Genomic DNA, 55,379 nt, shown 5'->3' on the forward strand with positions numbered 1-55,379 from the left:
GCGCTGCTCCGGCTCGGCCGGCGCCAGGAAGGCTTGCAGTTCCAGCACATCCTGCGGAAACGACTCGGCGCTGGCCGGATCGCGCCGCAGCGCCCGCGTGGTGATCTGATCGGTGCCGGGGGCGCGGCCCAGGCCGAGATCGATACGGCCGGGAAACAGCGCGGCGAGCGTGCCGAACTGCTCGGCAATCACCAGCGGCGCGTGGTTCGGCAACATGACGCCACCGGCGCCCACCCGTATGGTGCTGGTGCCGGCGGCGACATGGCCGATCGCCACCGCAGTGGCGGCGCTGGCGATGCCGCGCATATTGTGATGTTCTGCCATCCAGAAGCGGCGATAGTTCCAGCCCTCGGCGTGCAGCGCCAGATCGCGCGCGTGGTCGAGCGCGCTGCGCGCATCGCTGCCTTGGCGGATACGGACCAGGTCCAGAATTGAAATTGGGATCACAGGGACTTCCTTGTTCAACTTGCGGTTTTCGAGTATATCCGCAGCGCTTTAAGCCTGCTGGCCGCGCGCCGTTTTGCCGTTCACGAGCGAATCCGGCCGGTCCGGAGGCCGTGGGCGACGCCTTTGGAGTAAACTTGGCGGCAATTCGCCCTTGCGATTCAACTTTGCGATTCAATTTTAACAACTGACATCTTATGAAAATTCTCTATCTGGACTACAACGGCGTTTTGCACGACGCCAAGGTAATCCGCAACCGCCAGCGCGGCCTGTACATCGCCACTCCCGACCGCGTATTCTTTGAATGGATGCCGATCCTGGAAGAATTGCTGGCGCCCTACCCGGAAGTCAAAATCGTCTTGTCCACCAGCTGGATCAGGGCGCTGGGATTTGACGCCACCAGACAGGAACTCTCGGAGAGCTTGCGCGAGCGTGTGATCGGCTCCACTTTCCATCACCCAAAATTAACGCCGGCAGAATTCGACACCATGCCGCGCGGCATGCAGGTCTGGCGCGATGTCGAACGCCGCAAGCCGACCAGCTGGCTGGCGCTGGACGACGACGCCTTCGGCTGGCCCGCAGCCTGCCGTGGCCATTTGCTGGAAACCAAAGGCAATCTGGGCTTGAGCGATCCGGCGACGCAAGATGCGCTGAAAAAAATGCTGGCAGCGCTATAAGCGAAAAATCGACATCGGGCGGGCAGCTCAGGAGAGACAGATGCGGCGCAATTACCCGCGCAATTACCATTTATTGATCATCGATCCGCAAAACGATTTTTGCGATCTGCCGCCCGCCTATCTGCCGCCCGACCCGGCCAACGGCGGCAACGCGGCGCCATCGCTGCCGGTGCCCGGCGCCCACGCCGACATGCTGCGCGTGGCGGATCTGATCAATCGCGGCGGCGCAGGCATCAGCGCAATCAGCATCACGCTCGATTCGCATCACCGTCTCGATATCGCCCATCCCGGTTTCTGGAGCAGCGCGGCCGGTGGCGAGCTTACGCCGTTTACCCAGATCTCGGCAGCGCAGGTTCGCGCCGGCGCTTATCTGCCGCGCGTGCCCGCAGCGCTGCCGCGCGTATTGGCTTACCTGGATCAACTGGAAGCAGCAGGGCGTTACCGGCTGATGGTATGGCCGGTCCATTGCGAGATCGGCTCGTGGGGACACAACGTCCACGCCGATCTGCGGCACGCCTACAACCGCTGGGAAGAACGCACCCAGCGCAGCGTCAACAAAATCAGCAAGGGCAGCAATCCGTGGACCGAGCACTATTCCGCGGTACAAGCCGAAGTGCCCGACCCGGACGATGCGCTGACGCAATCGAACCAGGTTTTCCTGGACAGCCTGGCCACAGCCGAGCGCATCTACATCACCGGCGAAGCCGGCAGCCATTGCGTGAAAGCGACGACCGAGCACATCGCCGCTTATTTCGGCCCGCAGCATATGGCGAAACTGGTGCTGGTTACCGATTGCATGAGCCCGGTGAGCGGGTTCGAGCAGCAGTATCGGGAATTTGTCGAAGAGATGGCGGCGCGCGGAGCGCGCACTGCGAATGCTGCGGAGGTGTTGCTGGAGTTGTTGGATAACGCGGGCAATTGAAGTGACCGTGGCCCGCGCTAGCCGCCCCCAGCTTACAGACTCACCGTGAAATAACTGACCCCGAGTCCGGATTTTTTGAGGAAATCGAAAACCGAATCGGCAGTCACAGTTTCAATCCTGTCGCTGAAACGTTTGTCATTGGGATGATCGTCAAACGCGATATTGGCCTTGAACATGCGGGCGCCAAGCCGTGTCATCGGGCCGATATTCAGTGTAGAAGGTTCATATCCCTTGAACTTGAGCCAGGCCTGGGCCTGTTCGCGGTTTTTTATTTGCGGCTCCATCGCCAGCGCCAGCGTTTCCAGCACCCATTGATTCGATTGCTGATACTTGTTACCCCAGGCGTAAGCCAGCATGCTGTATTGCGGGATGTATTCGGTTAACACTTTTTCCGGATTTTTCAGCACCGCCAATATCCGCTGTTGCACCTCGGGCGCAGGCACCGCGATGGCGTCCTCGAATTTGAATGGATCGTCGAGGAAAAACTGCCCCATCCCCTGTTCAAAAACATTACTGACCGCAGTGCCGCACTCGTTCAGCTTATGCACGATAGTCCAGCTTGCTCCCTCCCTGTAGGCAAAAGCGATGTGCGAAAAGTGCTGTCCGTATTTGCTGAGATCCTGGCCGACGCGGCCGATGATCACCACCTCCGCGCCGCTGGCATTGAGTTGCGCAGCGGTTTTGACCGCCAGCGCCAAGCCTTGCGTCACCATAGTGACCGATGGTGATTTTTGCTCACAAGCCTGGCCGGCGTAAACCAGACCCGGCGTTAAAAAACACAAGCTAGCCGTAGCCGTAAGCAGATATTTTTTATACATGGTGCGCTTTCATGAAAAATTTGTGGGAATCGCCGCAGCAACCAGCAAGCGTTACGATATCTTCTTGCTTTTCATCAGCGACTTGCCAAGTTCTGTAGGAACAATCGCCAGTACCCGCCCTGCACTGACCAGCAACATGCCGGCCGAGCTCGCGGTGACGCTGATGACTTCACCCACACCGACCGATACTGCACCGCTGGCATTGGCCGTAACGGTGACCGAACCGCGCACGCCAGTGCCGACTTTTTCCAACACATAGAGCACGCCGTTACCAGAGGCTTCGACGCCCTTGACCAGATATTCGCCGCCTTCGGAAATGAAATAAGCCGGGGCCAAAACCGAGACAACCACCGATATAGCCGACATATCACTAACTGTGGATTGTGCAAATGCCTGGTTGGCAACCAAGGCGCCGCACAAAGAAAGCGCAACTGCGACACGACGTAGCGTCAGATTTTTCATATTATTTTTCCTAGAGATAGGGTGATTGGAATTCGGCTATACCCGCTTGATCGCTTCATTGAGCGACGAACAGACTGTAGCAAAAGTATTGATTATTTCAAATAAACAATAGATAGAATCATATATTGCTTACTAAAGTATTGAAATACAATACTAGTTCACACAGCAAATCGGCGAGGAAAACATGGCCCAAGCAGAAGCCTTGGTCGGGGCGCTAAAAAATGTGCTGAAAGCGCGCGGGGTCACTTATGCCCAACTGGCGAAAAGCCTGGGATTGAGCGAGGCAAGCGTCAAGCGCCTATTTGCTGCGAAAAGTTTCACGCTCGGACGTTTCGATCAGATATGCACGTTGCTGGGCATACAAATCAGCGATCTGGCGCGCATGATCTCGCATGAATCGGCAACGCCGTCCCAGCTATCCCAGGAACAGGAAGACAAACTGGTGTCCGACCCCAGATTATTACTGATCGCGGTGCATGCGCTGAATCACTGGTCACTGGAAGAAATCCTGGAGGTCTTCGATTTTTCCAAAGCTGAATGCATACGGCTACTCACTCGCCTGGACAAGCTTGGCATCATCGATTTGATGCCCAACAATAAAATACGCGTGCGCGTGGCGCCGGACTTCACCTGGCTGCCAGGTGGGCCGATACAGCAGTATTTTCGGGCGCAATTGAAAAATGATTTTTTCAACTCGCGTTTCGACCGGGACGGCGAAAAAATGACGATGGTCAGCGGCATGCTCTCGCCGGCCAGCAACACGATCATCCAAGACCATATGCGCCGTTTAAGCGCGGAATTCTCGGCGCTGCATCATCAGGACTTGAGTTTGCCTTTTTCTGAACGGTTTGGCACCAGCCTGATTCTCGCGGTACGACCCTGGTCTCCTGCGTCGTTCATGGAGTTCCAGAAAAAGCCGTGAATATGAGGAATGATGCTTTTCATAGAATGTCTGCTTCTGGCCGAACTTGGCCAATCGTGAAAGGCAGGCTTCGACTGTGGATTCAACCGATCAGTCGGTTTTCTCCGAAGCGGCCGTTAAACGTTCTAAATAACCGGCCTGAGCGATGCATCGCGCATTTGAGCACTGAGACCTATTGCTAGAGACCGGCGGCGAACTCCCGTGTGAGATCGGCGGCCGATATCTCCTTGCATCCGCTGGCATTCTGACCTGACCACAATGGCGAGAAATCATCGCTGCCCTGGCTTTCAGCCTTGGCGCGCAATGGAGCGATAGCGGACGTGGCCAATGGAAACGCGGGCGTAGCGCTGCTGATCGGGCCAAGTTCCTTCATGATGCGGTTAATGATTCCGCGCGCAGGCCGGCCAGTGAAAAGGTTGGTGAGCGCGGTGTGGCGGGCAGCCACACTTTTCAGCGCAGCCCGATGTAGCGCGCTTGTGGTGGCTTCGGGGCAAAGCATATAGGCTGTTCCAATCTGTACGCCGGCAGCGCCAAGCGCCATAGCAGCGGAAACGCCTTTGGCATCCACGATGCCACCGGCCGCAATGACTGGAAGCTTTACCGCCTGCACAATTTGCGGCACCAGTGCGAACGTGCCCACCTGCGTATTTAGGTCGTCCGACAAGAAAATACCGCGATGACCACCCGCTTCAAGACCTTGCGCGATGATGGCATCGACTCCATGCGCCTCGAGCCAAAGCGCCTCTTCGACAGTGGTCGCCGAAGAGAGTATCTTGGAGCCCCAGGTGCGCACCCGTGCCAGCAAATCGGGCGACGGCAAACCAAAATGAAAGCTCACTACAGCGGGCTTGAATTCGCTCAGCACGTCGGCGACTTCGGAACTGAAGGGTACACGTCCAGGCCCTGCAGGAATGGCGTCTTCGTCAAGCCCAAACTCTTGGTAATACCGAGAAAGCGCCGCTCTCCAAACCGCTTCGCGCTCGACACTGGGGGTTGCGGCCGCATGGCAAAAGAAGTTTACATTGAATGGCTTCGAGGTATGCGCCCGGATCTCCACCAGTTCATTGCGCATCGCGTCAAGGCTTAACATGGCACATGGGAGCGAGCCCAGCCCACCCGCGTTGGACACGGCTACCGTTAGCCTGTTGTCTTGCACCCCCGCCATCGGTGCCTGGATTACTGGTAGCTCGATGCCCAATAGTGTTTGTAAGGCCCTCATCTGATCTCCAATAGTTTTCGTTCGAGCTACAAACTCTGTTCGATATTAGTCTTTGTAGAACACCATGCCGCGAAAGTCCAGCGCGCTAACCGCGCTGTAGAAATGGCATTTTCATGTTCGGATCGTGCCTTGAACCAAATGGAATAGCAACATCGACCGGCAGCTAGTGGCCGTTTTGAGCCGGTCGTGATAGGCTCAATTCGCCCCTCAGCAGACGGTCATGGTTCTCCAAAGCCATCATTCGACTCAACGTGGATTCGCACAACGAAAAGCGCCAATCAGCGCTGAAGCGCCACTCACAAATTTCCAGAAAAACGTTTTCGATATACCGCAGGACTGATTGTTACAAGCCTGCGAAAGTGGCGGCGTAATGACTCCTGGGAGCCGAAACCGGCCAATTCCGCAATTTGCACCAGCGGTATCTTTGGGGACTCCAGCAGATCCTTGGCGATCGCTACGCGCTCTCGAATCAACCATTCGATCGGTCCAAGGCCGGTCGCTTCTTGAAACTGCCGTTGCAATGTGCGCGGACTCATCAATGCCTGCGACGCCATCGATTTTATTGTATGCGGTTGCGCCGGGTTGGCTCTTAGCCAGTCAATCAGCTTCGCTAATCTTCCCGCTTCATCATGCGCCATCGGACGCGAAACATACTGTGCTTGTCCACCTTCGCGATGCGGCGCGACAACGAGACGTTTGGCCACTTGATTGCCGATTTTGGCGCCGTAGTCGCTACGTACCAAGTGCAATAACATGTCCAATCCGGCAGCCGAACCGGCCGATGTAATGATTTGTCCTGTATCAACATAAAGCGCGTCGACCTGCACATCAATGGCTGGATAACGCTTTGCCAGTCGCTCGGCATAGCGCCAGTGCGTTGTCGCACGCTTGCCGTCAAGTACGCCTGCAGCGGCAAGGACGAATACGCCCGAACAAATCGAGCATAGGCGCGCTCCTCGTTTGTATGCAACACGAATTTTCTTGAGCAAATCGTCTGGCGGTAATTCGTCAGCGTCGCGCCAACCGGGAATGACGATGGTGTCTGCGCGATCGAGCAGACTGAGTTTATGGGGCGCTTCGATCTTGATACCACCCATTGCGCGAATAGGGCCAGCCTCGATCGCGCAAACGGAGAAATCATACCAATTCACGCCCAACTCGGGGCGTGCAAGCGCGAACAGTTCGACCGTACAACCAAACTCAAAGGTACAGAGCCGATCATAGGCGATGGCGACGACCAGATGTTTATGCATGGCGCAATGTTACCGTATATTGACATTTACGTCACTTTGCATGGTTTTTGATGAACGCGATAATTCGTTCACATTAACCAAAAGATGAGTCTATTCATGTCGATTGTCACCGAAGTAGCCGCCGCGCAAAGTTCAGATGCCTTGGTCCATTTTGAATCCGTATTGCAATTTGAAACGGATTGCTGGGATGTCCATCATGCAATGACGAGTGGCGCACCGGATTTTGTTCTGCTCGACGTCCGCGGACCAGACCAGTATGCCGCAGGTCATGTTCCAGGCGCGCGCCATCTTCCGCACGGAAAAATTGTCGAGGCGAAGCTGACCCAATATTCGGCCGATACCCTATTTGTGGTGTACTGTGCCGGCCCCCATTGTAATGGTGCGGCGCGTGCGGCAATTCGTATGGCCCGCCTCGGACGCCCGGTCAAGACTATGCCAGGAGGCATTACCGGTTGGATCGACGAAGGATTCGCGCTGGAATCGTCAGTGCATAAACAGGTATGAGCAACGATGAGGCTGGGCTTTTTTAGTTGGCGCCATTGCGCTCATATTCATCGTCGCAAACATTCGTTAAGTCAACAGCTTGCAGACGGTCTGTATGGCCGTCTGCAAGCTCACGGTATTGGCGGGCGGCTTGCCGAGATGGAGATGCTCGGCTTACCGCCTGCCTTATACAGTCCGCACGCCGGCACGCACCCCTTCAATATAGCGATCGATCACCGTCGGCAGCACCGTCAGCGGCACGCCGCCGCTTTTCACCAGCGCATCATTGAAGCCGGCCAGATCGAATTTAGCGCCCAGCGCCAGTTTCGCTCTTTCGCGCTGGCGCAGGATTTCGTTGTGCCCCATCTTGTAGCCGCAGGCTTGTCCAGGCGATACGCAATAGCGGTCGATTTCGCTGGTCGTGGCGGCAATGTCGCGTCCGGTATTTTCGCTGAGGAACCGGATCGCCTGCTGCCGCGTCCATTTCATCGCGTGCAAGCCGGTATCGACCACCAGGCGGCAGGCGCGGAACTGCTGGGCCTGGAGATAACCGATCTGGCTGAACGGATCTGCCGCATACAAGCCAAACTCGTCGACCAGCTGCTCGGCATACAACGCCCAGCCTTCGACAAAGGCGTTGAAGCCCATCAATGAGGCAATCAGCGGCATCTGCGCATGATGTTCGGCCAGATACGCGCCCTGCCAGGTATGGCCGGGAATGCCTTCGTGCGCGGTCAGCGTGGCGATGTCGGACTTCGGCCAGAGTGTGGTCGATTTCAGGTTGATGTAATAAATCGCCGGCCGCGATCCGTCCAGCGCGGGGAAATTCATATACCCGAGCGGAGCGCCAGCCTCGATATCGGGCGGCACGCGCTTGATCACCAGCGGCGCCTTCAGGCCCAGATGCGAAATTTCCGGCATCAGCGCCCGCACCGCCGCCACCCGCTCATTGCAATAGGCAATCAGCTGCTCGCGCCCTTGGTCGTTATCGGCGTAGAAGCGCTTGGGATCTCTCGACAAGGCCAACAGACGTTCGCCGACCGTGCCCTGCGTGATTCCCTGCGCCTTGAGAATGGTATCGATACGCGCCTGCAGCAGCTTGTTTTGCTCCAGCCCGATCGCGTGGATTTCGGCGGCGCTGCGGGTCGTCGTGGTGCCCAGCTTGAGCGCCCATTCGTAATACGCTGCGCCATCCGGCAAGCGGTACACGCCGGCGACATCGGTGGCCTTGGCTGTGGCCTTGGCTAAGGTGTCGATCTGGCGTTCGAGCGCCGGATATACCAGGGTGTTCACCAGCTTGGTCGCGCGCGCTTCCCAGTCGCCGTCGATACCGAGTTTTTTGGTGCGGCCGGCAATCGAGGTAACCAGCTTCTGCGCCGCCGCCGGGGTCTTGCGATAATCGCGCAATTGGCCGAGCGCCGTGCGTACGATAAAGTCGGGCGGCATGACGCCCTTGCCGGCTTGCTCGACGATGCGCGCGCTTTCCTGATCGAGCAGGCGCGCCAGCGCTGTTACGCGCTCAAGATAGGCTTCGGCATCGGCAGCATTGGCGATCTGGTGCTGCGAGTCTAGAAATTCAGGTACGGCGGTCAGTGCGCCATTCTGTTGGGTAACCGGGAATGGCGATGTGCCGCCGTAGAAACCGCTGGCCGCGCCGCCATAGGAAAAGCGCAGGCCATGCACGCCTTCGGTCGCCGCATAAAACACGCTGTCGTAGCGGATTTGCGCATCCGGGCTGAGCTTGGCGCGCTCCAGCACCGTCATGCGGGCCAGCATCGATTTTACCTGGCCAGCCCAGGCGGCGTCGCCCGCGGGAGAATTATCCGGCAGGCGTGATTTGAGCGCAGAGCGCGCGCCGGAATCGAGCCCCAGCTCGGTGGCCGAGGTCGGCGCCAGGCGCAGGATTTCTTCTGCAAAGTCGGCCAGCAAGTTCGAGAACCGCGTATCGGCCGGCGGTGCATCATTGGTTTGGGCCTGAGCAACGGCGATGCGAGGTAGTGCCGCAACGGCAGCGGCGGACAGCGCGCTCAGCAACAGCTCGCGGCGGGAGAATGTGGGGGGCGGGGAGGTCTCGTTCATGGCATCCTTTTTTTTATTACCGGGAGAAAAGAATTTATGCGTTGCCGACCTTATCGCGAGTGGCGGAATGGTGTCAACGGAATTTGCAGTCTCGATGACAGAGGATGCGGATTGCTTATAGTCGATGCGGAAAGGTGATCCCCTCGCCGGTTCAGCAAACAGTTATTCTGTGCGAGGACTGATAGAGTTGCACCTAAACCTGTAAGGGGAAATCCATGTCCGGTATTGGGCGACCGTATAACAAAACCACACGTGCAACGGCGAGAAATCGACTGCTGATTAACGACAGCGATAAAAGCATTTCAAGCCGCCAGCGGCTCGCATCCGCCATGCTGCTCACCCCAATCGCATTCTTTGCATTTTGTCTCTACTCACAGACCAGCGCTGCCGAAGTCTCGCCCTGCCCGCCGGACTGGGAAGCGCAAATCTGCGAACTCAAGTCAGTGGTGGAGGTGCTCAAGAAAGAACACCTGACCGAGATCGATGTGCCGGCCTTTCTCGACGAAACTATCCGGCTGGGCGTCAAAACTCTGCCTTACGCCGGCTTTCGCAATGCCGAGGAACAGCAAGAACAGATAAAGAAAGACGAACGCACGCGCCACGGTGCGCCCGGCATCGGCATCATCTTTGAGACCCTGCCCGACGGTTTGCATATTATCGACGTCGTGCCGGACGCGCCTGCCGCCCAGGCCGGTGTGCTTAGCGGCGATCTGGTGGTGAAGATGGATGACAACAGCGTGGTCGGCGTCGACAATGCCGAGATTGCAAAATATGCCAACGGCGAGCTCGGTGCGCCGCTCAAACTCACGCTGCTACGCGGTGTTAAAAACAGCGCGCCGAAACGGTTGGAGCGGCTGGAATTCGCTCTGCTGCGCGCCATCATCAAACCGCGCCCCGCTAGCGCCAAGCGAATCGACGGCAACGTGCTGTACACCCGGCTCGCCAATTTCCCAGAACCCACCATCGGCGATTACATCAACGTCCTACAAGCCGAGCGCAAAAAGGGGGCTCCGGTCAAGGCTGTGATTCTCGATCTGCGCATCAACGGCGGCGGCGCGCTTAACGCCGCAATCGGCATTACTGCGCTCTTCACCGGCCGCAACAAGACGGCGATGGTGACGCTGCAGCGCGACGATAAAATCCAGCACCGCATCACCACCAACTGGCCCGACTACGATCTGCCAGTGATGCAAGGCCAAGACCCGCTGGCGCCGTTGCAAGCCGACGAATGGTGGCGCAGCGTGCCGCTCATCATACTGGTCGACGGCCAAAGCGCCTCGGCCGCCGAAGCCACCGCCGCCGCGCTGAAGGATCTTGGCCGCGCCAAGCTATTGGGTACGCCGACCTACGGTAAAGGCATGGCGCAAACCGGCGTCGGCACACGCGACGGCACCTACGTGTTCTGGACCAACGCACGCAATTTGCGGCCGAACGGCTGCCCGATGGAAGGTTATGGTGTGGTGCCGGACTGGATCGTAGCGCCGCGCAAAGATGCCGATATGGACGGCGTCTTGCTCGGCTATCGCGAGGTAGACATTGCGCGTCCCGCCTATGCCAGCAAAGCCGCGCCCGATCCCTTCGCCGATGTACGCAAGGAACGCCAACGCATGCGTGACCGGCGCGCACTCGCCAGGCTGGACGAAAGCAAGAGCGCAGCGCTGCCGCAAAAGGAATTCGGCAGCGACAAGGATTGGCAATTGAAACAGGCGCTGAATGCGCTGGCTGGCAGGCCGGTGCAAACGGTAACGGTGAACCCGAGGTTCATGCCGGCGCAGCCGGTGTGTGTGAAACTCGCTGAACAACTCGCTGAATAGCGTCGTTGCATAATTTACATGTCGGACAGCAAATTAAATAACCCAAAATTGGAAAGCTGGATGAAAGTTACGCCGTTTTAGAATGCGTCAACGTTGTTAAGTAATCGAGGAAGATCACCGCCGCTGTATATATCACTGCATATGTTTGGCGGCAGATCACACCCCTCAAATGATGGAGACAAAAGTTCATGCGTATTTTTTACGGCTCAATGAGTTCGACCGTAATACCGGCGACACCAGCGACGCCGGTGAGGATGGTCCTGATTGCACCGGCTCAAGCCACGGCAGCCGGCTCGTCAAAAAAATCACCTTCATGATTGCGGCATCGCCGAGATAAGTCATTTATCGGCAAAGCTGACTGAACAATCCGCATGATCGGCGGCACGATAAAGACACTCCGTGATCTGCACTCGGCCTCAAATCCGCATGTTCAACGCCCGTGATTGAACACCCGCAAAACAGATGCTGCTCAAACTGGCGTGCGGGCGTACACAACATGCCTGCCAGCATTGCAACTTAGCCGTAAAGCCATGACCGTATGTGTTCATCATGGCTTGAGCACTTAAATGCGCCTCATCGCGGGCCGGGCGTTAAATATAAATAGAATCAAAGGAGAAAGAAATGAAAGCGATACCTGCTGAGCAGCTGATGCCGGTCACGGAAAAAACGTCCCAAACATTCTGGCCGCATGGCTGGTGGAAATTGATGGAAATGCGCATTGGCGTTATTCCCTTGCCGGTGTACTTATTGCTGCTGGCATTGATAACAGGATTTGTCATCACCGGCAAAGTACCCTCCGATATCTCGGTATCGATTGCATTGCTGGCAGTGGGCGGTTTTTCTTGCGCAGAATTGGGCAAACGACTCCCCGTCATGCGCAACATAGGCGCCGCAGCAATTTTTGCGACCTTCATTCCTTCCTACCTGGCGTTCCAGCATCTGTTACCGGCCATGGTGTTAAAGAACGTAGTCGATTTCACCAAGTCGACCAATTTTCTTTATCTATTCATTGCGTCGATCATTGTCGGCAGTATCTTGAGCATGGATAGAACGGTTCTCATCAAAGGCTTCATCAAGATTTTTGTGCCGCTTGCCGCCGGTTCTGTCGTCGCGGCTATTGTCGGCACGGCCGTCGGCACTCTGCTTGGCTTGGGCGCCTACCATACCTTCTTTTACATCGTTGTTCCGATCATGGCCGGCGGCGTGGGCGAAGGCGCGATTCCCCTGTCCATTGGTTACTCCGGAATATTGCACCAGGCTCAGGGTGACGTCTTTGCGCAGGTCCTGCCCCCTGTAATGCTCGGCAGCCTGACCGCAATCATACTGGCCGGCGTGCTGAATTTTGTGGGTAAGAAATACCCGCACCTCACTGGCGAGGGCCGGCTGCAGCCGGGCGAGCAGGACGAAATGCATCCGGTGAAGGACGAAGGCCTCGCCCATACGGATGTCGGCAATATTGCGGCCGCAGGCATTACGGCGATCTCGCTGTATATGTTTGGATTGATGTGCTACAAGCTGTTCGACTTTCCGGCGCCGGTCGCCATGCTGTTTATTGCCGTGATTTTCAAACTGTCGCGCGCAGTGTCGCCGCAGTTGCAGCAAGGCTCTCTGGTGGTCTACAAATTCTTTTCCACGGCAGTCACTTATCCCTTGCTGTTTGCCATCGGCGTATCCATGACGCCTTGGGACAAACTGGTGTCCGCATTCAACGTGCTCAATCTCATCACCATCGTATCGACGGTTGCAACCTTGATGGCGACAGGTTTCATGGTCGGGCGATGGCTGAACATGTATCCGATTGAAACGGCGATTGTAAATGCCTGCCATAGCGGCCAGGGCGGCACCGGCGACGTGGCGATTTTGACGGCGGCGAACCGCATGCAGATGATGCCGTTCGCACAGATTGCGACACGCATTGGCGGCGCGATTACCGTAACTCTGACCCTGCTTGTCATGTCCCAGTTGAAATAAGAGGATCCCATGAAAAACACAATAACTCCCCAAATTCCCGCAACCCTGATCCCCGGCGACGGCATCGGCCCTGAAGTAGTCGAAGCTACGGTTCAGATATTGGATGCTTTGGGATCGCCGTTCTCCTGGGACATACAACAGGCTGGCGTGGCTGGCGTCAACAGCAGCGGTGACCCGTTGCCGGCGGCCACCCTGGCCAGCATCCGCAAGAACAAACTGGCCCTCAAAGGCCCGCTGACCACGCCGGTAGGCGGAGGTTTCCGCTCCTCCAACGTGCGCCTGCGTGAAGAATTCCAGCTGTACGCCAATGTCCGGCCCGTAACGACAATCGTGCCCGGCCGCTACGAAAACATCGACATCACGTTGATCCGGGAAAACATCGGCGGCTTTTATGTGGCGCACGAATACTACATTCCAGTCGGCGACGACCCACGCGCAGTGGCGGTCTCTACCGGCATCAACACACGCGAAGCCTGCAAGAAAATTGCGCGCTTTGCCTTTGAATACGCCGTAAAAAACGGCCGCAAGAAAATCACCGTGGTCCACAAAGCCAACATCCTGAAGGCGCTGACCGGCATCTTCCTGGAAGCAGCAAAGGAAGTTGCGCGTGACTACGAAGGCAAAGTGCAGATGAACGACATGATCGTCGACGCCTGCGCCATGCAACTGGTGCTGAATCCCTGGCAGTTCGACATGCTCCTATGCACCAACCTGTTCGGCGACATTCTTTCCGATCAGATGGCCGGCCTGGTCGGCGGCCTGGGCATGGCGCCCGGCGCCAATATCGGCGACGACTGCGCGATCTTCGAGGCGGTGCATGGCTCGGCGCCGGACATCGCCGGCAAGGGCATCGCCAATCCGATTTCCCTGCTGCTGGCAGCGGGGCAGATGCTGGATCATGTGGGCCGGGCCGATCTGGCGCTGCGGCTGCGTACGGCGATTACCGACACGCTCAACAAAGACAAAATTGCCACGGGCGATCTCAAGGGCACTGCATCCACTCAAGAGTTTACCGATGCGATTGTGCGTCGGCTTGAGCTGACCTAATGAGAGTTTCATAATTCACGCAGAGAGTCAACTTTCGCAGCGCTTCATCGCGAAACTTGACTCTGACCCCACATGACGGATTCGGAGAAAGACAGCGCGCACCAGGTGGCCTTGTACTTCTTCAGCGATAAGGCAGCTACTCCGTGGCCCGCTAAGTGGGGTCAGAGTGAAGTTTCTGCAAAAATCCCGCAGAAAGTTCACTCTGACCCCAGTTAGCTGCGTTTGTTAAGCGCAAACCGGGCAAGGGTCAGGTTGGCACGATCGAGGTTTCTATTTTTAATCTGCCTGGAGAACAAAAATGCCAACGGAACGTTTCGAGTTCTTAGGGACTGAAAAGCAAAAACTTGCCGCTCGCCTCGATATTCCGGCAGGAGAAACACGCGCCTACGCTCTGTTCGCCCATTGTTTCACAGGCGGCAAAGACATTCTCGCAGCCAGTCGAATTGGACAGGCGCTCGCCACCTGCGGCATAGCGGTGTTGCGCTTCGACTTTACCGGCTTGGGTGCAAGCGAGGGAGAGTTTGCCAATACCAATTTTTCCTCAAACCTGGCCGATCTGAGCGCAGCGGCAAATTATTTACGGCAGACGTATCGGGCGCCGTCCATGCTGATCGGGCATAGCCTGGGCGGCGCGGCGGTACTTGCCGCCGCTTCAAAGATACCGGAGGTGCGCGGTGTCGTTACCATCGGTGCGCCAAGTGATCCAGCGCATGTCAAGAAGCAGTTCCGTGGGTATATCGATGAGATTCAAACTAATGGTGAAGCCGTAGTCAAGCTCAGCGGGCGGCCATTCAGAATCAAGAGACAATTTCTCATCGATGCGGAGAAACAGCGATTGCTGCACAATATTTCGGAGTTTAACGGGGCGTTGCTTGTCATGCATTCACCGCAAGATGAAACGGTCGCGGTGCAGAATGCGAGCCATATTTTCAGCGTTGCGAACCACCCGAAAAGCTTCGTATCCTTAGATGATGCGGATCATCTTCTTACTCGGAAAAGCGATGCTTTGTATGCGGCAAACGTCATTGCGGCATGGAGTGAGCGTTATATCATCGACGACGCCAGGCAAGCCCTGCCATCCAGATAATCTACGCACTCCAACAACGAGCTGCTTTTACGTAAACGCCATCCATATACTCACGCCAGGCTAAAAAAGCTTGCCCCCCATGCCCGTTGTTGAATTTCCAGCTCACCGAAAGCGGAGTTATTTATACTCCGCCTCCGGCGACGCCATCAATCAGAAGCGGGTACGCATGCCGACCGCGAATTCGGTCTGATTCTTGAAGCCGTTAGCCGATCCTACGCGGTAGCCGTCGTTAAGTTTCATGTAGTCGCCAGCCAGATACAGCTCGGTACGTTTCGACAGATGGTAGAAAGTCGAGGCGTACAGCGTTTTCTTCTTGCCGCTGCCGGTGGCAGTTGCACCGCTGGCGTCATTGTAGGCGTTCAAGGTGCTGCTGCCGTCTGCGTTGTAAGCTGCGTTCTGGGCCTTCATCACTTGATAGCCGATTTCATAATCGAACGAACCTTGCGGTGTGAACTTGGCCGATACAGTGTAGGCGTCGTCCTTACGCTTGCCGAGCGCACCTTGCTCTGCCGTGTAGTGGAAGTAACCGGCATTCAAACGCACCAGATCGAAAATGTAGCTGCCGCCAACCGAATAGGATTTGTGTTTTTCCAGACTGGTGTCGACCCCGTTACCGACGTCGGCCTGGTTGATAAAACCGGAGACGACGAAATTCGGGCCGTTGTAGCCGATCGCTGCGGATTTGGTGGTGTTGTGGGCGAACTGGCCGGCAACGTTACCAAACTGATAGCCAAGACCGGCCACTATACCGTTGTCGAACACTTTCTTCCAGACCACGCCACGGTCATAGCGGGTGCCGGTGGCGCTGCCCGCGTAGAAAATCATTTGCTTGAAATTATTGTTGTTGGTGAAGCCGCCTTCTTCCAGGCCCAGCTTGGAGCCGTAGGCGTCGCCATAGACCTGGGCGAAATCACGCGCCAAGGTATTCTGGCGGCCCACTGTGAGCTGGCCAAAGGTAGTGTCTTGCAAACCGACCCAGGCGTCACGGTTAAACAGCACGCCCGGTGTATCCATTTCACCGGTGCCGACCACGAATTCGGCTTCCAGTTTGAAAATTGCTTTGAGCCCGCTGCCCAGATCTTCAGAGCCGCGGAAGCCGAGGCGGTTGCCGCTAAACCAGGCGACCGGAATGCCGGTCAGGCGATCGCCGTTGCTGTTGGCGTGATTGACTGTGCTGATGGTGGCGTCGATCAGGCCGTAGATAATGACATTGGATTGCGCATATGCTGCGTTGACAGATACCATCGTTCCCAGAACAGTTAGCGCCAATAGCGATTTTTTCATTTTTTTCCTCCAGACATTTGTATGTGGAATTCAGCGGCCAATTTCGATTGACCGCCCGAAAATAATAATCGTAAGTTTCCCAATTGCCTTCGGTTTATATATTTCGTTGCTTTTGAGACACATTTGAACATTTTGAGTTCTTGTTCTGCAAATGAGGTGTACGCTTCTCAGGTTGTCGCAGGGGTTCGCGACAGCACAGAAAATGGCGTCCTGAAAAGCGTCCGTACCAGACGCTCTTTTTAAATACACTCAGCTCACTTCTGATCCTCGGGACGACTGGCGCCGAGCGTCTCGAGCAACGGCCGGAGAGCATCGAGTTCCGAGCCGAAACCGCTCCAGTCTCCCGCCTTCAAGCGCTCGATGGCGCGCTCATAATGGGCGAGTGCCTCGCGCCCGGGCGCGCCCGCCGTGCCTCGCGGCGGCGACGCCAGCGGGGCGCTTTCCTTGAACAGCGCCGCCAAGGCTTCGCCCAAGGTCTCCTCCATCACCACCCGGTCGCCATAGGCGGCGATCACCCGCTTCAACTCGGGCAACTGACCGGACGCCGCGCGCAAGTAGAGCGGGGAGACGTAGAGGATCGAGTTCTCGATCGGCACCACCAGCAGATGGCCGCGGATGACGCGCGAGCCCATCTGGTTCCACAGCGAAATCTGCTGCGAGATCTCGGTATTCTGCTGGATGCGCGCCTCGATCTGGAACGGTCCGAAGACCAGCTTGTCCTTGGGGAAGGTGTAGACGATGAGCTTGCCGTACTCGGGCGGATCGCAACGCGCCGCCAGCCAGGCGATCATATTCTCGCGCTGGCTGGGCGCCATCGGCAGCATGAGGACGAACTCGGCGCGTGGCTCCCCAGGCAGCCGCATGATCATGTAGTAAGGCGTCATCGGCGTGCCGGGCGCATTGCCTCCACCCATGCCGCCATCGATGCCGCCCGATCCCCGCGGGAACTGCCAGAGATCCTCGCGATTGTAGAAGACTTCCGGTGCATCCATATGGTAGGCGCGGTAGAGTTGCGCCTGGATCAGGAACAGATCCTCGGGGTAACGGATATGCTGCTGCAGGTCTGGTGGCATCGCCTTCAAGGGCTTGAACAGACCCGGGAAGATGCGCTGGTAGGTCCGCAGGATCGGATCGGCAGGATCGCTGACATAGAAGTCGACCGTACCGTTATACGCATCGATCACCACCTTGACCGCGTTGCGGATGTAATTGGCGCCGTCGCCGACGCCGTTGCCAACACTCCGCTGGGCATAGGGGAACCAGCGGCTGGTGGTATAGGCGTCCTGCATCCAGAACAGGCGCCCTTCGCTGGCGACGATATAGGGGTCATGGTCGAGGCGGAGAAACGGCGCGATCATGTGTACCCGGTCCTGAATGTTACGGTGCAGCAGGATCCGGCTCTGGTCCGTGATGTAGCCGGTAAGCAGGATGTTGGGATCGTCGAACTGCCAGGCGAAGAGGGCGCGTCGCGCCAAGCTGCCGATGGCGACCCCGTCGCGCCCGCTGTAAGTGGTGTAGACGTTGTCTTTGCCCATGGGGTAGTCGAATTCGGGTACGCTGCCCTTGACGATGACGTAGCCATGACCGCCTCCACCGAAATAGAGGCGCGGTTGGTGGATGGCCGGGCCGCCGTTGGCGACGGGAGGAATATCCTGCAGATAGAGGGAAGGCAAGCCCTCAGTGGATTTCTCGGTGACCGGCGACATCACGACGCCGTAGCCGTGGGTGAACAGGAGATGCAGGTTGACCCAGGTCTGGGCGTTCGCCGGCAGCATCGCCGGCTCCAGTTCGCGCGCCGACAGCATCACCTGCCGGTAGCCGGCGTCAAGCCGGTAGCGGTCGATATCGACAGAGAGGAATTTATAGTAGGTCCTGATCTCCTGCAGCTGCGCGTAGGTATCCATCAACGGCTGCACATCCCACAGGCGGACGTTGTCGATGGTCGCGCGATTGGCCTGGAGCGAGGCGAGATTGAGCCCCTGTTCGGCCGGAAACGGCTTTACCGCGATCTGCCCCAGGCCGTAGGCCTGCCGCGTCAGCGCGATATTGTGCTCGATATAGGGTGCCTCCAGCTGTAGCTCGCTCGGCTTGACATACAAGCGTTGGAACAGCGCTGGGTAGATCAAGGCCAACACCAACGAGCCGCCCAACACCAGCAACGCCGAGGCGGCAGGAATGCGATAGCTCCGCCAGCGCATATTGGCCCAAGAGGCGACGGCCGCGGCAGTGGCAAGGCCGGCCAGCAGCCACAGGACCGGCAATTCGACATGGATATCGGTATAACCGGCGCCGACCACCACGCCGTTGTCACCGTAGAGCAGCAGAAAGCGGTCGAGCCAGTAAGACCAGGCCTTCAGCAAAAAGAATCCGCCGAGCAGTGCCGAACCATGCACGGCGGCGGCGGGCGAGAGCCCACGCGGCGATTGCCCGAGCGCGATGTCGCCGCGCACCCCGTAGACCACGCCGGCAACGATCGCGCTGCAGAAGAGCAGCTGCAGCAGCCAATTCTTGAGCGCAATATAGGCCGGCAGCGAGAAGAGATAGAAGCCAATGTCCTTGCCGAAGATCGGATCGCGCGCGCCAAAGGGCAACTGATAAAGGAAGCGCAGTGCCATGTCCCAGCGCGAAATTTCGAAGGCCGCGATAAGCAGCCCAAAGAGGACAGCGCCGCAAGCGATGCTGGAGCGCCAGGGAATGCGCGGCGTGGCCTGGCCGGTCAGCTCGCCTATTACCTCCAGCGCAGCCGACGAAAAGGCTGTTTCCGTTTGCCAGGCGCCGAGGCTCCTCGAATAACGATGCGCCAAGAACCCCGACAACCATATAACGCCCGCCGAGGCGGCGAACACCGCGACAAACAAGAGTGCCTGGGCGGAAAGGACCGTCCAGAAAACATCGACATAGCCGATCGAAGAAAACCACAGCCAGTCGACCAGGACGCCAGTGATGCGCCCGACGACGATCAGGCCGGCGACGACAATGACCACCGCAACCGTGATTGCATTGCGCCTCAAGCGCAAGCCGGATCTCACCTGCGAACGCATCGATCCTCCTTTGCCGGGCCGTCACCCATGGCGGGCGCACAGTCAGGTTATGACTTGCGCCAGATGAATGCCAGATAAATGATTGTAGTCCAGTAAACCAGGAGGCGGTATGGCTCGCCGCCAGACACTCCCTCAAGATCAGCTTGTGCGATGTTGCACCCGGCGCCCGGTTTGTTTGGCCGTCCTGCACGTTTCCCGATATGCTAAAAAATGCTCATCGCGTCGTTGTTCAGCAGCCGGCTGTGAACCGACAGTTCTTGCGATGAACGATGTCGTCAATCTGTTGCATCCACCGGTTGAATCCACTGCCGGTTGCAGACGTTTGACAGATTGTATGAATCTAAATTGAAGGCGGCTGCCAATTGCTTATAGCCTCTTCATGCTTTTTCTATGCTTGACTTATTCAATGGATACGATAATAATATCCGTTATGGCATCGGTAAATACTCAGTTTTCAATTGCGGTTCATGTGTTGGCGGCGATCGCCCACTATGAAACGTCTTTTACGTCCGAAGTTTTGGCCGGCAGCGTGAATGCGAACCCGATTTTTGTTAAGAGAATCCTGGCGAAGCTCTCAAAAGCGAAGTTGGTAAAAGCCACTGTCGGTAAAGCCGGCGGCTACGCGCTTACTAAAAATCCAAAAAGCATTTCGCTGTTAGATATTTCACATGCTGTAAACCCTCCAAGTGTTTTTGCCATCCACACCTATGAGAAAAAGGAATGGTGCGTAGTGAGCAATAATATTAAAGAGGTAATGGGCGAGGTTTTGGTAGGTACGGAGAAAGCTGTTGAAAATGATTTGAAGCAGACCACGCTGGCAGATGTTGTTTCAAAAATCAGGAGCAAATCTCGTTAGCGTTTTTTTTGATCTAAATAGATACTTTAATAGTATCTATAATATAAGCGAAAGGCAGCGAATTTTATGAGAATCGGATTTATCGGAGCGGGAAACGTAGCCCAAACATACGCTAAGTACTTTGTACGGTATGGGCACGAGGTTGTGCTTAGCAACAGCAGAGGGCCGGATTCGTTAAACGAACTCGTGCGTGGTATCGGCTCGAATGCCAAAACAGGCACTGTCCAGGAAGCAGCGATGCAAGATATCGTGATCTTATGTGTCCGGTGGGAGCAGGCAAAGCAGGCGCTCGCCGAGGTTTCGGATTGGGGTGGGCGGATCCTTGTCGACGCGACAAATCGACCTCCCAATGAGGACGCCGAGGGCAAGACTTCGAGCGAGATCATCGCAAGTTATGCGCCTGGGGCTGGAGTCATCAAGGCGCTCAATACGCTCGTCATGAATTGGATGCCAGCCCCCTCAGAGAACGACCGCAAATTTGTCCTGTTTATGTCGGGCGACGATAAAGCCGCGAAGCAGAAACTAGCGCGCATTCTCGACGAAGCCGGCTTTGCCCCGGTGGATCTTGGGGGGCTGATTGAGTCTGGAAGACTCCAGGAATTCGGCGCCCCCTTAAGCGGACTTCACATGGATCTGATCAAACAAATGAATTCCTGAATCCAACGCAAAACGACTAACGTTTAAAGGATAAGACAATGAACAGCAGTGCAAATAAATTAGCAGGAAAAATCGCGGTCATCACAGGCGGTAATAGCGGCATCGGCCTGGCCACAGCCAAGCGCTTTGTAGAAGAAGGTGCGCATGTCGTGATCACTGGGCGAAGACAGAAAGAGCTGGCTGAGGCCGCAGCTTTCATCGGAAAAAACGTGATTACGGTCGAAAGCGACGTCTCGAACCTAAACGATCTCGACCGTCTCTATGCCGTTGTGAAAGAGAAGCATGGTCATATTGACATTCTTTTTGCGAACGCAGGTGGGGGGACAATCGCGCCGCTTGCAACGGCGACCGAGTCTCATTTCGACAAGATCTTCGATGTCAACGTAAAGGGATTATTCTTTACCGTGCAAAAAGCGCTTCCCCTTTTCAAAGATGGCGGCTCGATCATCCTAACCTCTTCGAACGCAAACGTGCTGGGAGTGCCAGCCTTCACCGCCTACGCTGCTAGCAAGGCAGCCGTACGCAGCTTTGCGCGCGGCTGGACGATGGAGCTAAAGGATCGCAAGATTCGTGTGAATTCGATGAGTCCTGGCCCAATCGAAACTCAGGCTTTGGAGAAGGCGGGCCTCACCGCTGAACAGGCAGAACAGGCGGCAGCTCAGTTCGCTTCGCAAGTTCCGCTGGGCCGCAGAGGCACGCCCGAGGAAATCGCTAGCGTTGTCGCATTCCTTGCTTCCGATGAAAGTTCATATATCACCGGGGTGGATCTCGCCGTCGACGGGGGTATGGCGCAGGTCTAACATCAAAATGTCTTCCCCTCATGACAGGGGCTCAATGGGCGCCTAAGACATAAGTCTGCTGATTCGCTGTAGAGCAGAATTCTATGAATCCAAAAAAAAATGGCGGATGATTCCACGAACGTCCGCCATTTGTTATTCACACATTCATCTAACAAACGTTTTTGAGCGTTAGTCATGCATTAGCTTCTAATCTTCCAGGTCTTGAAGGACCGCTTCCGGCCGGATTCAGTCATTCGCGAAAGACTAAATTCGACCCTTTGCTGTCCTTCATATTTCCCGACGGCGGACATTCACATGGCCGCCAAATCAAATGAAGGAAACTGTCAATGATCTGCTTCGTTTCGTTCGATTCTAGGGAAGGGAGTATTCCAAGTCGTTTCCACGAAATTCAATTGTATTGAATCGCTGTCAAATAAATCATCAAGTTGCCAATTCCAACTTTCTAACTCATTGTCCGCCATGACGAAACAGCGCGCATGATTCAGTGGAACATTGGCAAGCATGAAATCAAATCCCCCATCTGGCGGATGGGATAACCGAACTTTTTCCCGCGCTTTGGATAGGACATCAAAACCAATCCGATAACCGACTGGTATTTCGTAGCGACCATTCAGGGTTGCCAAGGTCTCAATTTCCGAAATTGTGTCATTGGCTGTAGCCGAAGCAAGGTTATATGTGAACTTTAGGCGGTCGCCCGGTTTGATTGTTTTGATCCAATAATCCACCTTTTGATTGCTTCCGCGCTTAACCATTACTCATCATGGGCGGTGCCGTTAGCGCTAATGGACTGAGCTGAATTGAAATTGACGGGGAACGCCAAGTGGGTCTTCAACGGAGAGCGTGGCGGTCGCGCCGCTCTCGACAATGGTGATTTTTGGGACGGGTTGCTTGTACCAATTGATCCAGTTTGTTACGCTCTGCGACACCCCGGGCCAATTCACATCAACAAGATTGCGTTCAAGTAAGCGATCCCCAAATTTGTTAAAGACGACAAGTTGATAGGGATTCCAAAGCATGATGTTTGAAATACCGACGACATATTTTGAATCGGGAGAAATCCAGATTTGCGTGAGCGCTGGCACGGGACGATGGAACAATTCTGCGCCTGACGCTTTGTCGCGTAACTGCAAGTAAGAGTAAACGTTTTCAACGGTAAAAGGATCTTTCGTGGTCGAAATCATCTTCCACCGCGCATCGTGAGTCTGCCAACTCCAGTCGTGGTGATGCTCGGCACGCACGGTATCGGTCTCTGCTGATAGGTCGACTACTTTGTCGTACCCGGAAAAATCGGCATGCACCAGCGGACTTGCAATCAACATCAACGCCATTGCTGCCCGTGAGATCTTCGCATGCAAAGTGTTTTTTTTATTTTTCAAATAGACCTCGAGTAAATATTTAACGAGTAATTGAGCTGAGGCGAAGTGCCAATATCGGCGTTCGAGTTCAGTCGCTGGCAGGGCATTCTGTACCCAGTTTTTCATCCTGACAATGCTTACTCCCGCGAACTGGCTGACCGCTTTGGGAGAAATTCTTGAAGGTCCGGTTGTGGCCGATAGCGGGCTATTGACCCAATTCAGATATTCACGTCTTTCACACTCCTAATCTGATCCCTTGATTCGAGGAGGCATGAAGTAGCACTTTTGCTTCAGATCTAAAAAATTGAGCAGAGCAGTTCGGGTAGTGGTTGGGATTCTCCAAAATTTGGAAGGTGGGTAACTATCAAGGCTAATCCGCTGTTCACTTGTTTCCCATTCAAATACTACGTAGGGAATATCGCCATCCACCATTTCTGCTGTTCGAACTGACACGACCGGTTGCCCGTACCGCTTAAGCAGCAACCTCAGTTGATCTTCATATTCGGCGTAGGCATCTATACCGATGACAACCGATACGGTCTTCCCCTTGCAGAGAGTAAAACCGCCGTCCAGAAAATGCTTCGAACGATCTTTGTATGCTGCGCGATAATTAAATCCATCTTCCGCTATTTCGATGTTGTATCCGCTAGCCTCCAGATCATTGGAAATAGCTGTCTTGTCTAATCCCAATAAGTTTTGAGGGAATACTGCTGCGTGCGCAGGAGTGTTCGCAATGAAGAGTGCAGAGAGTGAAAATGCGAGAGCGGATTTGAATGTAAACATGACAGATCTTTCTTTTTTCGCTTAGAAGGCGTTAAATTTTCTTCCGCCCAATGTAAGCGAGGACCGCGCCTAAGCCGTCGAGATTCGATGTGCGACGCATCACTGCTTCAACCGGACACCAGGGATACGGAAGAACCGAAACCCAGTTCATCACTTCATCGCAGTGGTCCGATGGCGGCGATTGCATTACTTCGATGGTAATCGACAAGCGCTCGGCCAAAAAAGAATCTTCCGCAAAATGCCAGTCGTAACTGCCGCACCCAACGCGCACTGCACCGCTTCCCTTCTCTGTCATGGCAACCATCCAGTCGCACGTAAACCTAGCCTGCTTATCTTCTGGCGGCGGCGACAAGCACAGGGTATAGACGTTCTCGTAGGTTTGACCGAAGCGGCGCACCAGGACTTCCGCGATGGCGTCGCGCCCGTTCGCGATGGGAGGAAACGAAATAGTGCCTGTGTTAACCACCATTTCCAGTACTGCCTGATCGGTGAAGGCATGTGACATCAAGTGCGGTCGATTGCCATCTTTGGCCTGTAAGTAAGCAAAGATCGAGGCGGCTGGTGTTTGCATTCAGATTATCTTTCATGGCAGGTACTTCTATTATTTCAGCGGTAACCCCGAAATTTTTTGCTTTACCCGTGCAGTGCAATTAGTTCGATTGTTCGGCAAGAATAGCTTGGATTGCCGCCGCCATTTTTACCAAAGTCGGATAGTCCGCCTTGTTAGTCGTCCGCAATAAGAAATCTCGTAATCCTTCTGCCGTCGGTTGCTCATCGAAGTCAAAAAAATTGACTAGTTCAACGCCAAGCTCATGACGAATCTTGTCTAGCGTTTCCATTGATGGGTAGTGCGCGCCGCGTTCAAGGCGACTGAGCGAACTTGTGTCTATGCCGATTCGTCCTGCCAACTCTTCCTGCGAAAATCCTTTGCGTTTACGCAGCATCTGCACCCGCTCACCTACTAGCCGTCGAACATCTTCCATGTATTCCTCCTAAGCTGATTTTTTCTAGTAAATCAACGTTGGAGGTTCTTTATAAGAACTTACTACGCACTTATTTACAAAATAAGTGCGTATAGAGTATATTTTGCCAATTATTAAGCCCGATTGTTCTAGGAGTCTATCCAACATGAATCCACTCAACGCTTACTTCCCCCTCAAAAACAAAGTGGCCGTAATCACCGGCGCAGCGCGCGGCATGGCTTTGCACATTGCCGGTGCGCTGTCCGCCGCCGACGCCCGGCTGGCGATTCTAGACGTGCGCGTGCAGGAAGGACGCGCCGTCGCCAGGATGCTTGGCGGCGCTAAGGATCGCGCCCGCTTCTGGCAACTCGATGTCAGCGACAACAACGCGGCGCAGCGGACGATGGCGGCGGCAGAGGCGTATTTCGGCCGCATCGATATCCTGATCAACAGCGCCGGCATCGACGCCGATAATTCGTCTGCACAGGGTCTATCGATAAAACAATGGGAAAAGGCGATGCAGGCCAATGTCCACGGCAGCATTCTGTGCAGCAAACATGTGATAGCGGCAATGGCGAAGGCCGGCGGCGGCTCCATCGTCAATGTGCTGTCGCTGTGCGGCATGGACGGTGAGCAGCAAGAAGCTGCCGATCATGTGGCAAAGGCAGCGCTGCGGATGGCGAACATGAATGCGATCCGCTATGCCGCGCACAACATTCGCGTCAATTCGATTTATCCCGGCATGGTGCGGCCGCCTGCATTGGCGGCGGCCAAACGCAAGCAGGGCGACCTGACGCAGGCGCTGACCGACACCGCCGAATTGCGGATGCTGACGAACCGAGGTTCGGCCACCGATGTAGCGGCAGGGATTTTGTATCTGGTGTCGGACGCGAGCCGCTTTGTCAGCGGCAGCGAGTTGGTGATTGATGCGGGATATGGCGGGCGGTGATGTGGTACCGACAGATACGATAACGCTGTTGTTATCTGTATCCATCAACGCAGAAAACGGCAGTTAAGCAGCTCCCTCGAAGGGATCAACGATCACGAACTGGGGCCGGAAATACCCGATGATGCTATTGGCGTTGCGGACTGCGATTTGCGTATGTGAATATTCCCGGAATGCCGACGTTTCTGCGATGCAGTCACCCTGTAAAAACGAGCTGCGAACCGTATCGACAGGGGGCATGCCGTGCTTCTCACGCAGAGTGTGCAAATAATTGACCGCGGCACGATCCAGATTACGTATGAGTATGACTTTGTCGCCCGCGTCCGCCGGTTTGTTTCTTGGCAGCGCTCTGTTTTGCTGGCCAAAAATGAACTTCATGACATCGACGGCCCACTTGAGTTGTTTGATGCCCTGCTGGTGAGTCAGATCCAGACACGCTCCGGGATCGATGATTGCGCCGAGCACAAATGGTTTGTGGATGGGTTTGCTGGTGTATTTCTTGTGTGGGTTCTGCTGAGACGTTACGGCAAAATGCATGGCGCGATCGGGATCGTTTTCGAAGAAATAAATGCCGTCGCCTAGCCAATCGTAGGGATTCGTACTCGGCTCCAGATGGCTCAATCGGCCGCTTAGAATTGCTTCGCCTACTGCTTCATCACAGCCGTGAAAACCCAGCAGAAATGGCCGAAGATGGCGATTTTCTGCAAACGACGTAAACATCAACGGTAGGACTTCGATAATTTACCTGACCGGGTGACGATGCCGGCTTTGCGAGCTAGTTGTTCACCCAGCGCGGGATCGCGCCTGATGCGCTCGAAGATGGAGGCAAGCTCATCTTCCACGAAGGTTACGACATTGGGCGCGACGGGCTTTGCCGAGACATTTCGCATCGGTGCGATGCCGCCGGCAACCAGCACATAAACTACGTCGGGGGGAGCACCTGCGTTTGTTGCGCGCACCGCCTTTTTTTTAGCCGATCGCTTGACCGCAGCGGGTTTAACGGGGGTAACAATGGATTTCCGGGCAGGCATGGTGGCGTCCTTAGTGGCGACATCGACGATCGATTATAGATCCATCGTGCTTGCTGCTCCACGCCTACAACGATTTATAGGTGGATTGCTAAAGCCGGCCTGCTGAAAGAAGAGGGGCGTCGGTGATAAAAAATCGGAACGAAAAAAAAGCCCCTTGAATTTCTTCAAGGGGCTTTTTTTCATTACATCATTTCTTCTTTTTGTTCACTGCATCTTTGAATGCTTTACCAGCTGTGAACTTGACGGTCTTGGCGGCTGCAATCTTGATTGCTTCGCCGGTACGTGGGTTGCGACCGGTGCGTGCAGCGCGTTTGCCGGAAGAGAACGAACCAAATCCAATCAACTGAACAGTACTACCTTTAGTCACGGCCTTGATCACGTTGTCTACGACGGATTCCAAAGCGCGCTGTGCAGCGGCTTTCGAGATTTCGCAATCGGTGGCAATGGCGTCGATCAATTCGGTTTTGTTCATTTCGTTAAATCCTCAAAAAAAAAGTGGTGAGTTGCAAATTCTAGCACCGTATTTGCTTTGAAACGGCGATGTAGACTACCGCAAACGCGGGTTTCAGACAAATTGCTTTTAAAATTTCGTTTGCTGGCGGACGTATCTGTAGCACAGAAATTCGGTTTTGCGACAAAAATGAGGACTCTTATGCTGAAAATATTGGGTAAGGCATCATCGATCAACGTCCGTAAGGTGCTGTGGACCTGCGACGAACTGGGCCTGCCGTTCGAACAGGAAGACTGGGGCAGCGGCTTTCGCGCTACCGATACGGCGGATTTTCTGGCCTTGAATCCGAATGCGATGGTGCCGGTAATCCGCGATGGCGATTTCGTGCTGTGGGAATCCAACGCCATCATCCGTTACCTGGCCGCAGCCTACGGCGACGGCGCGCTGCTGCCGGCGGCGCCGCGCCAGCGCGCTAAAGTCGAGCAGTGGATGGACTGGCAGGCGACCGAGCTGAACAATTCATGGCGCTATGCTTTCCTGGCGCTGGTGCGCAAGAACCCGGCCTATGCTGACCAGGCTGCGCTGGCGGCCTCGGTGGCGAGCTGGTCGCAGCACATCGCTATCCTGGAGCGGCAACTGGCTAGCACCGGTGCCTATATTTTAGGCGACACCTTTTCGCTGGCGGATGTGCCGCTCGGCTTGTCGGTGAATCGCTGGCTGATGACGCCTTTGCCGCATCCGGAATATCCGGCGCTGGCGGCCTATTTTGAACGGCTGAGCCAGCGGCCGGCTTTTCTGCGGCATGGCCGCAACGGTTTGCCTTGATTACTTTGATGACTTTGATGATTTAGCGGGCGCTAAATCCTAGACCGCGTTGATGTCTGCCGCCTCAAGCACCGGCTTGGGGCCGCCTTGGCGCGCCAGTTTGATCATCGCGCGCCCCATCTGTTCGGTGGTGGTGATGTGCCTGGGGAAGAGACGCCTGAGCAGCGGCAGCAAGGGCGCGCTAAGCTGATAGAACAGGCGGTATGACCTGGTCTTGGAGCGCACGCCGTGCAGCGGCTGGATGACGCCGGGGCGGAACATGAAGGCGGCTTTGATCGGCAGGCGCAGCAAGGCATTCTCGGTGCGGCCCTTGACCCTGGCCCACATGCTGCCGCCGCTCTCGCTGGAATCGGTGCCGGCGCCGGAAACGTAGATGAAGGTGAGGCCGGGATTGTGCGCCGCCAGCGTGTTGGCGATGCTCAGCGTGAGGTCGTAGGTGAGTTCGGTGTAACGTGCTTCCGACATGCCGGCCGCGGATACGCCGAGGCAGAAGAAACAGGCGTCGTAACCTTGCAAGGCTTCGGCCTGATCGGCGATCCGGGCCAGGTCGGGGACGACCAGCTGGTGCAACTTGCCGGAGGCGTTTGCGATTGCGCTGCGGCCCACGGCCAGCACGGTTTCAACGCCGGCGTCGCGCTGGCACTCGCGCAGCACGCCTTGTCCGACCATGCCGCTGGCGCCAAACAGGATTACTTTCATTGCGGATTCCGATCTTGTTGTACTGCCACAACAGGCGTTGAATTCGTTGGCGGCAGGCGGCCGGGCTCGGTGACACAACCCGAAAAATCGGCATTGGGCAAAGCCACCGGACCATACCACTCATAGACGCCGATAAAGCCGCCGGTGCGCAAGATCCAGACGCGCTTCTTGTCCTTGTTGATGAACGCTTGGTGGTTGTAGCCGTCGCTGACTTTGCCGTGCTTGTTTGGCAGGTTGATCGTGAGCAGGGGCTTGTTTTGCGGTTCGGCCGGGGTCGATACGCGCGGCAGGAATTGGGTAAAGCCAGAAAAGGAAATGCCGTACTGGTCGATCAAGGCGTCAGCTACTGCGCAGGCGGCCTGGGCGGGCACGGTTATGCTGGCGGCGCTGACGGCGATGGCGAAAATGAGTGTACGAAGCATGTTTGCATTCCTTCAAATTTCGCCGATCCGACAGAAGATGCAGCGGCGATACAGCGACCGGACATCTTTGCCAGGCCGCGGTACCAGGCCACGATACTACAGCAGCAATCAGAAATGCCGTTCGACTACCGCGTTGAATGCCTCTTCGGCGGAACTGCCTTTGAGCATCAGCTCGGTAATTTCTGCCGTATGTTCGCCTATGCCGTCGGGCAGCGTCTGGCGGTTATTGCGGAAATATTCGTATCTGGCGGCATCGATCAAGTCCTTGGCTTTCATCGCTACCGTGCCGCCGCGAGTACCGCCGCTACGGCTGACCACGCGGCCGCCGGCGGAGCTGCGGGTGGCTGTAGGTGATCTGAAACCGCCGGCGGCGATGGCTGCCTTGATTTGTTCCAAGGTGAATACCGGGGTGGCGTTAGGGCCGGTGAATTCGTCTTCCTTGGGATGCAGCAGATGGTTGTTGCTATCAAATGCCATTTTCTTATCGGCACTGTTGGTGAGCTGATAATACGGGCGCGGCCCCGGGCTGGTCAGGCCGAATTGCACGCGGTCGCCGTACACTTCCATCTTGCCCATGACATCTTTCAGATATGCAGTTGTCAGGGAATCCATCTTGCCGGTCCAGCGTTTGGTTCTTGTCGTGTTCAAAATGCGTTACTTCCAATAATGATGGCTGCTTCCGCCCGCCGCCTCCTGGGAGACGGCGCGAATTTTGCGATAGCTGCGGCGGCAGCCGTTGTGAATCAAGTGCAGTACGCATTATCTCCCGACACGATTTGCCAGAACTAGGTTACATAAAAATATATTGTTGCTAGTCGGTCACGCTTTCAGGCAGGCCATGCCGATCAGCGTGGCTTTTACTGCATCGTCCAGTGCTGTGTGCGGCTCGCTGCCAAGCAGCTGCAGCAGGCGCTGGTTATCCAGGCGCAAGGGCTGGCGCCATAGATAGCTGACCTCGCGCAGTTCGTGAAAAACCGGCACAAAGGGCGCGGCCAGCGGCAACAGCCACCAGGGAAATTTTCTTACCTTCAAGTCTGCCTGCCCGCTCGCACGGCCGATTGCGGCGACCATTTGCGTGCCATCCGCGTCCCAGTGGCCGTTCATGTGGAAGGTATCGAAAGCGGCCAGCGCGTCTTCGCGTTCGATCAATTGCATCATGGTCTCGGCGACGTCGGGCAGATAGGCCCACTGGTGGCCGAGGCCGCGTTGGCCCGGATAAGTTACCGAAGTCACCGGCCGGCCGGGCTTGAGCAGGCCTTGCCCAAACCAGGAATTGGCCATGTGCGGTCCGAAAAAATCGCCGGCGCGCACTACCAGGGCCCGTACTCCGCTTTGGGCGGCGTCGCGCAGCCGGCGCTCCAGTTGCACCCGGATCGCGCCCTTGCGCGTGGCGGGGTTTTGCGGGGAGGTCTCGCTCAGGTCTGGAAAGGCGTCGGCGCCGTAGTTGTAGACCGTGCCGGGCAAGACGATGCGAGCGCCAGAAGCCCGCGCCGCCGCAATGCTGTTCTCTATCATCGGCAGCACCAGTTGCGCCCAGTTGCGGTAGGCCGGCGGATTGACGGCGTGCACAATGACCGACGCCCCTTCTGCGGCGGCAATCACGTCTTGCTGCTGCATGGCGTCACCCTGAATCCATGCGATGCCGCTGCGGTCTTGCGCCATCATCTGGTCGGCGCGCCGGTGCAGCGCCCGCACCTGCCAGCCGCGCTGCATCAATGTCTTTGCCATGGCGTTGCCGATGCCGCCGGTGGCGCCGAGTACCAATGCTATTTGCTGTTTTTGCTGTTGTTTCATGAGATGCACCCCTTGAAAAATGTTGTAGGAGTCCAGCGTAACAGCGCCACTCTTAGTTTAAAATTGGCGATCTCGACATAGCCGCTATACATATTTGTATGACTACCCAAGAACCTGGCTGGGATCTGTACCGAGCTTTCCTGGCCGTGCTGGAAGAAGGCTCCTTGTCCGGCGGCGCCCGCAGCCTGGGGCTGACCCAGCCCACCGTCGGCCGCCAGATCGAAGCGCTGGAGCGAGCGCTGGGCGTAAAACTGTTCACCCGCTCGCAAACCGGGCTGGCGGCGACCGATACCGCGCTCACCTTGCGGCCGTTTGCCGAAAACCTGCGCGCCAGCGCCAACGCCCTGCGCCGCGCCTCGACCGACGCCAGCGCCAGCAGCCACGGCACGGTGCGGATTACGGCTTCGGATGTGGTCGGCGTCGAGGTCTTGCCGTCTATCCTGACAACGTTGCGCGAGCAGCATCCCGCCATCAAGATCGAATTGGTGTTGTCGAACCGCAACCAGGATCTGTTGCAACGCGACGCCGATATTGCGGTGCGCATGGCGCAACCCAGCCAGGCCGCTTTGATTGCGCGCCGGGTCGGCGCGATTCCGCTCGGCTTGTTTGTGCACCGGCGTTATGTGGAACTGTGCGGCATGCCGGCCAGCATCGCCGATCTGAAAAACCATGTCTTGATCGGCTTCGACCAGGAAACCAATTACATCCGCAACATGCTGAAGGGCGGGCTGCCGCTGACACGCGCCATGTTTTCATTGTGCACCGACAACCAGCTGGCGCAACTGGCGGCGATCCGCGCCGGTTACGGCGTCGGCATGTGCCAGACGGCGCTGGCCAAACCCAACCCGGATCTATTGCCGGTGCTGCCGGCCGCCGTCAAGAGTGAATTAGAAACCTGGATCGTGATGCATGAAGATTTGCGTTCCAGCGAGCGTTGCCGGATAGTCTTTGATGCGCTGGCGAGCGGCGTTTCTGCCTATATTTCTCGCTATATTTCGGAAGACAGTTGATGTATCCAAACAGGCCGACGCCATGGACCGACTAAGTGTGATGCGATTGTTTATCGATGCCTCGACGCTAGGCAGTTTTTCTGCGGCGGGGCGCAAGCATGGCTTGTCGCCGGCGGCTTCCAGCGCCGCCATCCAGCGCCTGGAAACGACGCTGAAGGTCAAGCTGTTCGAGCGCACCACGCGCCGCTTGCGGCTGACCGAGGAAGGCCAACTCTATAAACAATACAGCCAGCAAGCGCTGGAGCTGATGGACCAGGCCGAGCAGATGCTGCAAGCGGGCAAGAGCCTGGTGCAGGGCACGGTGCGGATTTCAGCACCGTCCGATCTGGGGCGCAATCTCTTGCTCACCTGCCTCGATGAGTTCCGCCGACAGTATCCGCAAGTGCAGTTCGCCTTGTCGCTGACCGATTCCACCGCCAACCTGGTGCAAGACGATATCGATCTGGCGATCCGTTACGGCGTGCCGCCGGACAGCGGCATGGTGGCGCGGCCGCTGCTGCCGAACCGGCGCGTGGTGTGCGTTGCGCCGGAATGCGCGGCGCGGGTTGGCCTGCCGCAAACGCCGGATCAGCTGGCTGCCTTGCCGACGCTGGTGCTGCTCAACGCCGCCGGGCCGATGAACGAGTGGCGCTACCAGATCGGCGGCAAGCTGAAATCGGTACGGGTAAGCCACTATCAGCAAAGCAACGACGGCGAAATCATCCGCAAATGGGCCTTGCTCGGCTATGGTTACGCCTACAAATCCCTGCTCGATGTGAGCGCAGACTTGCAGACCGGCAGGCTGGTGACGGTACTGGACGAGTTTTTCACAGAAAGCGCGCCGCTCAATGTGCTGTATCACCGCAGCAGCTTTCAGCCGCCACGGGTCAAGCTGCTGATCGATTTTTTGCAGGAGCGTTTTGCGGCAAGCGCGGCCAGCATGCGTCAGATCGACAACGCCGGATAGTCGGTATAACCGCTGTGGTCGCCGCCGAACAGGGTGGCGCCGTCGAGTCCGGCCAGCGGCAGGTTCTCGGCCAGCCGCCGTGGCAGGTCAGGATTGCCGACAAACGGCCGCCCAAACGCCACCAGATCGGCCAAACCCTGTTCCAGGATCTGCGCTGCGCGGCTGCTGTCATAACGGCCGGCGACAATCAGGCTACCGTTGAACACAGCCCGCAAATCGTGACGGAAATGATCTGGAATGGTCGGTGCATCGTCCCAATCGGCTTCCGACAAATGAATGTAGGCGATACCGATGCGGTCCAGGCCGGCGGCGGCGTGCAGGATGGCCGGCACGATTTCCGGATCGGCCATGTCCTTGAAGGTGATGTAGGGCGCGAGCCGCACGCCGACGCGCTGCGCACCGATTTCTTCGGCCACGGCGGCAGTCAGTTCCATTAAAAAGCGGGTGCGGTTTTCAATCGGGCCGCCGTATTGATCGGTGCGCTGGTTCGATACCGTGCGCAGGAACTGGTCGACCAGATAGCCGTTGCCGCCGTGGATTTCAACGCCGTCGAAACCGGCGGCGATGGCGTTCGCTGCGCCTTGCCGGAAATCGGCGATCACATCCTGGATTTCAGCGACGGAGAGCGCGCGCGGCATCGTGCAATCGACCATGCGGCCAACGCCGTCCTCGCCGACGATCCAGACCTGGGTATCGCGCGGCTGGATTGCCGAGGGCGCGACCGGCGCTGCGCCGCCCTGGAATACCGGGTGCGAGACACGGCCGACATGCCACAGTTGCAGGAACATCTTGCCACCAGCGGCATGCACCGCGTCGGTCACCAGCCGCCATCCGGCAATCTGCGCCGCGTCGTAGATGCCGGACGTGAAGGAATAACCCTGGCCCTGGCGCGAGATCTGGGTTGCTTCGCTGACGATCAGGCCGGCGCTGGCGCGCTGTGCGTAATATTCGGCCATCATGGCGTTCGGTATATCGCCCGGCTGCGAGCTGCGGGCGCGGGACATGGGCGCCATCACGACGCGGTTGGACAGTTGCAGATTACCCAGTTGTACCGGGTCGAACAGAGTAGTGGTAGACATGATTAGATTCCTAAATAGTGTGTCGAATGATCGGGTCAAGGCTGTATCAGTGCTTAGGGCTGTATTACGCCGAGTTGCTGCATCAAGCTGAGGTTGTCTTCCAGGTGCCAGTTATCGGCAATGCGGCCATCGGCCACGCGGTACAGGTCGAAGGCGCGGAAGTCGATGGCCTGGCCGTTGCCTTTGAGTTTGCCGAACTGGCCAGTGAAGTGGCCGCGGAAGTGCAGGTGTAAAGCGATGCGATCGCCGGCGACCACCATGTCGTCGATCTCCATGCTCAGATCAGGCACGGCGGCGCGGAAACCTTGCGACGCCTGCAACGGACCAGCCACGCCTTGAGGACGGCCAGCCGGCAAGGTGCGATCCATGAAGGCGACAGACAGTGCTTGCCGCGCATATTGTTCATCGCCTGTGTTCCAGAAAGCTGCATAACGGCGTGCCGCCAGGATCAGCGGTGCGGCGTCAGCAGGGTTGCCGGTGAGCGCCAGGTGACGCGGTTCGGGCAGATTGCGGTCGTCGGCCCGGGCTGCTGTGCTGTAGACGACCAGGCTCAGCAGCGATGTTGTTGCGACGGCGGCTAGCAAGCGCCGGGTGGGGATAAGTGCAGAAGCCATAAAAATCCTCGTGGTTGATTGAACGGTGTACCAATGGAGGCATTGTCCGTTCCAGCGAGGATTTTGATAATTAGGCGTGATATTGAATCATTTGCTTGTTTTTGTTGAAGATGATCAAGCGGGCAAAACCTGGCGGATTAGCGATAGGCATAACCCAAACCGAGCGACAGATCGCCCGCACGCTGCACCACCAGGTCGATCAAACCTTGCAGATTATCGGCCGTGATGCGGCTGGCCGGGCCGGCGATGCCCAGGGCCGCGATCACGGCGCCGTCGGCATCCATGATCGGCGCCGCAATTGCCACCGCGCCGCTCGATCTTTCGCCGTAAGAAACGCTGTAGCCTTGTTGCAGCACTTGTTGCAACTCCTGTTCCAGCAGTTTGCGGTCGACGATCGTATTGTCGGTAATCGGCGCCAGGGGATTGGCGAGTATGGCTTGCTGCACTTGCGGCGGCGCATAGGCCAGCAGCACCTTGCCGGAAGCGCCGGCATACAGCGGCCGCCGATTGCCGACATCGGTGTGGACCCGCACCGCCTGGGTCGATTCCCAGCGCGCCACGCACACCGTTTCCAAGCCATCGCGCACCCGCACCTGGACGTTTTCGTTGCAGATGCCGCCGATATCGCGCAAATGGCTGCGCGCCACCCGCACCAGGCTTACCTGTTCTTGCGCGGCGACGCCCAGGTACAGCGCTTTGTAACCCAGGTGATAGGTGGGCGTATCGCCTTCGCGATGCAGCAGGCCGCGTTGTTCCAGCGTGTATAGCAGGCGAAAGGTGCGCGCCTTGGTATTGCCGGACATGACTGACAATTCGGTGACGCCATGCCCCGGGCTTTGTGCGACCAGCAGGAGCAGCGCCAATGCTTCATCTACTGCGGCAACGGTGTAATCGGCCATGCTGTGCGGATTCTCTCTAATCTGGTTTGTCGACGAATTTGCCGACTAATTTTCCGACAATATACCTCGACATACTCTCTACCAGTAAGGTCAAGTTGTTCTGCAAGGTTACAAAGCCGGCGCTGCGCTGCAGGCTTTGTTCATCCATGTACAGGGCGCGGTTGATTTCGATCTGGATGCTGTTGCGGCCATGCTGCGGATCGCTGTAGGCGCGCACCAGTTCAGCGCCGCGATACGGATCGTTGATCTTGACCAGATAGCCTTGCGCCTGCAACTGCTGCGCGACCCATAGCGTAAAAGCCGGATCGGCGGCGCTGCCGTTGCGGTCGCCCAGCACAAAATCAGGACGGCGTGCACCGTTGTCGATATTCATGGCGTTGCCGACCGATTTCATCGAATGGCAATCGATATGCCAGACCTGGCCGCAGCGGGCATGCGCTGCGCTGATCAGCTGCTGCAATTGCGCGTGGTAGGGATCGTAGTAGCGATCGATGCGCTGCAGCACCTCGGCGATGCTCAGCTTGCGCTCGTACATTGGCACACCGGGCAGGGCGTAGCGCCGGATCAGGCCCATGCCGGCCTGGCTTTTTTCCGACACCTGGATGACTTCGGGCCAGGGCTGCTCCAGCAGCTCCGGATCGATATCGCTGCGGGCGCGGTTGAAATCGATATAGCTGCGGTGTACGCGCGCCGCCAGCAGACTCGCGCCAAATTGCGTCGCGCCGCTCCACAACTCATCGACATAGGCGTCCCAGCCGGACATCAGTGCGGCTTCTGGCGCCGTGGTTTGCATGTCGGGCGGGCAAACACGGCTGCTGTGCGGTGAATCGAATATCAGCGGGATGAACTTGTCGTCATCGGCTGCCGGTGTGATGAGGGAATACGCGTCTTGCATCATGGTGATCCTTGAAACTTGGGTGACGATGGCCGGTCAGTAGCCGCTATAGACAGCAAACGCCATGACGAGCATCGCCAATATCGTAAGAATGGCGAACAACGGAAGAATGAAACGCAGCCAGGTTCCGTAACCAACCTTGCCGGTTGCCAGGTAGGCTAGCAACATGCCGGAAGTCGGCGTGATCATGTTGGTCAGGCCGTTGCCGAATAAAAAAGCCAGCACCACGCTTTGGCCGCTAACGCCGGACAGATGGCCGATCGGGCCGAGGATAGGCATGCTGATGGCGGCTTTGCCGGAGGTCGACGGAATCAGCACGTCGAGCAGCATCTGCACCAGGATCATGCCTTCTGCGGCAAAGATCTTGCTGCGTCCTTCGACGATGGAGGCCAGGTGGTAGATCACGGTGTCCAGCACCAGGCTGTCGTGCAGGACGATTTCGATGGCTTTCGCCAGGCCAATCAGCAAACCGGCCAGCATCATGCCTTTCATGCCTTCGACAAAGGCGTCGCAAGCGGTGCGCACTGACATGCCGGCGACCACGGCGATGATGATGCCTTCGAAAATATAGAAGGCGCCGAGCTGGATATCGCCCCATTTCCAGGCGCTAGTGCCGATCACCAGCACCACCACGCTGGCGCCGACCACCATCAGCACGCAACGATGCGCGAGCGAGAGACGGTTGTCCTGGTTCAGTTCGGCCGGCATGCTGTAACCGCTGCGTTTTACGTACAGCAGCAGATAGGCAATGCCGATCGCCAGGAACAAGACAAACACGAACAGCCGCAAGCCGGCGCCGCTCAGCAAAGGCACTTGCACTATCGGCTGCGCGATCACCAGCGCCAGCGGATTGGTGACCGAGGCCAGATAGCCGATTTTTGCGGCGATCGCCACCAGCGCGGTGGCGTACAGCGGCCCCAGGCCGAGGCGCTGCGCCAGGATCAACATCATGGGAATGAGCACCAGGTATTCCGAGATCAGGCCGAGGAAGGTGCTGCCGGCGGCAATCGCCAGCATCAGCAGCGGCGTCAGCAGATAGACATTGCCGCCGCTGCGCACCAGCAGGCGGTCAATGCCGGCGTCCAGTGCGCCGCTCTTGCGCAGCACGCCGAACATGCCGCCGATGAACATGACCATGAATATCAGCGGCGCACTTTTGGCGAGACCGGCCGGAATCGCGGCCATGGCGGAAAACAGGCTGGCGGGGTAGGCGCGTTCAGGGCTATCGACTGGCGTGCCGGCTTCCGGGCTGGCGGCTGGGGTGGCGGCAAGCAGGCCGCTCAGGTCGCGCTCTTTGGCGATCAGCTGGTAAGTGCCGGGGATGACCAGTTTGGCGTGGCGCTGGAACTGGCCCGAATCGAGCAGGTAGGTCAGGCCGATGGCGACCAGCATGATCAGTAGCATCATGGCGACCGGATGCAGCATCCGGCTTTTGCCGTGTGCATCTTGTTTTTCGCTGTCCGTGCTGCTCGTCATGCCGATCTCCGTCTACCGCGTTACAGAATATGCTGCTTTTTTGATATTAGGGCCGGAACTGCTGAATGCCGTTCCGGCCCATATTGCGCACATCGGCGCTACGCCATCTTAAAACTTGTGGCGCAGACCGACCGTAAACGCGGTTTGCGCGTTGGCAGCGCCGGGTGCGCCGCCGGTGATGCCGGGGTTGTACATGTCGGCGGCGCGCAGATTAGCCACGTAGCTATACAGATCGGTGCGTTTCGAAAACGCATAATCCAGCCCCAGATTAACTTGCGTCAAGCGACCCTTGGTGTTGCTGCCGACGAAGTTATAGCGCGATTGCAGCACGCTGCCGACCAGGCGCAGGCTGTCGGAAATGCTGTAATTGACGCCCAGATCGAAGACATTGGTGCTGTTGTTGTTGGAGCCGCCGGCGGTAAACGGCGACAAGCCGGCAGTACCCGAAAACTTGCTGACCAGCGGCGCCGTGCTTCCGCCGTTTGTCGCCAATGGCTGCAACACCTTGGACCAGGCGCCGAAGAAACGCCACGGGCCGGCCTTATAACTCGATCCCAGCATCCAGGTCTTGATGCAGGTGTCGCCGGGATGACCGAAGCTTGGAGTGCAACCGGCGCCTAGGCTGGCGCCCTGGTCGCTGGAAGTATTGACACCGCCGGCCAGGGTGCCGAGTTCGGATTGCCAGTAGCCGAAGCCGATACCGAACGGGCCGTTTGCATAATTTGCGCCCAGGCCTAGCGACTGGCCGGTCGATGTCGATCCTGCGGTTTCGCCGAAACCATAAGTTGCGTTCAGCACCAGGCCCTTGAACAGGGGTGTGTCATAACGGATCTGGTTGTTGGCGCGATTGCCGCCGACGCGGTCCAGATTGTTATCGTGGATGCCGTTGATGAACACACCGAAATCGTAGACGCTGGAGTAATAGGTTGCCACTTCATCGATGAAGTCTTTGCGGCGTCCCAGCTGCACGGTACCGAAATCGCCGGATAAGCCGACTACTGAAGTACGGCCGAAGGTCAGGCCGCCCTGGCCGGAGGCGCCAGTATCGACGGAGAATCCGCCCTCCAGATTGAACAGGGCTTTCATGCCGCCGCCCAGATCCTCGGTTCCCTTGAAGCCGAAACGCGATTGCTGCAAATCGCCGGAATCGACGCTGAAACGGCTACCAGTGCCGCGCGCATTGGCGGGGCCAGGTGTGGCGATTTTGTTGACGTAGGCGACGCCAGAATCCAGCAGACCGTAGACGGTCACATTGGTTTGCGCGTGCGCGGCGTAGGTGCAAGTACCCAGTACTGACATTACAACGATGGTCTTCCTCATGCTTTACTCCTCCCGGTTGAAAAAAATTCAATGGCGGCTTCGGCTGTACGGTTCTTGTTTTCCCTGGCTTGCTGAAAATCATTGACCGGTCCTGGTCGCTCTAGTGTTTTATCTAATAAAACAATGTATTGATATATGAAACAATGTTAGGGGCGATATTTTTCCATGTCAATCGGAATTGCTGAAAGAATGCGCTGGCTCTATGAGGATTTGTTGTGCTCAGCGAGCGCAGGACAGCGCGTCACAACGCTAGGAACTTGCGGCGTTGTCGAAAGAAGAAGAGAAAACCGGAGCCCATGCCGGGGATTGGGAGTCAGGCTGAGAGTCGGGCTGAGAAGCAGGCGGAGAAGCAGGCAGCGCGCGGAAAAACGAGGAAGGAATTGAGGAACTGCCGCCGCCCATGGCTGTTTCCATGAGCAGCGTCCTGAAGATCAGGAGAGAGTCAGGGCACTACGGCGGCGGCCTGCGCCTGTTGCGGTTTGCTGCTTTCCGACGTCACGGCGGAGCGCAATGCTGCCGAGGCTGCATCGAGCCGGCAAGGCTTGCCAAACAAGCGCGCCGAAATCAAGCCGCTTTGCAGGGCGCCGAGGATGGTCATTGCGTATACCGCCGGCGGCGTGGGCAACTTCACGCCTTTCTCGGCAACCGCGCGTTCCAGCCGCTGCGTGATCCAGCTTTCGTGCATGCAGAAGAAGGTCTGTATCGCGGCCAGCACATTTTGCGGCAGGCTGGCGGCTTCGGCGGCCAGCATGCCGCACAGGCAGACGCGGCCGGTGCCGAGATTCTTGCGCCACAACGCCAGGTATTGCTCGACCTGCTCTTTGATCGGCCCGTTCGGATCCATGCCGCGCATGATGTCGCCGATGCTGGTGGCATAAGCTTGCACCGCAGCCAGCGCCAGATCTTCCTTGGTAGGAAAGTAATAGTGAATGCTGGAGGTTTTGACGCCGACCAGCTCGGCCAGGTCGCGATAACTGAAGCCGTTGTAACCGCGCGATCCCAGCAGGACCAGCGTGTGCTCAAGCAATTGTTCACGTACGGGGGAAACGGCTTTCATGATTTTTACCTATAGAGAGATAGCGGTGCACGACACCAAAACACGGTGAACGACTACAAGCGGCTATGAGCATACGGTTAGCGCCACCATGCTACGTCTTTTATCCGCCAGCCGGGAATATTCTGACGGCCGCGGCGTGGAATGCAAATCACAAAGACGCTACGCTCATATGTTATCTACTGAAAGGTAGACAATCAAGAGGTTTTTACCTGTTTTTGCCTTGTGCAGGCCTTGTGTCTCACTTCTGGTAATGATTTATTGTTATAAGCAAATACTATTTGACTACCTAGTAGTAGATAACTATAGTGATCTCACAGTAGTTGCAGACACGTTGTTTCAGGCATTAACTGACCCAGATTAAGTTTTTTGAGCAGCAACTGGATCGAGCAACGTGCCCGGACTGCGGGTGATGAGATAGTGGATTGGAAGGCGTCAAATAGGAAAGACGCTTTTTATTTCCCGACTTTGTCTATCTAGTGATAGATGCAAATTAATCTTTCGCCAGCAGCCAGGACGGTGCAGCAAGGATCCCGCACCGTCGGTACATGCGCTTGTGTAACCACTGTTGACCGCCGTATTTGGCAATTTTTCATTCACTTAAAAAGAAAGAACTCATCATGAAAACCCAACTGATCGCCGCATTGGCACTGGCCGCAATTGTTTCCGCCCCTACATTCGCCGCCGACAACGTCACTCCGCTCACCCGCGCTCAAGTCCAGGCTGAACTGGCAAGGGCACGCGCCGCAGGAGAACTCGATTTCGCCGGTTCGAACTACCCAGTGTTCGTACAAGCATCGACTGCACCGGTCAAAACCCGTGCTGAAGTGCAGGCAGAACTGGCAAAAGCACGCGCCGCCGGAGAACTCGATTTCGCCGGTTCGCAATATCCACAGTTCGTGCAAGCATCGACCGCAGCTGGCAAAACCCGTGCTGAAGTGCAGGCAGAACTAGCGCAAGCACGCAGCTCCGGCCAGATCGACTTCGCCGGCTCGCAATATCCGCTTGAAGCCAATACAGGGAACTGATCGCCTGTAACCTGTGCCTGCCAACCGGCGGGGATCAGGGTCTGCTGCAAATGACAAAACCCGCGCCTCATGAGGAGTGCGCGGGTTTTTTGTTGGTCAACTTAGTCAACCTGGCCGGTTGCTCAGGAACTTGCCACCAGTTTCTTGAAAAAATCGGACAGCTTCGGCAAGTCGGAGAAGGCAACATTAAAACGAAACCAGGCATGCTCGGGCTGCGACACGTGAAAAAACTCGCCCGGCGCCAGCCAGATGCCTTGTTCCAGCGCCTGATCGCCGATTTCCTTGGCGCTTAGCGTGGCGTGCGGCATTCTTGCCCAATAAAACATGCCGCCGCGCGGCGACCCGAACGGCAGCAAACCCACATCTTCCAGCCTGGCGCTGACCTGGGCTTGCGCCGTCAGCAAGGTGCTGGCCAGGCGTTCGACATGCCGCCGGTGATGGCCTTCGGTCAGGGCGTTGTACACCAGGCGTTCGGTGATTTCGGAATTGGTCAGGGTCAATACCATCTTGGTGCGCGCAAATTCCTTGGCCAGATCACTTTGGCAAACGATGAAACCCAGCCGCAGCGAGGGCGCGATGGTTTTGGAAAAGCCGCTGACATAGATCACGCGCCGCAAGCCGTCCAGCGCGGCCAGCATCGGATCGGTGGCTTGCGCCAGCTCGCGATACAAATCGTCTTCCACCACCCAGAAGCCGTGCCGCTCAGCCGCTTGCAATACGCGCATGGCGCAGGCCGGGGTGTAGGTGGTGCCGGTCGGATTCTGCAGCACCGGATTGGTAAAGAAAATCTTCGGCCGATGCAGCAACGCCAGCTCTTCCAGCCGCTCCAGATCGACCCCGCTCACGGTGCGCGGCACGCCAACCACATGAATGTTGGCCAATCGCAGCATGGCGATCAAATTGCAGTAACCGGGCTCCTCGATGAACACCGTATCGCCAGGCTTGACCAGAGTCCGCATGATCAGATCCAGCGCCTGCGTCACGCCGTGGGTGGTGAGCACCTGATCCGGGCTGATATCAAGCGACCAGTTGGCGAACGATTTGGCGATGGTTTGCCGCAGCGGGCCGTAGCCGAACGGGTGGCCATAACCGACCTGCTGGGCGCCGGGCGAGCGGATGATGCGCCGTTCCGCCGCATGCAAACCCTCGCCGTCCAGCATGCTGGACGGCAGCCAGCCGCAACCGGCCTTGATCGGCACCCGTTCATCGGCAAACACTTCGGAAAACAGCCAGGCCGCATCGATCACCGGATTGAGCTGAAGATTGGGTCGAATCGCCGGCATGCCGCTGCTCTCCGCCAGCTCGCGCTTGGCGATGAAGAAGCCCGAGCCGCGCCGCGCCAGCAGCAGGCCGTTGGCCACCAACCGCTCATAAGCCTCGACAATGGTCGAATTGCTAACCTCTTGCTGCAACGCGAACTGGCGGATCGACGGCAGCCGCTCGCCCGGCCGCAGCTTGCCGGTTTCGATCATCCGGCTCAAGCCGGCAACCACCTGCTCGACCAGGCCCAGCGCCGATTGCGGCTGCAACAGCGAAGGAAAGCGCGAAACTTGGGATTCAGTCATGCTGCCCTCAGGTGTATTCAGTACAGTTTGCCATTCGCAACAATACACTTTCCATGATTTGTGCAAAGTGTATCTAACAATCTGGATTGTAACTGCAATAATCGGCACTGTGACTAACCCTGCGTTACCTCCCCCTAACCTACGCTCAAGCCCACTATGAACACAATGCAATCGGATCAAGACCTGTCGGCATTCTGGATGCCATTCACCGCCAACCGGCAGTTCAAGGAGGCGCCGCGCATGTTTGTCTCGGCCAAGGGCATGTATTACCAGACCGACGACGGCCGCCAGGTACTCGACGCCACCGCCGGTTTGTGGTGCGTCAACGCCGGCCACTGCCGCGATGAGATCACCGCAGCGGTAACGCGGCAGATCGGCAGCATGGATTACGCGCCCTCGTTCCAGATGGGCCATCCGCTGGCGTTCGAGGCGGCACGCAAAGTGGCGGGATTAATGCCGGCCGGGCTGGATCGGATTTTCTTCACCAATTCCGGTTCGGAAGCGGTCGACAGCGCACTCAAGATTGCACTGGCCTACCACCGCGCTCGCGGCGAGGGTCAGCGCACCCGTTTCATTGGCCGCGAACGCGGTTATCACGGCGTCGGTTTCGGCGGCATTTCGGTCGGCGGCATCTTGAATAACCGCAAGGCTTTTTCGGGCAACCTGTTGCCCGGCGTCGATCATCTGCAGCACACCCTGAATATCGCTGAAGCCGGCTTCAGCCACGGCCAGCCGGCCTGGGGCGCACACCTGGCGGATGAACTGGAACGCTTGGTGACGCTGCACGACGCTTCGACCATCGCCGCTGTCATCGTCGAACCGCTGGCCGGCTCCACCGGCGTGCTGATCCCGCCGGTGGGTTATCTGGAACGCTTGCGCGAACTGTGCAGCAAGCATGGCATCCTGCTGATTTTCGATGAAGTGATTACCGGTTTCGGCCGCCTCGGGGCGCCGACCGCCAGCGCCTATTTCGGCGTCACGCCGGACCTGATCACGCTCGCTAAAGGCATCAACAACGCCGCGATCCCGATGGGCGCGGTAGCCGCCAAACGCGAGATCCACGATACGGTGCTGCAAGCAGCTGCCGCCGGCGCGATCGAACTGATGCACGGTTACACCTATTCCGCGCATCCGGTGGCCGCCGCCGCCGCCATTGCTGCCATCGATCTGTACCAGAGCGAAGGTCTGTTCGAGCGGGCGCGCGCATTGTCGCCGCTGTTCGAGAAAGCCGCACACGGCGTGGCCGGCGCGCCGCACGTCAAGGATATCCGCAACCTCGGGCTGGTGGCCGGGATCGAACTGGAGCCGCGGCCACAGGCCCCGGGTGCGCGTGCTTACGAAGTATTCAAAAAATGCTACGAAAAGGGCGTGATGGTGCGCTACACCGGCGACATCCTGGCCTTCTCGCCGCCGCTGATCGTGCAGCCGGAAGAAATCGAACGCATGTTCAGTACAGTGCGCGAAGCACTCAACGACACCAAATAATCAGAGACAGAATCAGAGATAGATCATGACCATTGCTAAAATTTCTCAAATCAATCATTTCATTTCAGGCACAGCGGTGAGCGGCCGCTCCGAGCGTTATTCTGACGTCTACAATCCGGCCACTGGCGAAGTCGTGGCCCAGGTTGCACTGGCGTCCGCGCAAGAAGTGGATAAGGCGGTAGCCAGTGCCCGGGCAGCATTTCCGGCCTGGGCCGAGACCTCGCCGCTGCGCCGCGCGCGCGTCATGTTCAAGTTCAAGGAATTGCTGGAACAGAATCACGACAAGCTGGCGGCCCTGATCACGCGTGAGCATGGCAAGGTGTTTTCCGACGCCAAGGGCGAAGTAGTGCGCGGCATCGAAGTGGTGGAGTTTGCCTGCGGCATTCCGCATCTGTTGAAGACCAGCCATACCGACAATATCGGCGGCGGCATCGATAACTGGAATCTGCGCCAGCCGCTGGGCGTGGTGGCCGGCATCACGCCGTTCAACTTCCCGGTGATGGTACCGATGTGGATGTTCCCGGTGGCGGTCGCCTGCGGCAATTGCTTCATTTTGAAACCGTCGGAACGCGACCCTTCCGCCAGCCTGCTGATCGCCGATCTGCTCAAGCAAGCCGGCTTGCCGGACGGCGTATTCAATGTGGTCCAGGGCGACAAGACGGCAGTCGACGCCTTGCTGGCACATCCCGATGTGCAGGCGCTGTCGTTTGTCGGTTCGACCCCGATTGCGGAATATATCTATACCGAAGGCGCGCGCCGCGGCAAACGCGTGCAGGCGCTGGGCGGCGCCAAGAACCATCTGGTGGTGATGCCGGATGCGGATCTGGAACAAGCGGTAGACGCCTTGATCGGCGCCGCCTACGGTTCTGCCGGCGAGCGCTGCATGGCGATTTCGGTGGCGGTGGCGGTGGGTGATGTCGCTGATCGCCTGGTGGCGCAACTGGCTGAGCGCGCCGCTGCGCTGAAGATCGGCAATGGCGACGATGCGGCGTCGGAAATGGGGCCGCTGGTCACCGGCGTCCACAAGGCCAAGGTAGAGGCTTACATCGCCAAGGGTGTCGAAGAGGGCGCCAAGCTGCTGGTCGATGGCCGCGGCTTGCGCGTTGCCGGACACGAAAAAGGCTTCTTCGTCGGCGGCACCTTGTTCGACCACGTGACGCCGGAAATGACGATTTATAAAGAGGAGATTTTCGGCCCGGTGCTGGCGGTGGTGCGGGTGCCGGACCTGGCCAGCGCGGTAGAACTCATCAACGCCCATGAGTTCGGCAACGGCGTTTCCTGTTTCACCAGCGACGGCGGTGTGGCGCGTGCTTTTGCGCGGCAGATCCAGGTCGGCATGGTGGGCATCAATGTGCCGATCCCGGTGCCAATGGCCTGGCATTCCTTCGGCGGCTGGAAGCGCTCGCTGTTCGGCGATCATCATGCCTACGGCGAAGAGGGAATCCGCTTCTATACCCGCTACAAGAGCATCATGCAGCGCTGGCCGGACAGCATCGCCAAGGGCGCTGAATTCACCATGCCTACCGCGAAGTAAGTCCGCTGGCCGTCATCACTCTCTGCGCCATGCAGAGGGTGATGACGGCGCCAGATCACCTCAGTTCAAGTCAGCGTCCGGATCGAATTGCTGATCGAACGCGCACACTCCAGCACCAGCGGCCCGATTTTCCTTTCCGCTTCCGCCAACGTCCAGCGACTGGTCGGCGTCACTACGTGAACCGCAGCGACTGCCGTGCCTTGATTACTGATGACGGGCGCGGCAATCGTCATGTCGCCCAGGAATAATTCTTCATTGTTGCAGGCATAGCCTTTTTCGCGCGCGCTCGCCAACAGCGCCATGATGTCGTCGATGTCGGTGCGGGTATGCGGCGTGCGCGCAGTCAGCTGGCTGGCCTGCAGCAGGGCGCGCGCGTCTGCGGCCGCCAGCGTGCTCAGGTAGGCGCGGCCGGAACCGGTGCAATACATCGGGATGCGGCTGCCGATCGGCATGTGGATCGGGATGAACTGGTGGCCGACGAAGCGCGCCACATACACCATCTGGCTTTCATACGGCTCGGTCATGTTGGTGGTTTCGCCGGTGGTGTTGGCCAGCTCCGCCAGGAATGGATTGGCGACATCGACCAAGGTATCCGCCTCCAGATAGTTATAGCCGATCTCCATGACTTTCGGCGTCAGCTGGTAACGGCGGGTGGTCGGATGTTTCTTTACATAGCCCAGCGCCTCCAGCGTGTAGATCATGCGCTGGGCGGAACTCTTGGTGATCGAGGTAGCATCGGCGACGTCGGCCAGGGTCATGCTGCGACGGCGAGCGTCGAAAGCGCGCAACACCGCCAGGCCTTTTTCCAGCGATTGGTTAAACAAGGCGTCGGCCACTTCCGGCTGTGAATCGGCATTCTTGTCATTCATGGTTTTCTCTCACTCTGCACGATGATTTATCATACCATAATATCGAATATCGATACGTAAATATCTATTGACGATAACTGTAAATTGAATATACTTAATCGAACGGCGATTTTTGATGTCAACTGCAGAGCATGCCAGCCACTCACCTGGCTGCCACACAGAGGGGAATTAAATGAAACAGCTGATCCAACGTCTTACCAAGGTCACCGTCCTGGTGGTTGCCGCAAGCGCCGCCTCGATTTGCCTGGCGCAAACCGCGTTGACCGTGGGCGCAACTTCCACCGGCGTGCCATTTACCTTCCTCGACATCAAGACCAACAAGCTGCAGGGCATGATGGTCGACACCGTGACCGCCGTCGGCAAAAATGCCGGCTTCAGCGTCAACCTCCAGCAAACCCCGTTCGCGGCATTGATCCCGTCTCTGACATCCAACAAGATCGACATCATCGCCGCCGCCATGCTGAAGACCGCGGCGCGCGCCCAGATCGTCGATTTCAGCGATCCGGTGTATTCGTACGGCGAGGGTTTGTTTGTCAACGCCGAGGACAAGCGCAGCTACAAGACGCTGGACGATTTGAAAGGTGAAATCGTCGGCGCCCAGGTCGGCACGATTTTCATCGACGCTCTCAACAAGAAAGGCGGCTTCAAGGAAGTACGCGTCTACGATTCTGTCACCGACATGATGCGCGACGTCGCACTGGGCCGCATCAAGGCCGGTTTTGGCGACCGGCCGATTGTTGCTTACCAGCTGGCGCAAGGCGCCAATCCGCAGGTGCGCCTGGTTAAGGAATACCAGCCGACACTGGTGGGCGACGTTTGCCTGGTAGTACGCAAGGGCGACCATCAATTGCTGGAGCGCCTCAACAAGGCAATCGCCGCCGCCAAGGCCGATGGCACGCTGGCCAAGATCGTCCAGCAGTGGAACCTGAATTAAGCGCAAGTGCGATGCGCCCGGCCGCAGCAATAGCGTAGCCGGGCAGTGCTGTCGTTTCCTTCCTGATTGAGAAGCACATCATGCTGATCCAGAACGTCATGGATTTCCTGCCTATCCTGCTGCGCGGTGCGGTAGTCACGGTGGAAGTCACCTTTTATTCGCTGATCCTGAGCACCGTCATGGGCCTGATCCTGGCGCTGATGAAAGTATCGCAGCTGGGCCCGCTGTCCTGGTGCGCGGCCAGCGTGATCAACATCATCCGCGGCCTGCCGATCATCGTCCAGCTGTTCTATATTTACTTCGTGCTGCCGGAACTGGGCATACAACTGACAGCGTTCCAGGCCGGCGTGATCGGCCTCGGCATCGCCTATTCGGTATACCAGGCGGAAAATTTCCGCGCCGGCATCGAAGCGGTCGATCCCGGCCAGATCGAAGCGGCGCAATCGATCGGCATGCGGATGCCGATGATCATGCGGCGCGTGGTATTGCCGCAGGCTTTCCGCATCGCGCTGCCGCCTTATGGCAACACGCTGGTGATGATGCTCAAGGATTCTTCGCTGGTATCCACCATCACGGTGCTGGAAATGACGCGCGCCGGTCAGATGATCGCCTCATCCACTTTTCAGAACATGACTGTGTACACCATGGTGGCGCTGATGTATCTGTTGTTGAGCTTGCCGCTGGTGCTGCTGACGCGGCGCCTGGAAGCACGCTTTGGCCAGGGGAAACGGAAATGATTGAAGTCAGGCAAATCCATAAATGTTTCGGTCAGCATGAAGTGCTGAAAGGCGTCTCGCTGGAGGTCGCCGCCGGCGAGGTGGTGTGCCTGATCGGGCCGTCCGGCTCCGGCAAATCGACCGTCCTGCGCTGCATCAACGGCCTCGAAACCTATGAGGGCGGTGAGATCCTGATCGAAGGCGAACGGGTCGACAGTAAATCGGCCACCATCCATCAGTTGCGCACCCACGTCGGCATGGTGTTCCAGCGTTTCAACCTGTTCCCGCATCGCACCGTACTGGAAAATGTCATGGAAGGCCCGATCTACGTCAACCGGATCGCGCCGGCCACGGCCAGACAAGAAGCTATGGCGCTGCTGGCCAAAGTCGGCCTGGAGCAACGCGCCGACGCTTATCCCAACCAGCTGTCAGGCGGCCAGCAGCAGCGGGTGGCGATCGCCCGCGCCTTGGCCGTGAAACCGAAAGCGATCCTGTTCGATGAGCCGACTTCAGCACTCGATCCGGAATTGGTGGGCGAGGTGCTGGCGGTCATGCGTACCTTGGCCAGCGACGGCATGACCATGATCGTGGTCACGCATGAGATGGGATTCGCGCGCGATGTCGCCGACCGCGTCTGCTTTTTGCATAGCGGCACCATCGTCGAAGAAGGCCCGGCGCGGCAGGTATTGAGCGCCCCGCAACATGCACGCACCAAGGATTTCCTGCGCCGCGTACTGGGCCAGCAAGCATCTGAGCAGCCGGCATAAATTCAAAGCATCGTATGAAAAACATCTCTGCAGGATTAGCGCTGCCGCCTTCGCTGTGGGCGGCTACAGCGGCAGCACCAGCGGCCACGCCAGCGCTGGCCGCATCGCGCAAGGCCGATGTGATCGTCATCGGCGGCGGCTATACCGGATTGTCGACCGCCTTGCACCTGGCCGAAGCGGGCGCCAGCGTGTGCCTGCTGGAAGCGTCCGAGCCGGGTTGGGGCGCCTCCGGCCGCAATGGCGGCCAGGTGATTCCAGGCTTGAAATACGATCCCGATCAGTTGAACGTGATGTTCGGCAGTAAAAAAGGCGAGCTGCTGATCGACACCATCGGCAAGGCTGCCGACACGGTATTTGACCTGATCGCAAAATACCGCATCGAGTGCGACGTCGTCCGCAACGGCTGGATCCAGCCGGCGCATTCCGAGCAAGTGCTGCGGGCGCTGGTGAAGCGCGCCGCGCAGTGGGCTGAACGCGGTGCACCGGTAGAGATGCTGGAGCGCAGCGAAGTGGCGCAGCGCATCGGCACGCCCGCTTACGTCGGCGGCTGGATCGACCGCCGCGCCGGCAGCATACAGCCGCTCAGTTATTGCCGCGGCCTGGTGCGCGCTGCGCAGGCGCATGGCGCCGCCATCCACGGCAATACTTTGGTCAGCGGCCTGCAGCGGCAAGACAGCCACTGGCAAGTCGACACCGCCGGCGGTCCGCGCGTGACTGCCGAACAGGTGGTGATCGCCACTAACGGTTACACCGGCGATTTGTGGCCGCGCCTGAAACAATCGGTGATCGCCGCCAACAGCTTCATCGTCGCCACCAAACCCTTGCCGGCAGAACTGGGGGACAGCATCCTGGCCGGCAGGCAAGTGGTGTCTGACTCGCGCCGGCTGCTGCTGTATTACCGGCGCGATGCGCAAGGACGCTTGCTGATGGGCGGCCGCGGCCCCTTCTCCGAGCCGCGCAGCGCCCAGGATTTCAGCCATCTGGAACGTTCGCTGGCGCTGTTGTTTCCGCAACTGGCGCAGGTCGGCTATGAATTCCGCTGGGCCGGCAGGGTGGCGATCACCCGCGATTTTCTGCCGCATGTGCATGAACCTGCCGCCGGCCTGACGATTGCGCTCGGCTACAACGGCCGCGGCATCGCCATGGCGTCGACCATGGGCCGTTGCCTGGCGCAACGTCTGCTAGGTTCCGGTACAACGGCATTCCCGTTCCCGATCGGCACTATCCAGCCGATTCCGTTTCATGGCTTGCAACGTTTTTATATTGCCGCCGGGGTTGCCTATTACAGCATCCTCGACAAGTTTTCCTGATGCAGCGCTAGTGCCTTGGTTGCTCCTTGTTGAGAGCTTCAAACGCCACGACAAGAGTCATGTGGGGTCAGAGTCAACTTTCGCAGAGCTTCATCGCGAAACTTGACTCTGACCCCACATGACGGATTCGGAGAAAGACAGGGCACACAACGCGGTTTTGTTCTTTTTAACGATGAGTCAGTACTCCGTGGCCCGCTAAGTGGGGTCAGAGTGAAGTTTCTGCAAAAAACGCGCAGAAAGTTCACTCTGACCCCAGTTAGCTGCTGACCCTAGTTAGCTGCGTTTGTTAAGCGCAACCGGGGAAGGGCGTTGCTTAGTTACTGTCCGGTTTAAGCAGCCAGCCGGAAGCGCTGTCCTCTACCAGGAATCCATGCGCCTTGATTTGCAGCCGCAAGCGATCGGCCTCTTGCCACTGGCGCATTTCGCGCGCGGCCTGGCGTTGTCTGGCTAGCGTCTCTACCTCTTCGGGAATCTCATGACTGGCCGGACGCCAGTTGTCCAGATCGAGTCCCAGCACTTGATCCATCGCGCGCAGTGTGGCTTTGCGCACGGCAGCATCGATCTCGCTGCGCACCAGTTCCCATACGACGGTCAATGCACGCGATGAGTTGAGGTCGTTATTGATTTCATCGCGAAAGCGATTTAAGAAAACATGGTCGATCTGCCGGCCCTCCGGCCAGCGATGATAAGTCTCCCGCAAGCGCTGCAAGCCTGTGGCTGCAGCTTGCAACCCGTCCCAGCTGAATTCCAGCTGGCTGCGATAGTGCGCCGCCAGGCATAGATAGCGATACGCCAGGGGATCGATGCCGCGCTCGATCAGCGATTTCAGGCGCAGGAAATCGCCGCCGGACTTGGACATTTTTTCGCTGCCGGTCTGCAGGAAATAACCATGCATCCAGAAATTCGCCAGGCGGGTGCCGTGGCAAGCCTGGGTCTGCGCGATCTCATTGCTGTGATGGACCGCGATATGATCTTCGCCGCCGCAATGGATATCAAACCAGCTGCCAAGATGCGCCGCCGACATCGCCGAGCACTCGATGTGCCAGCCGGGAAAGCCGCGCCCCCAGGGACTGTCCCATTCCATCTGGCGCCGCGAATCTGCGGGGCTGAATTTCCACAAGGCGAAATCGGTGTGGCTGCGCTTCTCGCCCAGGGCCACGCGTGCGCCTGCCTGCAGAGCGTCGCGATCGAGCCGGGCCAGGTAGCCATAATCGCTTTGGCGGCTGGTGTCGAAGTAGACGCCGTCCCGGGTGCGGTAGGTATATCCCTTTTCTTCCAGCGTCCGGATAAAGGTAATCTGCTCGGGAAGATATTCGGTGGCGCGGCACCAGACAGCTGGCTCCAGCAGATTCAGGGCGCGGAAATCGGCCATGAATGCAGCACTATAAAACGCCGCGATTTCCCAGGCGCTCTTGCCGCTGCGCCGGCTGCCTTTTTCCATCTTGTCTTCGCCCTCGTCGGCATCCGAGACCAGGTGGCCGACGTCGGTGATATTGACCACATGCTGCACCTGATAGTGGTTAAAGCTCAGCGTGCGCCGCAGCAGGTCTTCAAAAATGTAAGTACGCAAGTTGCCGATATGGGCGTAGTCGTAAACCGTCGGCCCGCAGCAATACAAACCCACGCGCCCAGGGGAAATACTTTCAAAACGCCGGACGCGACGCTCCCAGCTATCGTATAGATGAAGTTCCATACCGCTCTTTTTCAAAATTTTTTAACTATGCCAGCAAACAATCATCTGGCTTTGCACAGACCGGCGAGCAAGAAGAAATCAGGCGCGCAGCATTGACATCGTGCGGCAACAACATGAGCAGCGCGCGCAGACGTGGCAGAGAGAGGAGGTGGGGACTTTCGTAAGCATCGCTTATACTAACTCGCAGTACTTTTCGCGGTCAAGCCTCGATAGCAAGTCAGGCTGGCAACAACAAATCATCCTCACTTTCCGGAGCAATCTATGATGCAGCAACGCAAACTGGGATCAAGTGGTCTGAGCGTATCGGCAATCGGCCTGGGTTGCATGGGCATGAGCACCGCGTACGGCGCGGCCGACGAAGCCGAATCGGTCGCCACCTTGCAGCGGGCGCTGGCATTGGGTATCAACTTCTTCGACACGGCCGAGCAATACGGTCCCTACGAAAACGAGGCGTTGCTGGGGCGCGTCTTCAAGGGGCGGCGGCATGAAGTGGTGCTGGCCACCAAATTCGGTTTCAAGATAGAGAATGGCGTCACCACCGGCATCACCAGTGAGCTGGGCCATATACGGCGCGCGGTGGAAGGTTCGCTGCGCCGTCTCGGCACCGATTACATCGATTTGCTGTATCAGCACCGGGTCGATCCGGCAGTGCCGATTGAAGAGGTGGTCGGCGTCATGGCGGATCTGGTGCGTGAAGGCAAAGTGCGCTTTCTGGGCCTGTCCGAAGCGGGCGTCGCGAATATTCGCAAGGCGCACGCGGTACACCCGATCAGCGCTCTGCAAAGCGAATATTCGCTGTGGGAGCGCAATCTGGAAGCCGATATTTTGCCGACCCTGCGCGAACTCGGGATCGGCCTGGTGCCGTTCAGCCCGCTCGGCCGCGGTTTCCTGAGCGGTACCGCGCAACGGGCGGAAAGCTATCCCGCTTCCGATTTCCGCCACCTTGATCCGCGCCTGCAGGGCGACAACTTCGACGCCAATATGCGGGCGGCGCAGGTGGTCGGCGAGATTGCGGCGGCGAAGGGTGTCAGCAGCAGCCAGATCGCGCTGGCCTGGGTCTTGCAACAGGGCGACGACATCGTCCCGATTCCCGGCACCAAGCGCCGCGCTTACCTTGAACAAAATGTCGGCGCCACCGAGGTCACGCTGGATAGCAGCGAAACCGCGTTGCTGGAGAGCGCCTTGCAACAGGTGGCCGGCGAGCGTTATAGCAAGGAGCGCATGGCCTGGGTCGACCGCTAGTCACTGGATTTTACCGGCATGCCGCCGCATTGCATACATTGCGATCGGCGGCGAGCGGTTTCAAATTGGTTTGCGCGGCGTTGTTGTTATTGCCTTTGAACCGGTTATTGCTAAAGGTGGAGCTGCCATACGCGGCGAGTCCCAACATCTGATTGCCGCGCAGCACATTGCTGCGCACCTTGAGATCGACGCCGAAGATACCGTCGCCACCGTTGGCTTCTGCCACGCTGTTGCTGATCGAGCCGCCAAAAAACACCGCGCCGCCATGAGCGTTCCTGGCAAGTACTACCCGCTCCAGGCTGGCTGTATTGGTTTCCAGGTAGACACCGTAATTTCCCATGCCCTGGATGATGCCATTCTTGACCGCGATGCCGCTGTGACCAACCGCATGTACACCGTTGCCGGTACCGCTCGGCCAGCAAGGTGCAGGTAATTGCTGGCAGCGTGTCGGCCCCTGTATGGTGTGGCCGTTGAGATCGAGGGTAACGTTGTCAGCATTGATTTCGATCGCCGTGGTATTGGCGTCCGCTACTTTCAGATCGCCAGACAGGCGGTAATAGCCGGCCTGCTCGATGACCACCAGGAAACCCGGTTTATCGGCGCGGCCGGGATCAATCATGGTCGCTCGGCCGGCGGCTGCGCTGGCGCCCGGCGCCATTGGCGAGACGGCTAAGGAGACGGCTAAAACCATCATCAACAGTTGCTGCAAGCTGCGATTGTGCATGATAAACACCTGTCTTTCTGGATTGGCCTGGCTTCACTGCTCAGGGCTTGCGGCTTCGGCCTCGACCTCGGACTCGCGGGAAAATATCGATAGTTTCAATGGCCGTACCGCTCCCATCCAGATGGCATGGTCGCGATGATCCAGCAGGTCGTCGCCGGTCAGTGGATGGATGAACACCACCAGGCCCGCCCGATGCAAGGCCAGCCACGGAATCAGTTCGCCAAACACAGGGGTTTCGAAGGCCAGTTGGCAGCTCCAGTCCGGGTGCGGACCAACCGGCCGCTGATGAACCCGGCCCATGATCAGTGGAAACCGCTGCGCCGCCTCCTCGCACAAGGCTTGCGCCTGCGCCAGTGTGGCGGCGTCGAAATAGACGTGAGCGTGATAGCCGGTGATGCTCGGCACGGATGAATCTGTTATGCGGGTCATGCGGGAAACTCCAGGGAAATGGGTAAGGGGGATTGCGCAAGGATACGCTTGAAGCTGGCTGCTTTTGCTTGGTTAGAAATCAAGAATACCCCTTTTTCCATGGCCAGGGGAATCGTCTCGGAAAGCGCAAAACCCTGGCTTGTCTTTCTGACTATCGCTACGAAAAATAATACGGGCTCTGTGCGGTGACGCACTTAAATTTTGCATCGAGCTAGGTAATCTGGCCCTATCGATTTGCCTTAAGGGTTGCGCCAGCAAATATCCAATGAAACCACCAATCGCCCTAGTGGACGTCAGCACCAGTGATGCGCCAGAAATGCCAGAGACGCCGGCAACAAACGCAACAAACGCGGCCGAAGATACGGTAATGACCGGGCCGCTGGCGCCGCTGTCCGCCACCGGCTCAACTAACGTGCGCAACCTTTGCCTGCGAATACTTACCGTATTGGCATTGGTGTTTGCGCTGCGATGGGCGCAAAGTTTCCTGATCCCTCTGCTGTTCGGCGTCTTCATTGCCTACACCTTGAATCCCTTGGTGGCTTGGCTGGAGCAGATCCGCATCCCGCGCTTGATCGGCACTTGCGTCGTCATGACGACCTTGCTGCTTGGCTTGGGCCAGGCCGGCTATTCTTTGCGCGGTGAATTCCAATCGATTGTGGAACGCCTGCCGGCCGCCGCCCATCAGT

The 55,379-nt window shown here is 57.7% G+C and carries 57 protein-coding genes (2 of these 57 cut by a window edge); 25 read left to right on the forward strand and 32 right to left on the reverse strand.

Annotation, left to right across the window (positions count from 1 at the left end; all coding sequences use genetic code 11):
* Positions 1-447, reverse strand: partial view of an LLM class flavin-dependent oxidoreductase gene (locus VNZ60_RS10870; RefSeq protein ID WP_325658979.1) — the beginning only. Its footprint begins 549 nt before the window's first position; the window shows 447 of its 996 coding nt (coding positions 1-447); its start codon is at positions 445-447; the stop codon falls past the left edge of the window.
* Positions 448-641: 194 nt separating this feature from the next.
* Here VNZ60_RS10870 and VNZ60_RS10875 point away from each other — a divergent pair, with 194 nt between their 5' ends.
* A complete protein-coding gene (locus VNZ60_RS10875) occupies positions 642-1,121 on the forward strand; it encodes an HAD domain-containing protein (protein WP_325658981.1) in 480 nt (159 codons plus the stop codon).
* A gap of 40 nt (positions 1,122-1,161) precedes the next feature.
* Entirely contained in the window at positions 1,162-2,043 is an 882-nt protein-coding gene (locus VNZ60_RS10880; protein ID WP_325658983.1) for a cysteine hydrolase family protein, read from the forward strand.
* A gap of 32 nt (positions 2,044-2,075) precedes the next feature.
* Here VNZ60_RS10880 and VNZ60_RS10885 read toward each other — a convergent pair whose 3' ends face one another.
* Positions 2,076-2,861 carry a DUF2145 domain-containing protein gene (locus VNZ60_RS10885; RefSeq protein ID WP_325658985.1) on the reverse strand — a complete coding sequence of 262 codons (786 nt, stop codon included), beginning with the start codon at positions 2,859-2,861 and terminating at the stop codon, positions 2,076-2,078.
* A 51-nt stretch (positions 2,862-2,912) separates the two neighbouring features.
* Complete coding sequence (locus tag VNZ60_RS10890) at positions 2,913-3,323, reverse strand: hypothetical protein (RefSeq protein WP_325658987.1); 411 nt, start codon at positions 3,321-3,323, stop codon at positions 2,913-2,915.
* 184 nt (positions 3,324-3,507) lie between these two features.
* On the opposite strand from VNZ60_RS10890, the gene VNZ60_RS10895 reads away from it, so the two are divergent.
* Positions 3,508-4,245, forward strand: coding sequence for a helix-turn-helix domain-containing protein (locus tag VNZ60_RS10895; protein ID WP_325658989.1), 738 nt, complete (start codon positions 3,508-3,510; stop codon positions 4,243-4,245).
* A 178-nt stretch (positions 4,246-4,423) separates the two neighbouring features.
* On the opposite strand, the gene VNZ60_RS10900 is transcribed toward VNZ60_RS10895, so the two are convergent.
* Both VNZ60_RS10900 and ftrA read right to left on the reverse strand, forming a co-directional pair.
* Positions 4,424-5,464 carry an NAD(P)H-dependent flavin oxidoreductase gene (locus VNZ60_RS10900; RefSeq protein ID WP_325658990.1) on the reverse strand — a complete coding sequence of 347 codons (1,041 nt, stop codon included), beginning with the start codon at positions 5,462-5,464 and terminating at the stop codon, positions 4,424-4,426.
* A 296-nt stretch (positions 5,465-5,760) separates the two neighbouring features.
* Positions 5,761-6,717 carry a transcriptional regulator FtrA gene (ftrA, locus tag VNZ60_RS10905; RefSeq protein ID WP_325658992.1) on the reverse strand — a complete coding sequence of 319 codons (957 nt, stop codon included), beginning with the start codon at positions 6,715-6,717 and terminating at the stop codon, positions 5,761-5,763.
* Positions 6,718-6,813: 96 nt separating this feature from the next.
* Between ftrA and VNZ60_RS10910 the strand changes: the two genes are divergently transcribed.
* Entirely contained in the window at positions 6,814-7,221 is a 408-nt protein-coding gene (locus VNZ60_RS10910; RefSeq protein ID WP_325658994.1) for a rhodanese-like domain-containing protein, read from the forward strand.
* 165 nt (positions 7,222-7,386) lie between these two features.
* Here the strand turns inward: VNZ60_RS10910 and VNZ60_RS10915 are convergent, their stop codons facing one another.
* The gene (locus VNZ60_RS10915; protein WP_325658996.1) at positions 7,387-9,279 is read right to left on the reverse strand and encodes a DUF885 domain-containing protein; all 1,893 of its coding nucleotides are present in this window, start codon (positions 9,277-9,279) and stop codon (positions 7,387-7,389) included.
* 329 nt (positions 9,280-9,608) lie between these two features.
* Between VNZ60_RS10915 and VNZ60_RS10920 the strand changes: the two genes are divergently transcribed.
* From VNZ60_RS10920 to VNZ60_RS10940, 5 genes are all read left to right on the forward strand, one after another.
* On the forward strand, positions 9,609-11,093 hold the full coding sequence (locus VNZ60_RS10920) for a S41 family peptidase (protein WP_325658998.1): 1,485 nt from the start codon (positions 9,609-9,611) through the stop codon (positions 11,091-11,093).
* Positions 11,094-11,238: 145 nt separating this feature from the next.
* Positions 11,239-11,430, forward strand: a complete 192-nt coding sequence (locus VNZ60_RS10925) for a hypothetical protein (RefSeq protein WP_325659000.1) — start codon at positions 11,239-11,241, stop codon at positions 11,428-11,430.
* A 284-nt stretch (positions 11,431-11,714) separates the two neighbouring features.
* Positions 11,715-13,064 carry a 2-hydroxycarboxylate transporter family protein gene (locus tag VNZ60_RS10930; protein ID WP_325659002.1) on the forward strand — a complete coding sequence of 450 codons (1,350 nt, stop codon included), beginning with the start codon at positions 11,715-11,717 and terminating at the stop codon, positions 13,062-13,064.
* A gap of 9 nt (positions 13,065-13,073) precedes the next feature.
* Positions 13,074-14,111 carry an isocitrate/isopropylmalate dehydrogenase family protein gene (locus tag VNZ60_RS10935; RefSeq protein ID WP_325659003.1) on the forward strand — a complete coding sequence of 346 codons (1,038 nt, stop codon included), beginning with the start codon at positions 13,074-13,076 and terminating at the stop codon, positions 14,109-14,111.
* A gap of 298 nt (positions 14,112-14,409) precedes the next feature.
* A complete protein-coding gene (locus VNZ60_RS10940) occupies positions 14,410-15,198 on the forward strand; it encodes an alpha/beta hydrolase (RefSeq protein WP_325659004.1) in 789 nt (262 codons plus the stop codon).
* 150 nt (positions 15,199-15,348) lie between these two features.
* Here the strand turns inward: VNZ60_RS10940 and VNZ60_RS10945 are convergent, their stop codons facing one another.
* Together VNZ60_RS10945 and VNZ60_RS10950 are read right to left on the reverse strand one after the other, a co-directional pair.
* Complete coding sequence (locus tag VNZ60_RS10945) at positions 15,349-16,482, reverse strand: porin (protein ID WP_325659005.1); 1,134 nt, start codon at positions 16,480-16,482, stop codon at positions 15,349-15,351.
* Between the two features lie 254 nt (positions 16,483-16,736).
* Positions 16,737-19,523 (reverse strand): UPF0182 family membrane protein, encoded by a 2,787-nt coding sequence (locus VNZ60_RS10950; protein ID WP_325659007.1) that lies wholly within the window; start codon positions 19,521-19,523, stop codon positions 16,737-16,739.
* Positions 19,524-19,953: 430 nt separating this feature from the next.
* Between VNZ60_RS10950 and VNZ60_RS10955 the strand changes: the two genes are divergently transcribed.
* The 3 genes from VNZ60_RS10955 (at position 19,954) to VNZ60_RS10965 (ending at position 21,836) form a co-directional block, all read left to right on the forward strand.
* Positions 19,954-20,379 carry an Rrf2 family transcriptional regulator gene (locus VNZ60_RS10955; RefSeq protein WP_325659009.1) on the forward strand — a complete coding sequence of 142 codons (426 nt, stop codon included), beginning with the start codon at positions 19,954-19,956 and terminating at the stop codon, positions 20,377-20,379.
* A 66-nt stretch (positions 20,380-20,445) separates the two neighbouring features.
* On the forward strand, positions 20,446-21,036 hold the full coding sequence (locus VNZ60_RS10960) for an NADPH-dependent F420 reductase (protein WP_325659011.1): 591 nt from the start codon (positions 20,446-20,448) through the stop codon (positions 21,034-21,036).
* A gap of 38 nt (positions 21,037-21,074) precedes the next feature.
* Positions 21,075-21,836: a glucose 1-dehydrogenase gene (locus tag VNZ60_RS10965; protein WP_325659013.1), complete on the forward strand. Its 762-nt coding sequence runs from the start codon at positions 21,075-21,077 to the stop codon at positions 21,834-21,836.
* Positions 21,837-22,159: 323 nt separating this feature from the next.
* Here VNZ60_RS10965 and VNZ60_RS10970 read toward each other — a convergent pair whose 3' ends face one another.
* The 5 genes from VNZ60_RS10970 to VNZ60_RS10990 all read right to left on the reverse strand — a co-directional run bounded on the left by VNZ60_RS10970 (position 22,160) and on the right by VNZ60_RS10990 (position 24,957).
* Positions 22,160-22,588 carry a hypothetical protein gene (locus VNZ60_RS10970; protein WP_325659015.1) on the reverse strand — a complete coding sequence of 143 codons (429 nt, stop codon included), beginning with the start codon at positions 22,586-22,588 and terminating at the stop codon, positions 22,160-22,162.
* A gap of 27 nt (positions 22,589-22,615) precedes the next feature.
* A complete protein-coding gene (locus VNZ60_RS10975; RefSeq protein WP_325659017.1) occupies positions 22,616-23,317 on the reverse strand; it encodes a hypothetical protein in 702 nt (233 codons plus the stop codon).
* A gap of 117 nt (positions 23,318-23,434) precedes the next feature.
* A complete protein-coding gene (locus VNZ60_RS10980) occupies positions 23,435-23,974 on the reverse strand; it encodes a hypothetical protein (protein ID WP_325659018.1) in 540 nt (179 codons plus the stop codon).
* A 31-nt stretch (positions 23,975-24,005) separates the two neighbouring features.
* A complete protein-coding gene (locus VNZ60_RS10985; protein WP_325659020.1) occupies positions 24,006-24,545 on the reverse strand; it encodes a hypothetical protein in 540 nt (179 codons plus the stop codon).
* A 79-nt stretch (positions 24,546-24,624) separates the two neighbouring features.
* Positions 24,625-24,957, reverse strand: coding sequence for a helix-turn-helix domain-containing protein (locus VNZ60_RS10990; RefSeq protein WP_325659022.1), 333 nt, complete (start codon positions 24,955-24,957; stop codon positions 24,625-24,627).
* A gap of 145 nt (positions 24,958-25,102) precedes the next feature.
* Between VNZ60_RS10990 and VNZ60_RS10995 the strand changes: the two genes are divergently transcribed.
* Entirely contained in the window at positions 25,103-25,885 is a 783-nt protein-coding gene (locus VNZ60_RS10995; protein ID WP_325659024.1) for an SDR family NAD(P)-dependent oxidoreductase, read from the forward strand.
* A gap of 63 nt (positions 25,886-25,948) precedes the next feature.
* Here VNZ60_RS10995 and VNZ60_RS11000 read toward each other — a convergent pair whose 3' ends face one another.
* The 3 genes from VNZ60_RS11000 to VNZ60_RS11010 form a co-directional block, all read right to left on the reverse strand.
* Positions 25,949-26,602, reverse strand: a complete 654-nt coding sequence (locus VNZ60_RS11000; protein ID WP_325659026.1) for a hypothetical protein — start codon at positions 26,600-26,602, stop codon at positions 25,949-25,951.
* A complete protein-coding gene (locus VNZ60_RS11005) occupies positions 26,602-26,913 on the reverse strand; it encodes a hypothetical protein (protein WP_325659028.1) in 312 nt (103 codons plus the stop codon). Before VNZ60_RS11005 ends, VNZ60_RS11000 begins: the two co-directional genes overlap by 1 nt.
* Before the next feature lie 187 nt (positions 26,914-27,100).
* On the reverse strand, positions 27,101-27,385 hold the full coding sequence (locus VNZ60_RS11010; RefSeq protein WP_014004094.1) for an HU family DNA-binding protein: 285 nt from the start codon (positions 27,383-27,385) through the stop codon (positions 27,101-27,103).
* Between the two features lie 180 nt (positions 27,386-27,565).
* Between VNZ60_RS11010 and VNZ60_RS11015 the strand changes: the two genes are divergently transcribed.
* Positions 27,566-28,189: a glutathione S-transferase family protein gene (locus tag VNZ60_RS11015; RefSeq protein ID WP_325659035.1), complete on the forward strand. Its 624-nt coding sequence runs from the start codon at positions 27,566-27,568 to the stop codon at positions 28,187-28,189.
* A 39-nt stretch (positions 28,190-28,228) separates the two neighbouring features.
* Here VNZ60_RS11015 and VNZ60_RS11020 read toward each other — a convergent pair whose 3' ends face one another.
* From VNZ60_RS11020 to VNZ60_RS11035, 4 genes are all read right to left on the reverse strand, one after another.
* Positions 28,229-28,888, reverse strand: a complete 660-nt coding sequence (locus tag VNZ60_RS11020; RefSeq protein WP_325659037.1) for an NAD(P)H-binding protein — start codon at positions 28,886-28,888, stop codon at positions 28,229-28,231.
* Positions 28,885-29,310 (reverse strand): hypothetical protein, encoded by a 426-nt coding sequence (locus tag VNZ60_RS11025; protein ID WP_325659039.1) that lies wholly within the window; start codon positions 29,308-29,310, stop codon positions 28,885-28,887. Before VNZ60_RS11025 ends, VNZ60_RS11020 begins: the two co-directional genes overlap by 4 nt.
* Positions 29,311-29,418: 108 nt before the next feature.
* Entirely contained in the window at positions 29,419-29,958 is a 540-nt protein-coding gene (locus tag VNZ60_RS11030) for a hypothetical protein (RefSeq protein WP_325659041.1), read from the reverse strand.
* Between the two features lie 171 nt (positions 29,959-30,129).
* Positions 30,130-31,104: an SDR family NAD(P)-dependent oxidoreductase gene (locus VNZ60_RS11035; protein WP_325659043.1), complete on the reverse strand. Its 975-nt coding sequence runs from the start codon at positions 31,102-31,104 to the stop codon at positions 30,130-30,132.
* A 98-nt stretch (positions 31,105-31,202) separates the two neighbouring features.
* Here VNZ60_RS11035 and VNZ60_RS11040 point away from each other — a divergent pair, with 98 nt between their 5' ends.
* Together VNZ60_RS11040 and VNZ60_RS11045 are read left to right on the forward strand one after the other, a co-directional pair.
* The gene (locus VNZ60_RS11040; protein WP_325659045.1) at positions 31,203-32,114 is read left to right on the forward strand and encodes a LysR family transcriptional regulator; all 912 of its coding nucleotides are present in this window, start codon (positions 31,203-31,205) and stop codon (positions 32,112-32,114) included.
* A gap of 22 nt (positions 32,115-32,136) precedes the next feature.
* Positions 32,137-33,060 (forward strand): LysR family transcriptional regulator, encoded by a 924-nt coding sequence (locus VNZ60_RS11045; RefSeq protein WP_325659047.1) that lies wholly within the window; start codon positions 32,137-32,139, stop codon positions 33,058-33,060.
* On the opposite strand, the gene VNZ60_RS11050 is transcribed toward VNZ60_RS11045, so the two are convergent.
* The 7 genes from VNZ60_RS11050 to VNZ60_RS11080 all read right to left on the reverse strand — a co-directional run bounded on the left by VNZ60_RS11050 (position 33,039) and on the right by VNZ60_RS11080 (position 40,400).
* A complete protein-coding gene (locus VNZ60_RS11050; protein ID WP_325659049.1) occupies positions 33,039-34,139 on the reverse strand; it encodes an alkene reductase in 1,101 nt (366 codons plus the stop codon). The genes VNZ60_RS11045 and VNZ60_RS11050 overlap by 22 nt on opposite strands.
* A gap of 53 nt (positions 34,140-34,192) precedes the next feature.
* Positions 34,193-34,753: an ester cyclase gene (locus tag VNZ60_RS11055; RefSeq protein WP_325659051.1), complete on the reverse strand. Its 561-nt coding sequence runs from the start codon at positions 34,751-34,753 to the stop codon at positions 34,193-34,195.
* 137 nt (positions 34,754-34,890) lie between these two features.
* Positions 34,891-35,652: an IclR family transcriptional regulator gene (locus VNZ60_RS11060; protein WP_325659053.1), complete on the reverse strand. Its 762-nt coding sequence runs from the start codon at positions 35,650-35,652 to the stop codon at positions 34,891-34,893.
* Positions 35,653-35,668: 16 nt separating this feature from the next.
* Positions 35,669-36,550, reverse strand: coding sequence for an N-formylglutamate amidohydrolase (locus VNZ60_RS11065; protein WP_325659055.1), 882 nt, complete (start codon positions 36,548-36,550; stop codon positions 35,669-35,671).
* A 33-nt stretch (positions 36,551-36,583) separates the two neighbouring features.
* Positions 36,584-38,023: a YfcC family protein gene (locus VNZ60_RS11070; RefSeq protein ID WP_325659057.1), complete on the reverse strand. Its 1,440-nt coding sequence runs from the start codon at positions 38,021-38,023 to the stop codon at positions 36,584-36,586.
* Positions 38,024-38,131: 108 nt separating this feature from the next.
* Positions 38,132-39,343: a porin gene (locus VNZ60_RS11075; RefSeq protein ID WP_325659059.1), complete on the reverse strand. Its 1,212-nt coding sequence runs from the start codon at positions 39,341-39,343 to the stop codon at positions 38,132-38,134.
* 442 nt (positions 39,344-39,785) lie between these two features.
* The gene (locus VNZ60_RS11080) at positions 39,786-40,400 is read right to left on the reverse strand and encodes a TetR/AcrR family transcriptional regulator (protein WP_325659061.1); all 615 of its coding nucleotides are present in this window, start codon (positions 40,398-40,400) and stop codon (positions 39,786-39,788) included.
* Positions 40,401-41,017: 617 nt separating this feature from the next.
* Here VNZ60_RS11080 and VNZ60_RS11085 point away from each other — a divergent pair.
* On the forward strand, positions 41,018-41,425 hold the full coding sequence (locus VNZ60_RS11085) for a DUF4148 domain-containing protein (protein ID WP_325659063.1): 408 nt from the start codon (positions 41,018-41,020) through the stop codon (positions 41,423-41,425).
* A 122-nt stretch (positions 41,426-41,547) separates the two neighbouring features.
* Here the strand turns inward: VNZ60_RS11085 and VNZ60_RS11090 are convergent, their stop codons facing one another.
* Positions 41,548-42,990, reverse strand: coding sequence for an aminotransferase-like domain-containing protein (locus VNZ60_RS11090; RefSeq protein WP_325659065.1), 1,443 nt, complete (start codon positions 42,988-42,990; stop codon positions 41,548-41,550).
* Between the two features lie 156 nt (positions 42,991-43,146).
* Between VNZ60_RS11090 and aptA the strand changes: the two genes are divergently transcribed.
* Both aptA and VNZ60_RS11100 read left to right on the forward strand, forming a co-directional pair.
* Positions 43,147-44,475 carry an omega-aminotransferase AptA gene (aptA, locus tag VNZ60_RS11095; RefSeq protein ID WP_325659067.1) on the forward strand — a complete coding sequence of 443 codons (1,329 nt, stop codon included), beginning with the start codon at positions 43,147-43,149 and terminating at the stop codon, positions 44,473-44,475.
* Positions 44,476-44,500: 25 nt separating this feature from the next.
* A complete protein-coding gene (locus VNZ60_RS11100) occupies positions 44,501-46,009 on the forward strand; it encodes a CoA-acylating methylmalonate-semialdehyde dehydrogenase (protein ID WP_325659069.1) in 1,509 nt (502 codons plus the stop codon).
* A gap of 65 nt (positions 46,010-46,074) precedes the next feature.
* Here VNZ60_RS11100 and VNZ60_RS11105 read toward each other — a convergent pair whose 3' ends face one another.
* Complete coding sequence (locus tag VNZ60_RS11105) at positions 46,075-46,878, reverse strand: IclR family transcriptional regulator (RefSeq protein WP_325659071.1); 804 nt, start codon at positions 46,876-46,878, stop codon at positions 46,075-46,077.
* Positions 46,879-47,050: 172 nt separating this feature from the next.
* On the opposite strand from VNZ60_RS11105, the gene VNZ60_RS11110 reads away from it, so the two are divergent.
* The 4 genes from VNZ60_RS11110 (at position 47,051) to VNZ60_RS11125 (ending at position 50,605) form a co-directional block, all read left to right on the forward strand.
* Positions 47,051-47,812 carry an ABC transporter substrate-binding protein gene (locus VNZ60_RS11110; RefSeq protein ID WP_325659073.1) on the forward strand — a complete coding sequence of 254 codons (762 nt, stop codon included), beginning with the start codon at positions 47,051-47,053 and terminating at the stop codon, positions 47,810-47,812.
* A gap of 80 nt (positions 47,813-47,892) precedes the next feature.
* Positions 47,893-48,549 (forward strand): amino acid ABC transporter permease, encoded by a 657-nt coding sequence (locus tag VNZ60_RS11115; protein WP_325659075.1) that lies wholly within the window; start codon positions 47,893-47,895, stop codon positions 48,547-48,549.
* Positions 48,546-49,295 (forward strand): amino acid ABC transporter ATP-binding protein, encoded by a 750-nt coding sequence (locus VNZ60_RS11120; RefSeq protein WP_325659078.1) that lies wholly within the window; start codon positions 48,546-48,548, stop codon positions 49,293-49,295. Before VNZ60_RS11115 ends, VNZ60_RS11120 begins: the two co-directional genes overlap by 4 nt.
* A 14-nt stretch (positions 49,296-49,309) precedes the next feature.
* The gene (locus VNZ60_RS11125; protein WP_325659079.1) at positions 49,310-50,605 is read left to right on the forward strand and encodes an NAD(P)/FAD-dependent oxidoreductase; all 1,296 of its coding nucleotides are present in this window, start codon (positions 49,310-49,312) and stop codon (positions 50,603-50,605) included.
* A 313-nt stretch (positions 50,606-50,918) separates the two neighbouring features.
* On the opposite strand, the gene cysS is transcribed toward VNZ60_RS11125, so the two are convergent.
* Positions 50,919-52,298, reverse strand: coding sequence for a cysteine--tRNA ligase (cysS, locus tag VNZ60_RS11130; RefSeq protein ID WP_325659081.1), 1,380 nt, complete (start codon positions 52,296-52,298; stop codon positions 50,919-50,921).
* Between the two features lie 261 nt (positions 52,299-52,559).
* On the opposite strand from cysS, the gene VNZ60_RS11135 reads away from it, so the two are divergent.
* A complete protein-coding gene (locus tag VNZ60_RS11135; RefSeq protein ID WP_325659083.1) occupies positions 52,560-53,540 on the forward strand; it encodes an aldo/keto reductase in 981 nt (326 codons plus the stop codon).
* Between the two features lie 10 nt (positions 53,541-53,550).
* Here the strand turns inward: VNZ60_RS11135 and VNZ60_RS11140 are convergent, their stop codons facing one another.
* On the reverse strand, positions 53,551-54,264 hold the full coding sequence (locus tag VNZ60_RS11140) for a right-handed parallel beta-helix repeat-containing protein (RefSeq protein ID WP_325659085.1): 714 nt from the start codon (positions 54,262-54,264) through the stop codon (positions 53,551-53,553).
* Between the two features lie 33 nt (positions 54,265-54,297).
* A complete protein-coding gene (locus VNZ60_RS11145; RefSeq protein WP_325659087.1) occupies positions 54,298-54,693 on the reverse strand; it encodes a DOPA 4,5-dioxygenase family protein in 396 nt (131 codons plus the stop codon).
* A gap of 265 nt (positions 54,694-54,958) precedes the next feature.
* On the opposite strand from VNZ60_RS11145, the gene VNZ60_RS11150 reads away from it, so the two are divergent.
* On the forward strand, positions 54,959-55,379 hold the start of the coding sequence (locus VNZ60_RS11150) for an AI-2E family transporter (protein ID WP_325659088.1). Its footprint extends 809 nt past the window's final position; the window shows 421 of its 1,230 coding nt (coding positions 1-421); its start codon is at positions 54,959-54,961; the stop codon falls past the right edge of the window.

It is taken from the genome of Collimonas sp., assembly GCF_035566375.1.
In the GTDB taxonomy this organism is placed as follows: domain Bacteria; phylum Pseudomonadota; class Gammaproteobacteria; order Burkholderiales; family Burkholderiaceae_D; genus Collimonas.

Excerpts from the sequence above, each read along its gene's own strand:
- VNZ60_RS10875 (WP_325658981.1), top strand. The coding sequence starts at position 642 with ATGAAAATTCTCTATCTGGACTACAACGGCGTTTTGCACGACGCCAAG.
- VNZ60_RS10880 (WP_325658983.1), top strand. The coding sequence starts at position 1,162 with ATGCGGCGCAATTACCCGCGCAATTACCATTTATTGATCATCGATCCG.
- VNZ60_RS10885 (WP_325658985.1), bottom strand. The coding sequence starts at position 2,861 with ATGTATAAAAAATATCTGCTTACGGCTACGGCTAGCTTGTGTTTTTTA.
- VNZ60_RS10890 (WP_325658987.1), bottom strand. The coding sequence starts at position 3,323 with ATGAAAAATCTGACGCTACGTCGTGTCGCAGTTGCGCTTTCTTTGTGC.
- VNZ60_RS10895 (WP_325658989.1), top strand. The coding sequence starts at position 3,508 with ATGGCCCAAGCAGAAGCCTTGGTCGGGGCGCTAAAAAATGTGCTGAAA.
- VNZ60_RS10900 (WP_325658990.1), bottom strand. The coding sequence starts at position 5,464 with ATGAGGGCCTTACAAACACTATTGGGCATCGAGCTACCAGTAATCCAG.
- ftrA (WP_325658992.1), bottom strand. The coding sequence starts at position 6,717 with ATGCATAAACATCTGGTCGTCGCCATCGCCTATGATCGGCTCTGTACC.
- VNZ60_RS10910 (WP_325658994.1), top strand. The coding sequence starts at position 6,814 with ATGTCGATTGTCACCGAAGTAGCCGCCGCGCAAAGTTCAGATGCCTTG.
- VNZ60_RS10915 (WP_325658996.1), bottom strand. The coding sequence starts at position 9,279 with ATGAACGAGACCTCCCCGCCCCCCACATTCTCCCGCCGCGAGCTGTTG.
- VNZ60_RS10920 (WP_325658998.1), top strand. The coding sequence starts at position 9,609 with ATGCTGCTCACCCCAATCGCATTCTTTGCATTTTGTCTCTACTCACAG.
- VNZ60_RS10930 (WP_325659002.1), top strand. The coding sequence starts at position 11,715 with ATGAAAGCGATACCTGCTGAGCAGCTGATGCCGGTCACGGAAAAAACG.
- VNZ60_RS10935 (WP_325659003.1), top strand. The coding sequence starts at position 13,074 with ATGAAAAACACAATAACTCCCCAAATTCCCGCAACCCTGATCCCCGGC.
- VNZ60_RS10940 (WP_325659004.1), top strand. The coding sequence starts at position 14,410 with ATGCCAACGGAACGTTTCGAGTTCTTAGGGACTGAAAAGCAAAAACTT.
- VNZ60_RS10945 (WP_325659005.1), bottom strand. The coding sequence starts at position 16,482 with ATGAAAAAATCGCTATTGGCGCTAACTGTTCTGGGAACGATGGTATCT.
- VNZ60_RS10950 (WP_325659007.1), bottom strand. The coding sequence starts at position 19,523 with ATGCGTTCGCAGGTGAGATCCGGCTTGCGCTTGAGGCGCAATGCAATC.
- VNZ60_RS10955 (WP_325659009.1), top strand. The coding sequence starts at position 19,954 with ATGGCATCGGTAAATACTCAGTTTTCAATTGCGGTTCATGTGTTGGCG.
- VNZ60_RS10960 (WP_325659011.1), top strand. The coding sequence starts at position 20,446 with ATGAGAATCGGATTTATCGGAGCGGGAAACGTAGCCCAAACATACGCT.
- VNZ60_RS10965 (WP_325659013.1), top strand. The coding sequence starts at position 21,075 with ATGAACAGCAGTGCAAATAAATTAGCAGGAAAAATCGCGGTCATCACA.
- VNZ60_RS10970 (WP_325659015.1), bottom strand. The coding sequence starts at position 22,588 with ATGGTTAAGCGCGGAAGCAATCAAAAGGTGGATTATTGGATCAAAACA.
- VNZ60_RS10975 (WP_325659017.1), bottom strand. The coding sequence starts at position 23,317 with ATGAAAAACTGGGTACAGAATGCCCTGCCAGCGACTGAACTCGAACGC.
- VNZ60_RS10980 (WP_325659018.1), bottom strand. The coding sequence starts at position 23,974 with ATGTTTACATTCAAATCCGCTCTCGCATTTTCACTCTCTGCACTCTTC.
- VNZ60_RS10985 (WP_325659020.1), bottom strand. The coding sequence starts at position 24,545 with ATGCAAACACCAGCCGCCTCGATCTTTGCTTACTTACAGGCCAAAGAT.
- VNZ60_RS10990 (WP_325659022.1), bottom strand. The coding sequence starts at position 24,957 with ATGGAAGATGTTCGACGGCTAGTAGGTGAGCGGGTGCAGATGCTGCGT.
- VNZ60_RS10995 (WP_325659024.1), top strand. The coding sequence starts at position 25,103 with ATGAATCCACTCAACGCTTACTTCCCCCTCAAAAACAAAGTGGCCGTA.
- VNZ60_RS11000 (WP_325659026.1), bottom strand. The coding sequence starts at position 26,602 with ATGTTTACGTCGTTTGCAGAAAATCGCCATCTTCGGCCATTTCTGCTG.
- VNZ60_RS11005 (WP_325659028.1), bottom strand. The coding sequence starts at position 26,913 with ATGCCTGCCCGGAAATCCATTGTTACCCCCGTTAAACCCGCTGCGGTC.
- VNZ60_RS11010 (WP_014004094.1), bottom strand. The coding sequence starts at position 27,385 with ATGAACAAAACCGAATTGATCGACGCCATTGCCACCGATTGCGAAATC.
- VNZ60_RS11015 (WP_325659035.1), top strand. The coding sequence starts at position 27,566 with ATGCTGAAAATATTGGGTAAGGCATCATCGATCAACGTCCGTAAGGTG.
- VNZ60_RS11020 (WP_325659037.1), bottom strand. The coding sequence starts at position 28,888 with ATGAAAGTAATCCTGTTTGGCGCCAGCGGCATGGTCGGACAAGGCGTG.
- VNZ60_RS11025 (WP_325659039.1), bottom strand. The coding sequence starts at position 29,310 with ATGCTTCGTACACTCATTTTCGCCATCGCCGTCAGCGCCGCCAGCATA.
- VNZ60_RS11035 (WP_325659043.1), bottom strand. The coding sequence starts at position 31,104 with ATGAAACAACAGCAAAAACAGCAAATAGCATTGGTACTCGGCGCCACC.
- VNZ60_RS11040 (WP_325659045.1), top strand. The coding sequence starts at position 31,203 with ATGACTACCCAAGAACCTGGCTGGGATCTGTACCGAGCTTTCCTGGCC.
- VNZ60_RS11045 (WP_325659047.1), top strand. The coding sequence starts at position 32,137 with ATGGACCGACTAAGTGTGATGCGATTGTTTATCGATGCCTCGACGCTA.
- VNZ60_RS11050 (WP_325659049.1), bottom strand. The coding sequence starts at position 34,139 with ATGTCTACCACTACTCTGTTCGACCCGGTACAACTGGGTAATCTGCAA.
- VNZ60_RS11055 (WP_325659051.1), bottom strand. The coding sequence starts at position 34,753 with ATGGCTTCTGCACTTATCCCCACCCGGCGCTTGCTAGCCGCCGTCGCA.
- VNZ60_RS11060 (WP_325659053.1), bottom strand. The coding sequence starts at position 35,652 with ATGGCCGATTACACCGTTGCCGCAGTAGATGAAGCATTGGCGCTGCTC.
- VNZ60_RS11065 (WP_325659055.1), bottom strand. The coding sequence starts at position 36,550 with ATGATGCAAGACGCGTATTCCCTCATCACACCGGCAGCCGATGACGAC.
- VNZ60_RS11070 (WP_325659057.1), bottom strand. The coding sequence starts at position 38,023 with ATGACGAGCAGCACGGACAGCGAAAAACAAGATGCACACGGCAAAAGC.
- VNZ60_RS11075 (WP_325659059.1), bottom strand. The coding sequence starts at position 39,343 with ATGAGGAAGACCATCGTTGTAATGTCAGTACTGGGTACTTGCACCTAC.
- VNZ60_RS11080 (WP_325659061.1), bottom strand. The coding sequence starts at position 40,400 with ATGAAAGCCGTTTCCCCCGTACGTGAACAATTGCTTGAGCACACGCTG.
- VNZ60_RS11085 (WP_325659063.1), top strand. The coding sequence starts at position 41,018 with ATGAAAACCCAACTGATCGCCGCATTGGCACTGGCCGCAATTGTTTCC.
- VNZ60_RS11090 (WP_325659065.1), bottom strand. The coding sequence starts at position 42,990 with ATGACTGAATCCCAAGTTTCGCGCTTTCCTTCGCTGTTGCAGCCGCAA.
- aptA (WP_325659067.1), top strand. The coding sequence starts at position 43,147 with ATGAACACAATGCAATCGGATCAAGACCTGTCGGCATTCTGGATGCCA.
- VNZ60_RS11100 (WP_325659069.1), top strand. The coding sequence starts at position 44,501 with ATGACCATTGCTAAAATTTCTCAAATCAATCATTTCATTTCAGGCACA.
- VNZ60_RS11105 (WP_325659071.1), bottom strand. The coding sequence starts at position 46,878 with ATGAATGACAAGAATGCCGATTCACAGCCGGAAGTGGCCGACGCCTTG.
- VNZ60_RS11110 (WP_325659073.1), top strand. The coding sequence starts at position 47,051 with ATGAAACAGCTGATCCAACGTCTTACCAAGGTCACCGTCCTGGTGGTT.
- VNZ60_RS11115 (WP_325659075.1), top strand. The coding sequence starts at position 47,893 with ATGCTGATCCAGAACGTCATGGATTTCCTGCCTATCCTGCTGCGCGGT.
- VNZ60_RS11120 (WP_325659078.1), top strand. The coding sequence starts at position 48,546 with ATGATTGAAGTCAGGCAAATCCATAAATGTTTCGGTCAGCATGAAGTG.
- VNZ60_RS11125 (WP_325659079.1), top strand. The coding sequence starts at position 49,310 with ATGAAAAACATCTCTGCAGGATTAGCGCTGCCGCCTTCGCTGTGGGCG.
- cysS (WP_325659081.1), bottom strand. The coding sequence starts at position 52,298 with ATGGAACTTCATCTATACGATAGCTGGGAGCGTCGCGTCCGGCGTTTT.
- VNZ60_RS11135 (WP_325659083.1), top strand. The coding sequence starts at position 52,560 with ATGATGCAGCAACGCAAACTGGGATCAAGTGGTCTGAGCGTATCGGCA.
- VNZ60_RS11140 (WP_325659085.1), bottom strand. The coding sequence starts at position 54,264 with ATGCACAATCGCAGCTTGCAGCAACTGTTGATGATGGTTTTAGCCGTC.
- VNZ60_RS11145 (WP_325659087.1), bottom strand. The coding sequence starts at position 54,693 with ATGACCCGCATAACAGATTCATCCGTGCCGAGCATCACCGGCTATCAC.